53 protein-coding genes, 2 tRNA genes and 2 pseudogenes (2 of these 57 cut by a window edge) are annotated in these 55,423 nt (G+C 72.4%); 32 read left to right on the top strand and 25 right to left on the bottom strand.

Features of this window, described 5'->3' with window-relative positions; translation table 11 throughout:
• Window positions 1-499 carry the 3' portion of an NAD(+) diphosphatase gene (nudC, locus tag WHN02_RS00745; protein ID WP_434741610.1) on the top strand. Its footprint begins 470 nt before the window's first position, so the window shows 499 of its 969 coding nt (coding positions 471-969); its start codon lies off the left edge, out of view; it ends in the stop codon at window positions 497-499.
• 60 nt (window positions 500-559) lie between these two features.
• Here the strand turns inward: nudC and WHN02_RS00740 are convergent.
• Window positions 560-787 (bottom strand): annotated as a pseudogene (locus WHN02_RS00740) (DUF397 domain-containing protein); the annotation flags it as partial.
• 76 nt (window positions 788-863) lie between these two features.
• The gene (locus tag WHN02_RS00735) at window positions 864-1,838 is read right to left on the bottom strand and encodes a helix-turn-helix domain-containing protein (protein WP_434741609.1); all 975 of its coding nucleotides are present in this window, start codon (window positions 1,836-1,838) and stop codon (window positions 864-866) included.
• A gap of 195 nt (window positions 1,839-2,033) precedes the next feature.
• Between WHN02_RS00735 and WHN02_RS00730 the strand changes: the two are divergent.
• Window positions 2,034-3,251: pseudogene (locus WHN02_RS00730) on the top strand (MFS transporter); the annotation flags it as partial.
• A gap of 318 nt (window positions 3,252-3,569) precedes the next feature.
• Here the strand turns inward: WHN02_RS00730 and WHN02_RS00725 are convergent.
• Complete coding sequence (locus tag WHN02_RS00725; RefSeq protein ID WP_350896671.1) at window positions 3,570-3,812, bottom strand: mycoredoxin; 243 nt, start codon at window positions 3,810-3,812, stop codon at window positions 3,570-3,572.
• Window positions 3,813-3,902: 90 nt separating this feature from the next.
• On the opposite strand from WHN02_RS00725, the gene WHN02_RS00720 reads away from it, so the two are divergent.
• From WHN02_RS00720 to WHN02_RS00710, 3 genes are all read left to right on the top strand, one after another.
• Complete coding sequence (locus tag WHN02_RS00720; protein WP_434741608.1) at window positions 3,903-6,059, top strand: ATP-dependent DNA helicase UvrD2; 2,157 nt, start codon at window positions 3,903-3,905, stop codon at window positions 6,057-6,059.
• 138 nt (window positions 6,060-6,197) lie between these two features.
• Window positions 6,198-6,452 (top strand): hypothetical protein, encoded by a 255-nt coding sequence (locus WHN02_RS00715; protein WP_434741607.1) that lies wholly within the window; start codon window positions 6,198-6,200, stop codon window positions 6,450-6,452.
• A 135-nt stretch (window positions 6,453-6,587) separates the two neighbouring features.
• Window positions 6,588-6,953, top strand: a complete 366-nt coding sequence (locus WHN02_RS00710; RefSeq protein WP_350896674.1) for a WhiB family transcriptional regulator — start codon at window positions 6,588-6,590, stop codon at window positions 6,951-6,953.
• Between the two features lie 316 nt (window positions 6,954-7,269).
• Here the strand turns inward: WHN02_RS00710 and WHN02_RS00705 are convergent, their stop codons facing one another.
• The 3 genes from WHN02_RS00705 to WHN02_RS00695 all read right to left on the bottom strand — a co-directional run bounded on the left by WHN02_RS00705 (window position 7,270) and on the right by WHN02_RS00695 (window position 10,217).
• Window positions 7,270-8,598 (bottom strand): ABC1 kinase family protein, encoded by a 1,329-nt coding sequence (locus WHN02_RS00705; protein WP_434741606.1) that lies wholly within the window; start codon window positions 8,596-8,598, stop codon window positions 7,270-7,272.
• 61 nt (window positions 8,599-8,659) lie between these two features.
• Window positions 8,660-9,760 carry a ThiF family adenylyltransferase gene (locus tag WHN02_RS00700; protein WP_434741605.1) on the bottom strand — a complete coding sequence of 367 codons (1,101 nt, stop codon included), beginning with the start codon at window positions 9,758-9,760 and terminating at the stop codon, window positions 8,660-8,662.
• Window positions 9,761-10,049: 289 nt separating this feature from the next.
• Window positions 10,050-10,217: a DUF5679 domain-containing protein gene (locus WHN02_RS00695; RefSeq protein ID WP_012014940.1), complete on the bottom strand. Its 168-nt coding sequence runs from the start codon at window positions 10,215-10,217 to the stop codon at window positions 10,050-10,052.
• Window positions 10,218-10,722: 505 nt separating this feature from the next.
• Between WHN02_RS00695 and WHN02_RS00690 the strand changes: the two genes are divergently transcribed.
• The gene (locus tag WHN02_RS00690) at window positions 10,723-11,250 is read left to right on the top strand and encodes a M48 metallopeptidase family protein (protein WP_434741604.1); all 528 of its coding nucleotides are present in this window, start codon (window positions 10,723-10,725) and stop codon (window positions 11,248-11,250) included.
• Between the two features lie 40 nt (window positions 11,251-11,290).
• The gene (locus tag WHN02_RS00685; protein ID WP_434741603.1) at window positions 11,291-11,899 is read left to right on the top strand and encodes a hypothetical protein; all 609 of its coding nucleotides are present in this window, start codon (window positions 11,291-11,293) and stop codon (window positions 11,897-11,899) included.
• Between the two features lie 66 nt (window positions 11,900-11,965).
• On the opposite strand, the gene WHN02_RS00680 is transcribed toward WHN02_RS00685, so the two are convergent.
• Window positions 11,966-13,207 (bottom strand): zinc-dependent metalloprotease, encoded by a 1,242-nt coding sequence (locus tag WHN02_RS00680; protein ID WP_434744114.1) that lies wholly within the window; start codon window positions 13,205-13,207, stop codon window positions 11,966-11,968.
• A gap of 241 nt (window positions 13,208-13,448) precedes the next feature.
• Here WHN02_RS00680 and WHN02_RS00675 point away from each other — a divergent pair, with 241 nt between their 5' ends.
• From WHN02_RS00675 to WHN02_RS00655, 5 genes are all read left to right on the top strand, one after another.
• Window positions 13,449-14,462: a YlbL family protein gene (locus tag WHN02_RS00675; protein ID WP_434741602.1), complete on the top strand. Its 1,014-nt coding sequence runs from the start codon at window positions 13,449-13,451 to the stop codon at window positions 14,460-14,462.
• Window positions 14,463-14,608: 146 nt separating this feature from the next.
• On the top strand, window positions 14,609-17,632 hold the full coding sequence (locus WHN02_RS00670) for a UPF0182 family membrane protein (protein WP_434741601.1): 3,024 nt from the start codon (window positions 14,609-14,611) through the stop codon (window positions 17,630-17,632).
• Window positions 17,633-17,922: 290 nt separating this feature from the next.
• Window positions 17,923-17,999, top strand: a tRNA-Met gene (locus WHN02_RS00665).
• Between the two features lie 423 nt (window positions 18,000-18,422).
• Window positions 18,423-18,499: transfer RNA gene (locus WHN02_RS00660), tRNA-Met, on the top strand.
• 497 nt (window positions 18,500-18,996) lie between these two features.
• Entirely contained in the window at window positions 18,997-19,245 is a 249-nt protein-coding gene (locus tag WHN02_RS00655; protein WP_350899643.1) for a hypothetical protein, read from the top strand.
• A gap of 83 nt (window positions 19,246-19,328) precedes the next feature.
• Here WHN02_RS00655 and WHN02_RS00650 read toward each other — a convergent pair whose 3' ends face one another.
• On the bottom strand, window positions 19,329-20,684 hold the full coding sequence (locus WHN02_RS00650) for an ABC transporter substrate-binding protein (protein WP_434741600.1): 1,356 nt from the start codon (window positions 20,682-20,684) through the stop codon (window positions 19,329-19,331).
• 196 nt (window positions 20,685-20,880) lie between these two features.
• Between WHN02_RS00650 and WHN02_RS00645 the strand changes: the two genes are divergently transcribed.
• A complete protein-coding gene (locus WHN02_RS00645) occupies window positions 20,881-21,714 on the top strand; it encodes a phosphoribosylaminoimidazolesuccinocarboxamide synthase (protein WP_434741599.1) in 834 nt (277 codons plus the stop codon).
• A 10-nt stretch (window positions 21,715-21,724) separates the two neighbouring features.
• On the opposite strand, the gene glpK is transcribed toward WHN02_RS00645, so the two are convergent.
• Window positions 21,725-23,209, bottom strand: coding sequence for a glycerol kinase GlpK (glpK, locus tag WHN02_RS00640; RefSeq protein ID WP_434741598.1), 1,485 nt, complete (start codon window positions 23,207-23,209; stop codon window positions 21,725-21,727).
• A 156-nt stretch (window positions 23,210-23,365) separates the two neighbouring features.
• Window positions 23,366-23,830 (bottom strand): ATP-binding protein, encoded by a 465-nt coding sequence (locus WHN02_RS00635; RefSeq protein WP_434741597.1) that lies wholly within the window; start codon window positions 23,828-23,830, stop codon window positions 23,366-23,368.
• Window positions 23,831-23,951: 121 nt separating this feature from the next.
• Between WHN02_RS00635 and macS the strand changes: the two genes are divergently transcribed.
• A complete protein-coding gene (gene macS / locus WHN02_RS00630; RefSeq protein WP_434741596.1) occupies window positions 23,952-25,076 on the top strand; it encodes a MacS family sensor histidine kinase in 1,125 nt (374 codons plus the stop codon).
• 11 nt (window positions 25,077-25,087) lie between these two features.
• Window positions 25,088-25,735: a response regulator gene (locus tag WHN02_RS00625; protein ID WP_434744113.1), complete on the top strand. Its 648-nt coding sequence runs from the start codon at window positions 25,088-25,090 to the stop codon at window positions 25,733-25,735.
• 57 nt (window positions 25,736-25,792) lie between these two features.
• Here the strand turns inward: WHN02_RS00625 and WHN02_RS00620 are convergent, their stop codons facing one another.
• Window positions 25,793-26,365 carry a DUF5709 domain-containing protein gene (locus WHN02_RS00620; protein WP_434741595.1) on the bottom strand — a complete coding sequence of 191 codons (573 nt, stop codon included), beginning with the start codon at window positions 26,363-26,365 and terminating at the stop codon, window positions 25,793-25,795.
• A gap of 74 nt (window positions 26,366-26,439) precedes the next feature.
• On the bottom strand, window positions 26,440-27,168 hold the full coding sequence (locus WHN02_RS00615; protein ID WP_434741594.1) for an ATP-binding protein: 729 nt from the start codon (window positions 27,166-27,168) through the stop codon (window positions 26,440-26,442).
• 300 nt (window positions 27,169-27,468) lie between these two features.
• Here WHN02_RS00615 and WHN02_RS00610 point away from each other — a divergent pair, with 300 nt between their 5' ends.
• Window positions 27,469-28,668: a glycosyltransferase gene (locus tag WHN02_RS00610; protein ID WP_434741593.1), complete on the top strand. Its 1,200-nt coding sequence runs from the start codon at window positions 27,469-27,471 to the stop codon at window positions 28,666-28,668.
• Between the two features lie 63 nt (window positions 28,669-28,731).
• Here the strand turns inward: WHN02_RS00610 and WHN02_RS00605 are convergent, their stop codons facing one another.
• Genes WHN02_RS00605 through aroA form a run of 4 tightly spaced genes read right to left on the bottom strand, consistent with a single transcriptional unit; the run spans window position 28,732 to window position 33,023 of the window.
• Window positions 28,732-29,727 carry a hypothetical protein gene (locus WHN02_RS00605; RefSeq protein WP_434744112.1) on the bottom strand — a complete coding sequence of 332 codons (996 nt, stop codon included), beginning with the start codon at window positions 29,725-29,727 and terminating at the stop codon, window positions 28,732-28,734.
• Between the two features lie 60 nt (window positions 29,728-29,787).
• A complete protein-coding gene (hisN, locus tag WHN02_RS00600; RefSeq protein WP_434741592.1) occupies window positions 29,788-30,591 on the bottom strand; it encodes a histidinol-phosphatase in 804 nt (267 codons plus the stop codon).
• A 24-nt stretch (window positions 30,592-30,615) separates the two neighbouring features.
• Complete coding sequence (gene rsgA / locus WHN02_RS00595) at window positions 30,616-31,752, bottom strand: ribosome small subunit-dependent GTPase A (RefSeq protein ID WP_434741591.1); 1,137 nt, start codon at window positions 31,750-31,752, stop codon at window positions 30,616-30,618.
• On the bottom strand, window positions 31,722-33,023 hold the full coding sequence (aroA, locus tag WHN02_RS00590; RefSeq protein ID WP_434741590.1) for a 3-phosphoshikimate 1-carboxyvinyltransferase: 1,302 nt from the start codon (window positions 33,021-33,023) through the stop codon (window positions 31,722-31,724). Before aroA ends, rsgA begins: the two co-directional genes overlap by 31 nt.
• Before the next feature lie 104 nt (window positions 33,024-33,127).
• Between aroA and WHN02_RS00585 the strand changes: the two genes are divergently transcribed.
• The 5 genes from WHN02_RS00585 to rsrA all read left to right on the top strand — a co-directional run bounded on the left by WHN02_RS00585 (window position 33,128) and on the right by rsrA (window position 36,437).
• Window positions 33,128-33,835, top strand: coding sequence for an SOS response-associated peptidase (locus tag WHN02_RS00585; RefSeq protein WP_434741589.1), 708 nt, complete (start codon window positions 33,128-33,130; stop codon window positions 33,833-33,835).
• A 196-nt stretch (window positions 33,836-34,031) separates the two neighbouring features.
• Complete coding sequence (locus WHN02_RS00580; RefSeq protein WP_434741588.1) at window positions 34,032-34,427, top strand: WhiB family transcriptional regulator; 396 nt, start codon at window positions 34,032-34,034, stop codon at window positions 34,425-34,427.
• 59 nt (window positions 34,428-34,486) lie between these two features.
• The gene (locus tag WHN02_RS00575) at window positions 34,487-35,104 is read left to right on the top strand and encodes an alpha/beta hydrolase family protein (RefSeq protein ID WP_434741587.1); all 618 of its coding nucleotides are present in this window, start codon (window positions 34,487-34,489) and stop codon (window positions 35,102-35,104) included.
• Between the two features lie 213 nt (window positions 35,105-35,317).
• A complete protein-coding gene (locus WHN02_RS00570; protein ID WP_434741586.1) occupies window positions 35,318-36,148 on the top strand; it encodes a sigma-70 family RNA polymerase sigma factor in 831 nt (276 codons plus the stop codon).
• A gap of 1 nt (window position 36,149) precedes the next feature.
• Window positions 36,150-36,437: a mycothiol system anti-sigma-R factor gene (gene rsrA, locus WHN02_RS00565; RefSeq protein WP_350896390.1), complete on the top strand. Its 288-nt coding sequence runs from the start codon at window positions 36,150-36,152 to the stop codon at window positions 36,435-36,437.
• 103 nt (window positions 36,438-36,540) lie between these two features.
• Here the strand turns inward: rsrA and WHN02_RS00560 are convergent, their stop codons facing one another.
• The gene (locus WHN02_RS00560; RefSeq protein WP_373684233.1) at window positions 36,541-36,615 is read right to left on the bottom strand and encodes a 50S ribosomal protein bL37; all 75 of its coding nucleotides are present in this window, start codon (window positions 36,613-36,615) and stop codon (window positions 36,541-36,543) included.
• Between the two features lie 254 nt (window positions 36,616-36,869).
• Here WHN02_RS00560 and WHN02_RS00555 point away from each other — a divergent pair, with 254 nt between their 5' ends.
• Window positions 36,870-37,085 (top strand): biotin/lipoyl-binding carrier protein, encoded by a 216-nt coding sequence (locus WHN02_RS00555; RefSeq protein ID WP_434741585.1) that lies wholly within the window; start codon window positions 36,870-36,872, stop codon window positions 37,083-37,085.
• Window positions 37,086-37,124: 39 nt separating this feature from the next.
• Here the strand turns inward: WHN02_RS00555 and WHN02_RS00550 are convergent, their stop codons facing one another.
• The gene (locus tag WHN02_RS00550) at window positions 37,125-38,948 is read right to left on the bottom strand and encodes a tetratricopeptide repeat protein (protein WP_434741584.1); all 1,824 of its coding nucleotides are present in this window, start codon (window positions 38,946-38,948) and stop codon (window positions 37,125-37,127) included.
• 246 nt (window positions 38,949-39,194) lie between these two features.
• Between WHN02_RS00550 and WHN02_RS00545 the strand changes: the two genes are divergently transcribed.
• Both WHN02_RS00545 and WHN02_RS00540 read left to right on the top strand, forming a co-directional pair.
• Window positions 39,195-40,226: an SIS domain-containing protein gene (locus WHN02_RS00545; protein WP_434744111.1), complete on the top strand. Its 1,032-nt coding sequence runs from the start codon at window positions 39,195-39,197 to the stop codon at window positions 40,224-40,226.
• Window positions 40,227-40,249: 23 nt separating this feature from the next.
• A complete protein-coding gene (locus WHN02_RS00540) occupies window positions 40,250-41,761 on the top strand; it encodes a sensor histidine kinase (RefSeq protein ID WP_434741583.1) in 1,512 nt (503 codons plus the stop codon).
• A 35-nt stretch (window positions 41,762-41,796) separates the two neighbouring features.
• Here WHN02_RS00540 and WHN02_RS00535 read toward each other — a convergent pair whose 3' ends face one another.
• Complete coding sequence (locus WHN02_RS00535; RefSeq protein ID WP_434744110.1) at window positions 41,797-43,260, bottom strand: glycosyltransferase family 39 protein; 1,464 nt, start codon at window positions 43,258-43,260, stop codon at window positions 41,797-41,799.
• A gap of 612 nt (window positions 43,261-43,872) precedes the next feature.
• Between WHN02_RS00535 and WHN02_RS00530 the strand changes: the two genes are divergently transcribed.
• Genes WHN02_RS00530 through WHN02_RS00515 form a run of 4 tightly spaced genes read left to right on the top strand, consistent with a single transcriptional unit; the run spans window position 43,873 to window position 47,235 of the window.
• Window positions 43,873-45,585 carry a nitrite/sulfite reductase gene (locus WHN02_RS00530; protein WP_434741582.1) on the top strand — a complete coding sequence of 571 codons (1,713 nt, stop codon included), beginning with the start codon at window positions 43,873-43,875 and terminating at the stop codon, window positions 45,583-45,585.
• Entirely contained in the window at window positions 45,582-45,743 is a 162-nt protein-coding gene (locus tag WHN02_RS00525) for a hypothetical protein (protein WP_434741581.1), read from the top strand. The genes WHN02_RS00530 and WHN02_RS00525 overlap by 4 nt, the downstream gene beginning before the upstream one ends.
• Window positions 45,740-46,504, top strand: a complete 765-nt coding sequence (locus tag WHN02_RS00520; protein ID WP_434741580.1) for a phosphoadenylyl-sulfate reductase — start codon at window positions 45,740-45,742, stop codon at window positions 46,502-46,504. The genes WHN02_RS00525 and WHN02_RS00520 overlap by 4 nt, the downstream gene beginning before the upstream one ends.
• A complete protein-coding gene (locus WHN02_RS00515; protein WP_434741579.1) occupies window positions 46,486-47,235 on the top strand; it encodes a sirohydrochlorin chelatase in 750 nt (249 codons plus the stop codon). Before WHN02_RS00520 ends, WHN02_RS00515 begins: the two co-directional genes overlap by 19 nt.
• Window positions 47,236-47,412: 177 nt before the next feature.
• Here WHN02_RS00515 and WHN02_RS00510 read toward each other — a convergent pair whose 3' ends face one another.
• Both WHN02_RS00510 and WHN02_RS00505 read right to left on the bottom strand, forming a co-directional pair.
• Window positions 47,413-47,670 (bottom strand): WhiB family transcriptional regulator, encoded by a 258-nt coding sequence (locus tag WHN02_RS00510; protein ID WP_007072794.1) that lies wholly within the window; start codon window positions 47,668-47,670, stop codon window positions 47,413-47,415.
• 444 nt (window positions 47,671-48,114) lie between these two features.
• Window positions 48,115-49,101 (bottom strand): diacylglycerol/lipid kinase family protein, encoded by a 987-nt coding sequence (locus tag WHN02_RS00505; protein WP_434741578.1) that lies wholly within the window; start codon window positions 49,099-49,101, stop codon window positions 48,115-48,117.
• A gap of 43 nt (window positions 49,102-49,144) precedes the next feature.
• Between WHN02_RS00505 and WHN02_RS00500 the strand changes: the two genes are divergently transcribed.
• A complete protein-coding gene (locus WHN02_RS00500; RefSeq protein WP_434741577.1) occupies window positions 49,145-49,540 on the top strand; it encodes a hypothetical protein in 396 nt (131 codons plus the stop codon).
• Window positions 49,541-49,559: 19 nt separating this feature from the next.
• On the opposite strand, the gene WHN02_RS00495 is transcribed toward WHN02_RS00500, so the two are convergent.
• Complete coding sequence (locus tag WHN02_RS00495) at window positions 49,560-49,964, bottom strand: ATP-binding protein (protein WP_350896380.1); 405 nt, start codon at window positions 49,962-49,964, stop codon at window positions 49,560-49,562.
• A gap of 401 nt (window positions 49,965-50,365) precedes the next feature.
• The gene (sodN, locus tag WHN02_RS00490; RefSeq protein WP_350896379.1) at window positions 50,366-50,770 is read right to left on the bottom strand and encodes a superoxide dismutase, Ni; all 405 of its coding nucleotides are present in this window, start codon (window positions 50,768-50,770) and stop codon (window positions 50,366-50,368) included.
• 85 nt (window positions 50,771-50,855) lie between these two features.
• On the opposite strand from sodN, the gene WHN02_RS00485 reads away from it, so the two are divergent.
• The 3 genes from WHN02_RS00485 (at window position 50,856) to WHN02_RS00475 (ending at window position 53,557) form a co-directional block, all read left to right on the top strand.
• Window positions 50,856-51,203 carry a S24 family peptidase gene (locus tag WHN02_RS00485; RefSeq protein WP_434741576.1) on the top strand — a complete coding sequence of 116 codons (348 nt, stop codon included), beginning with the start codon at window positions 50,856-50,858 and terminating at the stop codon, window positions 51,201-51,203.
• Window positions 51,204-51,345: 142 nt separating this feature from the next.
• On the top strand, window positions 51,346-52,524 hold the full coding sequence (locus tag WHN02_RS00480) for an NAD(P)-dependent malic enzyme (RefSeq protein WP_434741575.1): 1,179 nt from the start codon (window positions 51,346-51,348) through the stop codon (window positions 52,522-52,524).
• Window positions 52,525-52,603: 79 nt separating this feature from the next.
• The gene (locus WHN02_RS00475; RefSeq protein WP_434741574.1) at window positions 52,604-53,557 is read left to right on the top strand and encodes a zinc-binding dehydrogenase; all 954 of its coding nucleotides are present in this window, start codon (window positions 52,604-52,606) and stop codon (window positions 53,555-53,557) included.
• 19 nt (window positions 53,558-53,576) lie between these two features.
• Here the strand turns inward: WHN02_RS00475 and WHN02_RS00470 are convergent, their stop codons facing one another.
• A complete protein-coding gene (locus tag WHN02_RS00470) occupies window positions 53,577-54,545 on the bottom strand; it encodes an alpha/beta hydrolase family protein (protein ID WP_434741573.1) in 969 nt (322 codons plus the stop codon).
• Between the two features lie 112 nt (window positions 54,546-54,657).
• A protein-coding gene (locus WHN02_RS00465) for an alpha/beta hydrolase family protein (protein WP_434741572.1) crosses the window boundary here: on the bottom strand, window positions 54,658-55,423 show its 3' portion. The gene runs 164 nt beyond the window's last position; 766 of the gene's 930 nt are visible here — the last part of the coding sequence; the start codon falls outside the window, past its right edge — the gene reads right to left on this strand; its stop codon occupies window positions 54,658-54,660.

The following is a 55,423-nucleotide window of genomic DNA, read 5'->3' as shown; positions in this document are numbered from 1 at the left end:
CCGGGTGGATCCGGCGGGCGGGCGGGCCTGGCCCCGGACCGATCCGGCGATGATCGTGCTGGTCCACGACGGGGTCGCCGGGCCGCAGGGGCGGTGCCTGCTCGGCAACAACGCCGCCTGGCCGACGCTGCCCGGCCGGTTGCGTTTCTCCTGCCTGGCCGGGTTCGTGGAGCCGGGGGAGTCGGCGGAGGCCGCAGTGGTCCGCGAGGTCCGCGAGGAGGTCGGCGTCGCAGTCGACGACATCGGGTACGCGGGCAGCCAGGCCTGGCCGTTCCCCGGCTCCCTGATGCTGGGGTTCCTGGCCCGGGCCGACCCCACCGAGCCGGTACGCGTCGACCCGACCGAGATCGCCGCCGCCCGGTGGTTCACCCGTACCGAGATCGCCGCCGTCCTGGCCGACGATCCGGTCGACGCGGGGGACGGCCGACGGGTGACGCTGCCGATGGCCAGCTCCATCGCCCACTTCCTGATCGAGCACTGGCTGACCCGACCCGTCTGATCCGCCCGTCGACGGTGGTCGTCCCCGGCTCGCGTGCGGGACCGGCCGGGTTCGGCGGGTGTCGAACCGGCCGCTGCGGGCACCGGAGAGGAACCCGGCCCAGTCGGCCCGGCCGAAGAGCAGCACCGGACCACCCCGGTCCTTGCTGTCGCGCAGGGCGACGGCGACCGGCCCGGGTGTGTTCAGGGGGGCCATCTCGACACAGTTGGAGGTCTGGCTACGGGAGCTGGTACGCCACGGGGCGTCCGCCAGCTGCCGGGCGAGGGCGGTGTCGTTGATGTGGTTCATGGGTCTGCTCCTGGTGTGAACTGCTCCGATGGGACGAGTGGACCCTCGTACGCCCACGGCACGGTCCTCGGATCGTTCACCGCTCCGTGAGGCGTCCGGAGTGTCGACGGCGTTGTGCCGGCGCCGTTGCCGGCCCGCTGCCCACAGTGGAATCCGCCGTCGTCTCCGCCAGCCGTTCGCTCGCCTCGGCCAGCCAGGATCGGGTGTCCGTCGTGGAGAGCGCCGCTGCACGAAGCCACTCGAACACGACTTTATAGTTATTTATGATGTTTGTATCGGTCGACACGAAGTCGGTGTAACCGCCCTCGATGGCGAGGGTCTCCGGATCGAGCTGGTCGGCGAAGCGGTAGAGCGAGAACGCCGTCGGCGCGACGTAGCCGTTGTCGAGGCGGGTGTCCCGGGGCAGCACGTGCAACGAGATGTTCGGCAGAGTGGACAACTCGTGGAGCTTGTCGAGCTGTTCCCGGAGCACCTCGGCAGGCCCGGCCCGGTGGCCGAACGCCGCCTCCTCCAGCACGGCGGTGTACCGGGGAGCGTCCAGCGACCTGGAGAGCAGCGCCTGACGCGCCTCCCGGGCCTGAACCTCCAGCTCCAGGTGGTCGGCCGTACGCCGCCCCTCACCGACCAGCCGGGCGGAGGTGATCCGGACCCGGGCGTACCCGGGAGTCTGGAGCAGACCCGGCACCAGGACCGGGTTGTACTCGCAGATCTCCACACACCCCGCCTCCAGCTGCGCCCACTCCCGCTGCTGCTCGGTCATCACCGGGTACGTCTTGCGCAGCCACTCGCGCATGTCACCGGCGGCCCGGGCGGTGGCGGACAACTCCCGGCGCACCTCCTCCTCCGCCCCGTAGAGGTCCAACAGGGCGGCGATGTCCTCGGGGTCGGGCCGGCTCCGACCGTTCTCCAACCGGGACAGCTTCGAGGCGGAAGCCCACTTGACCCGCTCGACGACCTGCTCCCCGGTGAAGCCGGCCAACTCGCGGAGGCGCCGTAGATGCTGGCCCAACCTGCGGCGCCGCATGATCGGGCTGACTGAGGCAGGAGGCACGTCGTCCTCTTCTCCGTCGACCGTCGCGCACGCGACGGTAACCGTATGAAATTCGCCCCCCACGGTCAGTATGGACGGCGTGGGGGCCGAAGGAGGCTCCGGCGGGGGCGTGTCTCGCAGAAATGCCAGCGAGGATGTCCGCAACGGAGGTGACTCCGTCGAGACCTCGCGCCACCCCGCCCGGAGGGACCACCCATGCGCTCCGTCCTGCGCCACCCCGACTTCCGCCTGCTCTTCGTGGCCCTGACGGCCGGCCGGGCCGCCGAGTCGACGCTGCTGCTCGCACTCGCCATCTGGGTCAAGGACCTGACCGGGTCCGACGGCCTGGCCGGGGCGACCCTGTTCGTCATCATCGCGCCGAAGGTGCTGGCCCCACTCGTCGGCTGGGTCGTCGACAGGTACCGCCGTCGACCCTTCCTCGTGGTCGCCAACCTGGCCGCCGCGACGGTGCTCCTGCCCCTGTTCGCCGTACGGGACGCCGACGACGTGTGGCTCGTCTACGTGGTGGCGGGGCTGTACAGCTTCTCGCAGGTCATCGTCAACGCCGCGGTCAACGGGTTGATCCGGGCGATGGTCCCGGCCGGTCAGCTCGCCGACGCCAACGCCGCCCTCCAGACCGTACGGCAGGGGTTGCGCCTGGTCGGGCCGCTGGCCGGGGCCGCGCTCTACGCCGCTGCCGGGGGGTGGTTGCTGACCTCGCTCAGCATGGTCGGGTTCGGGATCGCCGCGCTCCTGACGGGCCTGCTGCGGGTGCCCGAACCACCCCCGTCGACCCGGGGACTGCCCTGGTCGGCCCAGCTCTGCTCCGGCCTGCGGCACCTGTCCGACCAGCCGGCGCTACGCCGGGCGTTCCTCGGCTTCGGGCTGGCCTGCCTGGTGATGGGCTTCACCGAGTCCCTGATCTTCGCCTACGTCGACCAGGGACTTCAGCGCAACGCGGCCTTCGTCAGCGTGCTGGTGACGGTGCAGGGGGTGGGTGGGCTCGTCGGGGGGCTGCTCTCCGCCCGGGTGGTACGCCGCATCGGCGAGGTCGGCACCCTCGCCGTCGGGGTCGGCCTCTTCGGGGCCGCGACCGGTGCGCTCGCGTACCCGGATCCGCGCCTGGGCTTCGTCGCCCTGCTGGTCACCGGCGCGGCCCTGCCGCTGACCGTGGTGGGGATGAACACCCTGGTCCTGGCCGCCACCCCGCCGGGCCTGCTCGGTCGGGTCACCGCTGCCTCCGAGTCGGTGGTCGGCGGCCCGCAGGCGGCGTCGATCGGGGTCGGTGCGGTGCTCGTCGGGGTGCTCGACTACCGGCTGCTGTTCCTGCTGGTGAGCGTGGTCACCCTGGCCGCCGGGGTCTTCCTCTGGCGTGGCCGGTTCCTCTCGCCCCCGGTACCCGCCGGAACCTCGTCGGCATCCGCAGGGGCTCCGCCGGTTCCCGCAGAGGTTCCGCCGGTTCCCGCCGGAACCTCGTCGGCATCCGCCGGGACCCTGGTCGTTCCGTCCCCGTCGCCGGTCGTCGGGCCGCCCCCGGTGGTGGTGCCGATCGCCCCCGTCGTGTCGCCCGGTGCGACGGCGACTCTGCTGCCGGCCCACCGGATCCCGGCTCGACGGCGGGGACAGGCCCTGGTCCGGGTGGCCGGCAGCGAGGGGGAGGCCGCCGCCTCCCGGCGGGTCACCGATCCCGGTCGAGGGCTGTAAGACGGCCCCGACGCGCGAACCGCGTGCCGGGGCTGGGGGCCTGCCGCCTCAGCCGGAGATGGCGGCCAGGTGCTGCTTGACCTGGTTGATCGAGGGGTTGGTCAGGGCCGACCCGTCGGCGAACCGGAGCGTGGGGACGGTCTGGTTCCCACCGTTGACACTCATCACGAAGTCGGCGGCCTTCGGGTCCTGTTCGATGTCGACCACCTGGTATCCGATGCCCTCCCGGTCCAGCTGCGACTTGAGCCGGTGGCAGTAGCCGCACCACGGGGTGGAGTACATGGTCAACATTGTCGCGTCCCTCCGACAGTCGGTCCGGTGGCTCGCTGTCGAGCCGTCCCGTCGCTGCAACGTCATCGGGGGCTGCGATGATTCCATGTCGTGACGGTTCAATCGGCGGTCGAGCAGGTGCTGGCCGGTCTGGACCCGGAGCAGCGCTCGGCGGTCACCGCGCCGGCCGGGCCGGTCTGCGTCCTGGCCGGCGCCGGCACGGGCAAGACCCGGGCGGTGACCTCCCGTGTCGCCCACCGGTCGTTGACCGGTGAGGTCACGGCCCGGCACGTGCTGGCGGTCACCTTCACCGCCCGGGCCGCCGCCGAGATGCGACAGCGGCTCACCCTGCTCGGCGTGCCGGGGGTGCAGGCCCGCACGTTCCACGCCGCCGCGATGCGGCAGGTCCGGTACTTCGCCCCCCGACTGTTGCAGGGACGGGCGATGCCCGAGCTGCTGGACAGCAAGGTTCGGCTGGTCACCCTCGCCGCCGCCCGGGTGGGCCTGCGTACCGACCGGGCCGCCGCCCGGGACCTGGCCGGTGAGATCGAGTGGGCCAAGTCCTCACTCGTCGAGCCGGGGGAGTACGAGGTCGCCGCCGCCAAGGCGCTGCGGGACACCCCGCACGAACCGGCGAAGGTGGCGGCGGTCTTCACGGCGTACGAGCAGATCAAACGCGGCAACGGCGTGATCGACTTCGAGGACCTGCTGCGCGCCATGGTGTGGGGGATCGAGGAGCACGCCGACGTCGCCGAGCAGGTCCGGGGGCAGTACCGGCACTTCGTCGTCGACGAGTACCAGGACGTCAACCCGCTGCAGCAGCGCCTGCTCGACGCCTGGCTCGGCGGACGGGACGACCTGACCGTCGTCGGGGACGCCAGTCAGACCATCTACTCCTTCACCGGAGCCACCTCGTCCTACCTCGTCGACTTCCCCCGCCGGTACCGCGATGCGGTGGTCGTCCGGCTGGTCCGCGACTACCGCTCCACCCCCCAGGTGGTCGGGTTGGCCAACGCGGTGATCTCCCGGGCCCGGGGGACCGAGGCCCGGCTCCGGCTGGAACTCGTCGGTCAGCGGCCCACCGGTCCCGAACCGGACGTCCGGATCTTCACCGACGAGCCTGCGGAGGCCACGGCGGTGGCGGTGCGCTGCCGGGCGATGATCGAGGCCGGTACCCCGGCCCGGGAGATCGCCGTGCTGTTCCGGACCAACGCCCAGTCGGAGGCGTACGAGAAGGCGCTCACCGAGGCCGAGGTGCCGTACCAGGTCCAGGGGGCCGAGCGGTTCTTCGAACGGACCGAGGTCCGACAGGCGATGGTCGCCCTGCGGGCGGCCACCCGGTCGGTTCCCGGTGACCTTCCGCTCCCGACTGCAGTGGTGGAGGCGCTCGCAGCGGTCGGCTGGGCGCCGGACGCCCCACCGACCGGCGGGGCGGCCCGGGAGCGTTGGGAGGCGCTCGCCGCCCTGGTCGGCCTCGCCGAGGAGTACGCCGCCACCCCCGAGCTGGTGCCGTTGGGCGAGGCGGCGACAGTCCAGCGCCCGGTCACCCTCGCCGACTTCACCGACGAACTGCACCGGCGGGCCGCCCAACAGCACGTCCCCACCGTCGACGGGGTGACACTGGCCTCGCTGCACGCCGCCAAGGGGCTGGAGTGGGACGCGGTCTTCCTGGTCGGGTTGGCCGAGGGCACCCTGCCCACCACCTACGCCCGTACCGCCGAGCAGGTGGAGGAGGAACGGCGGCTGCTCTACGTCGGGATCACCCGGGCCCGGCAGTGGCTGTGGCTGTCGTACGCGGCGGCCCGTTCGCCGGGTGGACGGGCCCGGCGGCCGACCCGGTTCCTGCCCCGGCTGGAACGCTCCGGCGGCACCGAGCGGGCCGGTGCCCCGGCAGCCGCAGGTGGACGGCGGGCCGAGCGTCGTCGACCGCAGGTGGTCTCCTGCCGGATCTGCGGGGCCACCCTCCTGGCCGGTCCGGACCGGAAGTTGGGGCGCTGCCCCACCTGTCCCTCCGACATCGACACCGAGCTGTACGAGCGGCTGCACACCTGGCGGCAGCGGACCGCCGGTACGCAGAAGGTCCCGGCGTACGTGGTCTTCACCGACGCCACCCTGACCGCGCTCGCCGAACGGCGGCCCGCCCGCCAGGAGGAACTGGTGGCGATCGCCGGTATCGGCCCCCGCAAGCTGGGCCTGTACGGGGAGGCCGTACTGGCTCTGGTGCAGGGGGCGAGCGTCGACGAGATCTGCCCCGAGAAAAGTTTCTAAAACTCGCCGTAATTCGTTTGCCCTCGCCCGTGGGCGAGGAATAGCCTCAGGGCACACCACGGCGAGCGGGGTCATCTTCCCTGCTCACGGTGGTCAGGTCCGTTGCCGACACGAGGAAACGTCAGGGAGGTGGCACCAATGGTTACCTATGTCTTCAAGCGTCCGGCGGCGCTGCTCGCTGCCGTCGCCCCGCTGTCGGCCGTCCCGGCCGCGCTGACTGTCGCGCGGCCGTCGGCTCCCCAGGTGCACCAGGTCGAGGCTCACGTCGAGCTGCTGACCGCCAGTGCGCCGAAGGGAATCGAGGGGACCGATGGCTTCATGGGCAAGGGCACCGACGGCGCCACGAAGCGCCCGGAGAACCGCGGCGTTCCACCTCGAGGTAGACCGGTCTGACCGATCAGACCACCGGCTCACCTCGAGGCCGCGGAACCCGCTACCGGGATCCGCGGCCTCAGTTTTTTGCTCCACCCGAAGCAGTACGTCGGAATGCGATCCACGAGATCGATGTGAGAGAGAGGTGACCGGGCGATGAGTCTGGCGTTGGCCCCCGTCGACGTGAACGTCGACCTGGAGGCGAACCTGCCCTGCCGGAAGTTCGACCCCGACCTGTGGTTCTCCGACTCGCCCGCCGAGTTGGAGTTGGCCAAGTCGCTGTGCGGGGACTGCCCGCTGCGCGTCGAGTGCCTCGCCGGTGCGGTCGAGCGGGCCGAGCCCTGGGGCGTCTGGGGTGGCGAGATCTTCGAGCGTGGCGCGGTCGTCCCGCGTAAGCGGCCCCGGGGCCGTCCGCGCAAGGAGGACCTGGCCCGCGACGCAGCCCTCCAGGTCGAGGCCGAGGCGCGGCTGGCGGCCAGCGGGCTGCCCGCCAAGCGCAACACCGTCCGGCTGGCTGCCTGACATGTTCGGAACCCGTACCCGGGTCGGTGTCGTAGCCGAACCGGTGACCAGGAAGTTGAACCCCGTGTTGGCTGTCGAACCGAACGGAAACGGTGAGATGCATCTACTCCACGAAGCGTTGTCCCGGGCTCGAATGCGTGAGCCTCAGGCCGGTCGCACCACGACGAGCACTGAGGCAACCCGTTCCGCCCGTACCGTCGCGATGAGCGGCCGGCGTCAGTCGGCCCGCGAACTGGGCACCCTGTAGGTCACGAGACCGACGACGGCCCCCTGCACCGGCAGGGGGCCGTCGTCGCGTCGTGTGGGGTGGCCGGGCTCAGGCGACGGGGGCGAACCCCGGCAGCCACCGTTCCAGGATGCCCCGGTACGGCGCCTTCGCCTCCAGCTGGCAGAGCACCCCGATCGAACCGAGCGTCACCCGGTGGATGAGCAGGTACGACGGTGGCAGGTTCAGGTGTCGGCTCAACTGGTAGGCCGGTGACTTCGGGCTGGCCAACCGGGTCGCCTCGGCCCGCAGCCAGGCCCTGGTGAACCGGAACTCCTCCTCGGCGACCGGGTCGAGCATCGGCCTGAGGAAGTCCAGCACCGCCTGGGCGTCGATCTCCTCGGTCCGGCTGACGAACCCCTCCTCGCGGAGCCCGGCCATGACCGCGTCCGCCTCGCCACGCAGGGCCAACCCGGCGAGCCGACCGATCGGTTCGGGGGTGCCCTCCGGCATCCGGGCGACCGCCCCGAAGTCGATCACGCCGAGTCGCCCGTCGGGCAGCAGCCGGAAGTTGCCCGGGTGCGGGTCGGCGTGCAGCAGCCCGGCCCGGGGCGGGGCGGACAGGTGCAGGGTGGCCATCAGGCGCCCCGCCTCGTCGCGTTGCGCCGTGCTGCCGTCCCTGATGATCTCGGCCAGCGGAAGGCCCTCGACCCACTCGGTGACCAGCACCCGGGGCGCGGTGGAGAACACCTCGGGGATGAAGATCTCCGGGTCGTCGGCGTACGCGGTGCGGAAGGCCCGTTGCGACTCGGCCTCCAGCTCGTAGTCGAGCTCCTCGACGATCCGTTCCCGCAGTTCGACGAGGAGTGGTTTGACGTCCAGGCCCGGCTGGATGGCCCGGAACATCCCGCCGAGGCGGGAGAGCTGCTTGAGGTCGGCGAGGAGGGCGTCACCCGCCCCCGGATACTGGATCTTGACGGCCACGTCCCTGGTCCCGCCCGAGGCGTCCCGCCACACCGCCCGGTGCACCTGCCCGATGCTGGCCGCCGCGGCGGGGGAGTCGTCGAACTCCGCGAAACGGGTCCGCCACTGCGGGCCGAGCTGCTCGGCGAGCACCTTGTGCACCGTCGCCACCGGCAGCGGGGGTGCCGCCTCCTGGAGCTTGGTGAGCGCCTGCCGGTACGGGGCGGCGACCTCCTCGGGCAGCGCCGCCTCGAAGACCGACAGGGCCTGACCGAACTTCATCGCACCGCCCTTGAGCTGGCCCAGGACGCTGAAGAGCTGCTCGGCGGTGCGCTGCTGGATCTCTGCGGAGATCACGTCGGAGGCCATGCCGGTGACCCGCTTCCCCATCCCTAGGACGGTCCGGCCGGCGAAGCCGAGCGGCAGGGCGGCGAGTTTGGCGGTTCGGGACACGGCCCGGCGCGGGATGTCGGTCACTCGGCCATTGTTACCGACTTCGCGGGTCCGCTGCTGCTCCGCAGCCTGCTTCACCCGGAACTCAGGCGGTGGTGAGGGGACGACGGGCGTCCGGGACGGTTCCCGGTCGACTCCGCCGACCGGCGGAGCACCGGCACGAGGGGTGCGGCGGCCAGACCCGGCGGCGGAGTCGGCCGACCCCACTGACCTCCACCGCACAGCCGAGGGTCTCCGGGGTCCCGCCGTCGAGCTGGGCCAACGCCTCGGCGACGGCGTACGCGACGGCGGTGAGCAGGGTGGTGAGGGTGCAGAACTCCGTCCGCCCGTCCGGCGTGAGCTGAGCGGCCAGCGCCGGCCAGTCCGGATCGCGGTCGGTCCGGTGCAGGTCGAGGCAGTTCAGGCAGGGGCCGACAGGGGGACGGACCAACGGCCCCACCACGGGTACGCCGCCGCGCAGGCCCAGTACCAGGTGCGCCTGCCGACGCTGGGCGTACGCGGTGGCCAGCAGCGCCGCGGGTCGGTCCGTACCGAGCTGGACGACGAGGTCGGCGCGGCCTCGCCGGATCGGTCGGGTCTCAGTGCCGGGGGTGAGCCGACCGATCGCGTCCCGGATCGCCGGGGTCATCGGTCGCCCCTGGTCGGCGCCGGTCAGACCGGTGCCGACCAGGTCGGTCGGCCCGACCAGTCCGGCCAGGTCGACGTCGACGTGACCGACCCCGGCCTGGGCCAGGGCCAGGGCGACCGGCCCGCCGAGTCGACCGGCGCCGGTGACCACCACCCGGGCGTCGCGTCGGCGACGGACCAGCTGGGCCGGGGTGGCGGGGAGCGGGTCCGGGGTGAGGGCGAGCGCCCCCGCCTCGGCGGTCAGTCGGGGGCGGGCGGGGCCGGCGAGGTCCCGGGGGAGCAGGGTGTGCGCGGGTACGACCAGTCCGGCCCCGTGCAGGGCGTCGAGCAACCCCCGAGCATCCTCCGGCTCGACCTCGCTCGCCGGGGCGCGGCTCAGGACGCCGCGCACACTGTGACTGCCGTCGAGCAGATCGAGCAGGCGGGCCGCCCGGGGGTTGGCGATCTCCACCAGGACCGCCCGGCCGGGCTCGACGCCGAGTTGCAGGGTGTGCCGGTCGCGCCAGAGCCGGACGAGGCCGGGAAGCAGCACGGGCCGGGAGAGTGCGGGGCGCGTCATGCGGACAGATCGTGGTGGACCCGACGCCGGGGCGGTGGTCGTCGTCCACAGGCCGGGGCGGGCCGCGTCCCGCTGTCCACAGGTTCGGGCGAGTTTTCCACAGCCGGTCCGGGCGGCTGTCGCCCAGCCGACACCTGAGCGCGCATCGGCCGGCACCGCAGCGGCGGGCGGCGGGCGGCGGCAGCGGGCGGCAGGGGGCAGCGGCGGCGGGTCCTCTCCCGGGCCGCGACCCACCGACGAACGGAGAGGGGGCGGCCCGACCGGGCCGCCCCCTCTCGTCTTCGTACGATCAGACCTTTGCCTTGCCCAGGATGCGGTTCACTGTTGTCCCACAAACCGGACACTTACCCTTTGCCATGTTCATACCGGTCTTCGAGACCTCGACGCGTCCCTCGAAGTCCCGCTTCTCCTTGCACTTGACGCAGTAACCGTTGTAGGTCTGGGCCTGGTCGGCCACGGTGCCCTCCTCGTCTCGTCCGCCGGTCGTGGTCCGGCGGTCTGCCCGGCGGCGGGCCACGTGGGCTCCGGCGCTGGGTCGTTCTCCGCGGTCGTTGCGACCGCTGGCTCGCGGACCCTACCCAGGTCTGGGCGGTTCCATGTCAGGTGTGCGTCGACACTGTGAGCAAGTCGACGTCGAGAGTGTGCATGCCGAATTAGGTCGGATAAGTCAGTTTGGCGGGGACACGCCGGGCGAATCCGGTCTACGGCCACTTTCTCCCCCCTTCGCGGCCACTTCCTCCGATGATCACTGTGCGTGGAGGAGGGGGTCGGGCTCCGCTGTCGGCCCGCCACGAAGGGTGAGGAAGATTATTCATTCGGTTGGCCGCGATTATTTTTTCGGGACTCCTGACGACCAACCACCATTTTCCGGGCGCGTGTCGCGTGGTTGACCCTTGCGGATCCCTGGTCAGTACGCATTAGCTTTCCCTCGTGACAGGATTCCGAGGCTGCGCGGCCCACTGATGTCGGGGGCGCGGAAGCCGGTCGTCGAGGTACGGCGCAGCCAGCGCCGGCGACGCACGGTGTCCGCCTACCGCGAGGGGGAGCGGGTCGTCGTGCTCATCCCGGACCAGTTCTCCCGGGCCGAGGAGAGCGAGTGGGTCGACCGGATGCTCGCCCGGCTCGCCGCCCGGGAGGGCCGACTGGCCCGATCCGACACGGAACTGTCGGAGCGGGCGGCCCGACTGATCGACCTCTACCTCGCCGAGCACGGCACACAGGCGGTCCCGGCCAGCGTCAGGTGGGTGACCAACCAGAACGGCCGGTGGGGATCGTGCACCCCCGCCGACCGGACCATCCGCATCTCGCACCGGCTCCGGGACATGCCCGACTGGGTGCTCGACTACGTCCTGCTGCACGAGTTGGCACACCTCATCGTGCCCAGCCACAACGCGGAGTTCTGGACGCTGGTGGGGCGCTACCCCCGGACCGAGCGGGCCCGTGGCTACCTGGAGGGCGTGGCCGCCGTCGGCGGAGCATCGAGCGACTGACGGGCCGCCGCCCGCGCGCCGGTCCCGCTAGGGTCGGGGCGTGGCGCGACGTGTGGTGGTGGTATTGCTCGCCCCGGTGACCTGGTCCCCTCCGGGGATCGATCCGGTGGCCTGGCGGACGGCGCTCGCCGAGGACGTGGTCGACCTGCTCGCCACCCTCTCCGAGGTCGAGACAGCCGTCGCGGTGACCCCCGACGACAGGTGGCTGGCCGAGGCGGTGCTCTGGCCGGGCACCCCCGTGTACGAGGTGCCGACGGCCACCCCGAACGCCGTTCTCGCCGCCCTGGACGGCTACGACCAGGCGGCGGTGGTGGCCCCCGACGCACCGGACGTCCCCGGTCTGACCCTCGGCAAGCTGCTCCGTCCGCTCACCAGCAGGCCCGTCGCCGTCGCCCCCGCGGAGGGGGGCGAGGGCGGGCTGCTCGGGGTCGCCGTCCGGCTGCCGGCCCCGGACTGGATCCCGGCCCTCGACCTGGACACCGCGCTCCCGGCGACGGTCCGCGCGGCGGCGCCGCAGCCCGGTGACCTCGCTGTCACACCCGGCTGGCACCGGATCCGAGGCCCGGCCGACCTGGCCCGGCTCGACCCGGCGGTGGAGGGCTGGGAAGCCACCCGGGCCCTCCTGTCCGGAGGGCACCGGGCCGGCTGACCGAGCGGGCTGACCGGGCCGGTTGACCGATTCGGCCGACCGGGCCGGACGGCCCCCGACGAGCCGTCAGGGACGCTCGTCGGAGCCGGGCTCGTCGGGCCGCCGGTCGGGTCCGCCCGGCGGCTGCTCACCGGGTGCCTGCTCGTGCGGGCCACCCGGGGCCGTGAAGTCGAACGTGTCCAGCTCACCGAGGTCGAGCTGAGCCCGAGCGAAGGCCACCGGGTCGGCGAAGTCGTCGTCGGAGGGGAGCAGGTCCGGGTGACCCCACAGGGCGTCCCGGCCGGCGATGCCCCGGTGCTCGGTCAGCGCCGCCCAGAGAGCCGCCGCCTCCCGCAGTCGGCGGGGCCGCAACTCCAGACCGACGAGCGCGGCGAAGGTCTGCTCGGCCGGACCGCCGGCCGCCCGTCGGCGACGGAACGCCTCGGCGAGGCTCACCACGCTGGGCAGCCGGTCGCCGGACGCGGTGTCCACCACGTGGCAGACCCACCCCTCGACCAGGGCGAGAGCGGTCTCCAACCGGGCCAGCGAGGCCTTCTGGGTCGGGGTGTCCTCCGGCGTGAAGATCCCCTCCAGGGCGATGGCCTGCATCGACTCCGGGTCGGTCGGGTCGACCCGACCCATCGCCTCCTCGACCGCCTCCCGGTTGACCCGGATGCCGACGGCGTACGTCTCCACTGCGCTGAGCACGTGTCCGCGCAGCCACGGCACGTGTTGGAAGAGTCGTTGGTGGGCCGCCTCGCGCAGGGCCACGTAGAGGCGTACCTGGTCCTCGGGGAGCTCCAGCCCCTCGCCGTACGCCCGGATGTTGGCCGGGATGAGCGCCGCGGTGCCGGCCGGACCGAGCGGCAACCCGATGTCGCCGGCGGAGAGGACCTCGGCGGCGAGCGAACCGAGCGCCTGCCCGAGTTGCCCGCCGAAGAGTGCGCCACCGAGGGCGGTGACCATCGACTGCATCGGGCCGAGTTGTGCCCGTGCCTCCGGGGGCACCAGGTCGCCCATCGCACCGACCATCCGGCTCGCCACCGGGTCGCAGAGCTTGCGCCACACGTCGAGGGTCTTGTAGATCCACTCGTTGCGGTTCCAGGCGACCGAGGTCTGGATGCCCGACGGCAGGTCCGACACGGGTTCGAGCCAGAGGTCGGCCAGGCGCAGGGCCTCCTCGACGGCGTGGCGCTCGGACGGGGTCACCGCCGGGTCGCCCGCCGCGGAGAGCTGACTGGCCGCCACCTGCCGGGCCAGGTCCCAGTTGACCGGCCCGCTGCCGGGCGTGGCGAACAGGTGCTGCAACTGCGCCATGAACTGCTGCATCTGCGCGGGGTCGTTGGGGTCTGGTGGTTGCCCACCCGGGAGCGCGAAACCGAACGGAATATCAGGCACGACGTCTACGGTACGCGTGCTGCGCCCCTGGTCGGTCCCGCCCGCGTTGCGCTGAGGGCGAAGTCGCACACCCCGCCGGGGCGGGGTCCCCGGACACCGTGGGTGGTCCGCGCCGGACCGGCCGTGGTCGGTGTCCGCCGGACCGCCCGACCTGGTCGGTACGCTCTGGCGCATGAGACGTCGCGGCATGACCGTCCTGCTCGGTGCTCTGCTCACCGCCCTGCTCAGCGTCGGCGTGCTGGTGACCCCCATCCCGTACGTGGTGCTCGGCCCCGGACCGACGGTCGACACCCTCGGCACCGACGACGGCACCGAGGTCATCCAGGTGGACGGCCAGCCGACCTCGACCTCCGAGGGGGAACTGCGGCTGACCACGGTGGGCGTCCAGCCCACCGTGAAGCTGCGGACCGCGATCGCCGGCTGGTTCTCCGCCGACAAGGCGGTGGTGCCCCGGGAACTGGTCTATCCGCCCGGCCGGACCCAGCAGGAGGTCAAGGAGCGCAACGAGGAGGACTTCCGGATCTCCCAGACCAGCGCCGAGACGGTGGCGCTCACCAAGCTCGGGTACCCGATCCGGGTGGTGGTCCGGGCGGTGGCCTCGGACGGCCCCGCCGCCGGGGTGCTCCAGGTCGGCGACGTGGTGACCTCGGTCGACGGCACGGCGGTGACCACCGCCAGGAGCCTCACCGACCTGATCCGGGCACAGCCGGCGGGGAGCGAGCTGACCATCGGCTACACCCGCTCCGGCACCGCCGGCACCGCCACCGTGACCAGCCGGGAGCAGGACGGCCGACCGCGCATCGGCGTCGACATCAACCAGGAGCAGCCGCACCCGTTCACCCTCAAGATCGACCTTGCGGACATCGGCGGACCCAGCGCGGGCCTGATGTTCGCCCTCGGCATCATCGACAAGCTGCAACCCGAGGACCTCACCGGCGGAAAGATCATCGCGGGCACCGGGACCATCGACGACCAGGGCGGGGTCGGGGCGATCGGCGGCATTCCGCAGAAGCTCGTCGGCGCGAAGCAGGCCGGGGCGGACGCCTTCCTGGTCCCGGCGGACAACTGCGCGGAGGCGGTGCGCAACCCGCAGCCCGATCTGCCGTTGCTGCGGGTGGCGTCGCTGGACGAGGCGCTCACCGCGTTGGAGACGCTGCGCGCCGGGGGACGCCCCACCCTTTGCTGATGTCCGTCCGACCCACCGTGACCAGGTGCGACACGATCGATGCCGGTGCGGCGGCCAGACCTTGACCGTACGCGTTCAGGAATACCCCGTACTCTGGGTGCCTGGTCGGAGCCGATCACATCGAGCGTGCGGAGCCAAGAGTGGTAATGCGTAGCAGCCCCCTGCCGAGGATGAGCCGACGCGGACGCGTCACGATCGGGGTGCTGGTCGGGGTGTTCCTGCTGTTCACCCTGCTCAGCTGGGGTGTGCAGGCGTGGACCGACTGGCTGTGGTTCAACGAGGTCGACTTCACCCAGGTCTTCACCGGGATGCTGTTCACCCGGCTGCTGCTCTTCGCCGTGATCGGCCTGGCGATGGGCGCGATCGTCGGCGGGAACCTCTGGCTCGCCTACCGGCTGCGGCCGAGCCTGCGCCCCCACTCGGCCGAACAGGCCACCCTGGAGCGGTACCGGATGCTGCTCGGCCGCCGGGTGGGGCTCTGGATCACCCTCGTCGCGGTGGTCGTCGGTGTCTTCGCCGGGCTCTCCGCGCAGACCCGCTGGAGTCAGTGGCTGCTCTTCCGCAACGGCGGCGACTTCGGCGTCGACGACCCCGAGTTCGGCGTCGACATCGGGTTCTACGTCTTCCAGCTGCCGTTCTGGCGTTACCTGCTCGGCGTCGGGTTCACCACTGTGGTCCTGGCCCTGCTCGGCGCGCTGGCTGTGCACTACGTCTACGGCGGGATCCGCCTGCAGGGCGTCGGCGACCGGATCACCAACGCCGCCCGCGCCCACCTCACCTCCCTGGTCGCGGCCTTCGTCCTGCTCAAGGCGGTCGCCTACGTCCTGGACCGGCGGGTGATGCTGCTGGAGTACAACGACGGGGTCAACCTCTACGGCGCCGGGTACGCCGACGTCAACGCGTTGCTGCCGGCGAAGGAGATCCTGGCCTACATCTCCGTCGTGGTCGCCATCGCGATCATCGTGTTCAGCAACGCGGTGATGCGCAACCTGGTCTGGCCGGGCATCTCGCTGGCCCTGCTCGGGGTCTCCGCTGTCGCGATCGGCGGCATCTACCCGTGGGCGGTGCAGACCTTCGAGGTCCGGCCCAGCGAGAAGGACAAGGAAGCGCCGTACATCCAGCGCAGCATCGAGGCGACCCGGGCCTCGTTCGGGCTGGCCGACACCCAGCCGGTGCGGTACGCGGCCAACAACCTCACCCCGCCGGAGAGCCTGTCCACCGACACCAACGTGGTGCAGAACATCCGACTGCTCGACCCGCAGCTGGTCTCCGAGACCTACACCCAGCGGCAGCAGGTCCGGCAGTTCTACGACTTCGGCGAGAAGCTCGACGTCGACAGGTACACCGTCGACGGGCGCACCCAGGACTACGTGGTCGGCCTCCGGGAGATCAACTACCGGCAGCTCAGCGGCCAGCAGAACACCTGGATCAACAGGCACACCGTCTACACCCACGGGTACGGCCTCGTCGCCGCGCCCGGCAACCGGGTGGTCTGCGGCGGTCAGCCGTACTTCGTCTCCGGCTTCCTGGACGACGCCAACGACCAGCAGGAGGAGCAGAACGCCCAGGGCGAGCGCTGCACCTCCAGCGCCGACACCATCCCCACCGAGCAGCCCCGGGTCTACTACGGCGAGCGGATGGAGCCCGGTGACTACGCGATCGTCGGGCAGACCGACCCGGAGCGCAACGCCGAGTTCGACAGGCCGGTCGGGGACAGCGGCGACGGCGCGGGGCCGGGCGAGTTCTACACCTACACCGGTTCCGGCGGCGTCGACATCGGCTCCTTCCCCCGCCGCCTGCTCTACGCGGTCAAGGAGCAGGAGTCGAACTTCCTCCTCTCCGACCGGGTCAACGAGAACTCCAAGCTGCTCTACGTCCGTAACCCCCGGGACCGGGTGGAGAAGGTCGCGCCGTTCCTGACCGTGGACGGGGACCCGTACCCGGCGGTGGTGGACGGCCGGATCAAGTGGATCATCGACGGGTACACCACCTCGGTCAGCTACCCCTACGCCGAGCGGGTCAACCTCCAGCAGGAGACCGCTGACGAGCTGACCGGCCGGGGCACGTTCCAGCTGGCCCGGGAGAACGTCAACTACATCCGCAACTCGGTCAAGGCGACTGTCGACGCGTACGACGGCACCGTCACGCTGTACCAGTTCGACGAGAACGACCCGGTGCTCAAGGCCTGGAACAAGGCGTTCGGCGGCGAACTGGTCCGGCCGAAGGCGGAGATCCCGGCCGAGCTGTCCGAACACTTCCGATACCCGGCCGACCTGTTCAAGGTGCAGCGCAACCTGCTCACCCGGTTCCACGTGACCGACCCGGGCGACTTCTACTCCGCCCAGGACTTCTGGCAGGTGCCGAGCGTCCCGGACAATCCGGACAGCGGGCAGCGACAGCCTCCGTACTACCTCTACACCCAGTTCCCGGGCCAGGAGGAGCCGAGGTTCCAGCTCACCTCGGCGGTCACCCCGAACGGACGGCAGAACCTCGCCGCCTTGATCAGCGGGTCGTACGTGGGCGGTGAGCCGAGGCTGGAGGTGCTGGACCTGCCGGACCAGACCCGGATCTCCGGGCCGGTGCAGGTGCACCAGCAGATGACGAACAACGCCGACATCAGGCAGCAGCTGAACCTGCTCTCCTCCAACCAGGCCCAGGTGCAGTACGGCAACCTGCTCTCCCTGCCCTTCGCCAACGGCATGCTGTACATCGAGCCGGTCTACGTGAAGACCAACCAGGAGAACGCGCCGCCGCTGCTGCAGCGGGTGCTGATGTCCTACGGCGACGGCGGCTCGTACGTGGTGCTGGCCAACAGCGTCTCGGAGGGAATCGAGGCGCTCGTCGAACAGGGCAAGCGGGCCGGCAACCAGGCACCTCCGCCTCCGCCTGCGGAGGGCGGGGAGAACCCGCCGGAGACCCCGGCCACCCCACCGGCTCCGATGACCGGTGACCTGGCCGCGGCCGCGAACGAGGTGCAGGCAGCGATCACCGAGCTCCGGGCTGCGCAGACCTCCGGTGACTTCGGCCGGTACGGGGAGGCGTTGAAGCGACTCGACGAGGCGATGGCCGCGTTCCAGCGCGCCCAGCAGGCGGCGGGCGGCGCGTCGGGGACCCCGGCGCCGACCGGCAGCCCCGCCCCGGAGTCTCCGTCTCCCTCCCCGGGAGGCTGACCGACTGATCGAACGAGCCGGGCACCCCGACGACCTCGGGGTGCCCGGCTCGTTCGTGCCCGGGGTTGCCCGGCTCGTTTGTGCCCGGACCGTTCGTGCCCGGGGTTGCCCGGACCGTTCCTGCCCGGCTCGTTCGCGCCCGGACCGTTCGTGCCCGGGTATGCCCGGCTTGTTTGGTGGTCGGTTCGTTCGTGCCCGGCTCGTTCGTGTGGGAGTCCTTGCAGGTCAGGCGCGGATGGGGGGACCGTTTTGCGGTCCGCGAGGGCGGTGCGCTAACGTTGTCTTACCGACGCGGGGTGGAGCAGCTCGGTAGCTCGCTGGGCTCATAACCCAGAGGTCGCAGGTTCAAATCCTGTCCCCGCTACCACACGAGAACGGCCCCGAGGATGTCCTCGGGGCCGTTCTCGTTGTCTCAGGTCTGCACTCCGATCTCACCTTGGGTCTGCACCCTCCCCAGATCTCACCGTGGGTCTGCCCCGATCTCGTCTGGGGTCTGCACCCCCATCTCACCTTGGTCTGCACCTCCAGATCTCATGTCGGGCCTGCACCCTCATCTTGCCTCGGGGTTACAGCCCAAGATCGAGTTCTCGTTGATCGTTTGTCGCTAGGCGGCCGTTCTCCCGGCGTGTCGCGGCGGTTTCCAGCCAACGATCATGAGTGGCGACTTCCGGGGGAGTTCTGGGGCGGGGCGACTTTCGGGGGCGAAATCGGCAACCGGCGCGTTGATGCCGGTGGATGTGTGACCCCTGCGGATCGTGGCGGTAGCGATGCGATAGGCTCTAGATGTCGACGCGGGGTGGAGCAGCTCGGTAGCTCGCTGGGCTCATAACCCAGAGGTCGCAGGTTCAAATCCTGTCCCCGCTACCACCGGCGAAACGGCCCCGAGGATATCCTCGGGGCCGTTTCCGTGTTCCGTCGCCCCCCTGCCCCAGTGGCCACCCCCGCTGGCCACTCCCCACCGGCCGCACTGTCGGTCCTCACCGGTTCGCGCGGACGAACGCGGACGAAGCAGATGCGGCACCGGTTCGCGGGACGAAGCGGTGACACCAGCGGCTCGCAGGGACGAAGCGGTGACACGAGTGGCAAGCCCGGACGGCGGTGACGCCAGCGGCACGCGCGGGCAGTGGTGACACCAGCGGCTCGCAGGGACGAAGCGGTGACACGAGTGGCAGGCCCGGACGGCGGTGACGCCAGCGGCTCGCGCGGGCAGTGGTGACGCCAGCGGCTCGCAGGGACGAAGCGGTGACACGGGTGGCAGGCCCGGACGGCGGTGACGCCAGCGGCTCGCGCGGGCAGTGGTGACGGCAGCGGCTCGCAGGGGCGAAGCGGGTGACGGTGTGGCGGCGGTAGGCGAGGATGTGGGCATGTCTTCCTGGAACAGATGGTGGGGCCGGCTCGGCACGGTCCTCGGTGCTGTCACGCTGTCCGTGTTCGTCCCCGTGGTGGCCTGGGCCTCCACCGGCACCGGTGAACTGGTGCTGGAGGCGGCCCGACGTCGCTCCCGGGGCGGGTTCGGTCTGATCGGTCTGCTCTGCTGCCTGGTCGTCGTCGCGGTGGTCGTGCTGCTGCTGGTCCGCATGATGCGCGGCCGACGGGGCGGCCCGCCCCGCTGACCGGCGCCCCTGGCCGGTCGGCTCCGGCCCTCAGGTCGGTGGTGGTTACCGGGCTCGGGCTGAGGGCGTGGGGCCGGCGAGGGTCACTCGGCGAGGGCTGCGCCGGCTTCGGCGACGAATCGGGAGGCGGCTTCCCGGACCGACTCGTCGCCGGTCTGCACGCTCGTCGCCGTGGCGGTCAGCAGACGCCGTACCTTGGCATGGCCCTTCGGCGGCGGAGCCGGCGCGGGACCGAACCGGTCGGCCAGGGTCGCCTCGAAGGCGGCGCTGCGGCGGACCGCTTCGTCGGCGATGTTCTCCTGGACGTACCGGCGGACCCCGAGGTTGGCGCTGAGCCCTCGTTCGATGCCGAGGGCCTGGCCGACCTCCAGGTTGTTGGTCAGGAAGTTGATCACGTCGACGGCGGCGTCCGGGTGTCGGGTGCCCCGGAAGGCCGCCCAGTACATCGAGGCCCGGGCCCAGTGTGCCGCGGGTGGGCCGGGGCAGCTGACCAGGTCGAGTTCGTCGTCGGTGTGGCTCTGGAGGTCGGCGAGCTGGTTGGACCAGATGAACGAGGCGGCCGTGTCGCCGGTGACGATGAGCTGTCGGCTGGGGTCGCTGTCGACAGTCCGCAGTAGCAGCCGCAGGCGCGGGGTGGCCTTGTTGGAGCGGGCCTGCTGCCACAGGTCGAGCCAGTCGACCATGTCGGTGGTGGTGAAGCCGAGCCGTCGGCCCCGGTACAGCTCGGCGTTGCGCGACCGCAGCCACAGCCAGAACGGCCGGTAGTCCCCGGACGGGTCCATGGTGCCGGCGACCCGGCCGTCGGAGGTGCGGGTGACCTGCTCGGCCCAGGCCAGGAACTCCGGGTAGGACATCCCCATCGTGGGCTCGGGCAGGCCGAGCCGACGCAGGAGGGTCCGGTTGAACGCCATCGCCGGGGTGTTCTGGGCGGCGGCCACCGCCATGGTGCGACCACCGACCTCGGCGTAACTCGCCAGGCTCTCGGGGAGCTGACGGAGGTCCAGCCGGTGGTCCTCCCGGTGTCCACTGAGGTCGTACAGGATCTCCCGCTGGGCGTACTCGGCGAGGAAGTTGTCGTCGATCTGGAACAGGTCGGGAGGGTTGCCGCCGGCGGCCTGGGTGGCGAGCCGGTCGTAGTAGCCGGGGTTGCCCTGCCAGGTGACCTTGAAGGTGACCCGGGGGTTACGGGCGGTGTAGAGGCGGAGCGCCCGCTCGGTGTTCTCCGCCCGCAGCTCGTTGCCCCACCAGAAGATCGACAGCTCGATCGGTTCGTCTCGGACCTGGGCGGCCTCGTCCTCGGTGCAGCCGGCGAGAGCGCCCGAGGTGAGCACTGGCAGACCCAGGAACGCGGTGAGCAGCCGCCGACGGCCGGGGTCGGCGTCCGCACGCGACAGTGGCGAGCGCCGGGCGGTGGGCAGGATGCGTCGGGGGGCGGGCAAGGGAAGACTCCTCGGTGCCGAGCAGTGGCCGCGGTCGGACCATTTACACAGGTCGCGGGCGGTAGTGTCAACGGCCGCCCCTCCTCCGCAGCGGTAGGTGCACCGGGCCGTACGGTCAGTCGATCGACGACGGTGGTCGGTGTCGGCCTTCGGTGGTGACGCCGGTCACGGCGGTTCCCCATGGTGTACTAGGGCCGTGGAACTTCTGCACTCTGGCAAGGTCAGGGACCTCTACGCCGACGGTGACGACCTCATCCTGGTCGCCACCGACCGGATCTCGATCTTCGACGTGGTGCTGCCGACGCCCATTCCCGACAAGGGGCGGCTGCTCACCGCGCTCTCCCTGTGGTGGTTCGACCAGCTCGCCGACCTGGTGCCCAACCACGTCATCTCCAGCACCGACGTCCCGGCGGAGTTCGCCGGACGGGCGATCCGGTGCCGCCGGTTGGACATGGTCCCCGTCGAGTGCGTAGCCCGTGGGTACCTCACCGGCAGCGGGCTGGCCGAGTACCAGCGCACCGGTGCCGTCTGCGGGGTGGAGCTGCCCCGAGGACTGGTCGAGGCCTCGATCCTGCCGGAGCCGATCTTCACGCCGACCACCAAGGCCCCCGTCGGCGAGCACGACGAGCCGATCACCTTCGCCGACGTGGTGGACACCGTCGGCGCGGAGACCGCCGAGCGGCTGCGCGACATCACCGTCGCCGTCTACTGCCGGGGCGCCGAGATCGCCGCCGACCGGGGGATCCTGGTCGCCGACACCAAGATCGAGTTGGGGTGGGCGGCGGACGGGACCCTGATCCTCGGCGACGAGGTCCTCACCTCCGACTCGTCCCGGTTCTGGCCGGCCCCGTCGTACCAGCCGGGTCGGGCCCAGTTCTCCTTCGACAAGCAGCACGTCCGGGACTGGTCCGTCGCCGCCGGATGGGACAAGCAGGCGCCTGCGCCCGAGGTCCCCGCCGAGGTGGTCGAGGCGACCCGCGCCCGGTACGTCGAGGTGTACGAGAAGCTCACCGGCGAGCGCTGGGACTGACCGGCCGAGGTCAGTCCTCCCAGTCGAGGGTGCGCTGCACCGCCTTGCGCCAGTTGTGCAGCTCACCCTCCCGGTGGGCGGGATCCATCGTGGAGGTCCACTGGGCGTCGGAGCGCCACTGTGCCCGCAGCGTGGCAAGGTCGGGCCAGAACCCGACGGCCAGCCCCGCGGCGTACGCGGCACCGAGGCAGGTGGTCTCGGTGATCCGGGACCGGACCACCGGAACGTCCAGAACGTCGGCGAGGAACTGCATCAGCAGGCCGTTGGCGGTCATCCCGCCGTCCACCCGCAACCGGCGCAGCGCCACGTCGGAGTCGGCGTTCATCGCGTCGACCACCTCCCGGGTCTGCCAGGCCGAGGCCTCCAGCGCAGCCCGGGCCAGGTGCCCCTTGGTGATGTAGCCGGTCAACCCGGCGATGACCCCCCGGGCGTCGGAGCGCCAGTGCGGGGCGAACAGCCCGGAGAAGGCCGGCACGACGTAGCAGCCGCCGTTGTCGTCCACGCTCCGGGCCAGCTCCTCCACCTCGGCGGCGGTGGAGATCAGACCCAGGTTGTCCCGGAGCCACTGCACCAGTGCGCCGGTGACCGCGATGGCCCCCTCCAGGGCGTACGAGGCGGGCTGGTCGCCGATCCGGTACGCCACGGTGGTCAGCAGCCCGTGGCTGGAGGTGACCGGACCGGTGCCGGTGTTGAGCAGGAGGAAACTGCCGGTGCCGTACGTGCACTTGGCCTCGCCTGCGGAGAAGCAGGTCTGCCCGAACAGGGCCGCCTGCTGGTCACCGAGCGCACTGGCCACCGGGACCCCGGCGAGGACCCCCTCCGCGGTGCCGTACACCTCGGAGGAGGAGCAGATCTGCGGCAACATCCCCGCCGGGACACCCAGGGCGTCGAGGAGGTCGGCGTCCCAGTCGAGGGTCTGCAGATCCATCAGCATCGTCCGGCTGGCGTTGGTGACGTCGGTGACGTGCCGCCCGGTCAGTTTCCAGATCAACCAGCTGTCCATGGTGCCGAAGAGCACCTCGCCGCGTTCGGCCCGCTCGCGCAACCCCTCGGTGTGATCGAGCAGCCAGCGCAGCTTCGGCCCGGCGAAGTACGTCGCCAGGGTCAGCCCGGTCCGCTCCCGTACCCGCTGTTCGCCGTGGGTCCGGTCGAGTTCGCGCAGCTGCGGGCCGGTACGGGTGTCCTGCCAGACGATCGCGTTGGCGACCGGTCGCCCGGTGGACCGGTCCCACACCACTGTGGTCTCCCGCTGGTTGGTGATGCCCACGGCGGCGAGCCCGGCGGGGTCGGTGCCGGCGGCGGCGAGGGCCTCCCGGACCACCGACTGGACGTTCTCCCAGATCTCCTCGGCGTCGTGCTCCACCCAGCCGGGCCGGGGGAAGAGCTGCCGGTGCTCCCGCTGCGCCACGGAGACGACCTCCCCGGCCCGGTCGAAGACGATGCACCGGGAGGAGGTGGTGCCCTGGTCGATGGCGGCCACGTACTGCGGGGTCATCGCAGCACCGTACCGAATCCGGCACCGGTGCGCCGTCCGACGGACGGCGGGCCGCCGAGGTCCTCCAGTGCGGCGGGGACGGGCGGCCGCAGGTCCCACCGTGCGGCGGGCCGGGCGGTGCAGGTGAGCACGCGTGCGGCGGGCAGGGCCGACCGGTCAGCCGGGACCGGGGCGGGCGTGGTGGTCGGTACCGACGGTGGCGCTGATCCGGACGACGGTGCCGGAGTCGCCGGTCTCCACCTCCATGGTGTCGCTGAGCTTCCGGGCCAGCCAGAGCCCCCAACCGCCAGCGGTCTCCGGGGCGGGCCGGCTCCGGTCGCCGAGGCGCTGCTCGCTGATCCCGTGCCCGTGGTCGGCGACCTCGCAGATCAGCTGTGTCCCGTCCGGCCACAGCCGCAGCCAGCCGTGCCCGCCGCCGTGCCGGACCGCGTTGGTGATCAGCTCGTTGACGGCCAGGACGAAGTCGTCCAGGCTCTGCCCTCGTAGCCCCGCTGCGTACGCGCAGGAGGTGACCGAGTGGCGTAACTCGGTCACCCGGCCCTCGTCGAAGGCCTCGGCGATGAGGACGAAAGGTTCGATGGGCACAACCGTACGTGGTGCAGGGGCGTTTGCGTCCGGCATGGCGGGTACCGCCGATGGATCTTGGGTGGCGTCGCGGTTTCCGCCATCGTACGCCCAGCCGCCGACGCCGTGGGCCGGCTGACCTCCGGCTCGGCTCTCCGGTTGTGGCATCGTGTCGCCCATGTCCCCGGCCGGTGGTTTCGAGGTCCCGCTCTGGCGGGCTGTCGCGGTGTTCCGGTTCGCCTCCCTGGGGTACGTCTGCGTGCTGGTGCTGCGCGACTACGACCGGTACGCCCACCCGTTCGCCGCAGCGGCCGTCCTGCTGGTGATGCTGGCCTGGACCGTGGTGGCCGCCGCCGGGTACGCCCGACCGTCCTGGCGTCGGTTCCCGCTGCTGCTGGCCGACCTCGGGGTGGTGCTCGGGATCCTGCTGGTCACCCCCTGGGTGGTGGGTCGGGAGGCGTTGGCGGCCGGGGTGCCCACCCTGGCCGTGGCCTGGCTCGGTGGCCCGGTGCTGGCCTGGGCGGTCTCCGGGGGGCGGCGTCGCGGCACGGTGGCCGCGCTGCTGGTCGGCGCGGCGGACCTGGCCACCCGTGAGCAGATCGGCGACTCCTCGTTCACCGGGCCGATCCTGGCGCTGCTCGCCGGGGTGGTGGTCGGGCACGTCGCCCGACTGGCCGCGACCGCCGAGGAACGGCTGCAACGGGCTGTGGAGTTGGAGGCGGCGACCCGGGAGCGGGAGCGGCTGGCGCGCGACATCCACGACTCGGTGCTCCAGGTGCTGGCCCTGGTGCAGCGGCGCGGGGCGGACCTGGACGGGGAGGCCGGTGAACTGGCCCGCCTGGCCGGTGAACAGGAGGCGGCGCTGCGTGCCCTGATCACCGCCCCGGAGGCGGGTGCGGGTCCACCGACCGGTGCCGACCTGGACGTCCGCACCCTGCTGGGCCGGTACGCCTCGGCGGGGGTGTCGGTGTCGGCACCGGCCACCCCGGTACCGTTGCCCGCCCCGGTGGCCCGGGAACTGGCGGCGGCGACCGGGGCGGCGCTGGACAACGTCGAGCGGCACGCCGGGGGACGGGCGTGGGTGTTGATCGAGGACGAGGGGGAGACGGTGACGGTGTCCGTACGCGACGAGGGGCCGGGGATGTCGCAGGAGCGGCTCGACGAGGCGGCCCGGCAGGGTCGGCTGGGGTTCGCCCAGTCCATCCGGGGGCGGGTCGGCGACCTGGGCGGGGCGGTCCGGGTCCATTCCGCGCCCGGCACCGGGACCGAGGTGGAACTGGTAGTGCCCCGGAGCGCCGGGTGAGCGTCCGGGTGATGGTGGTCGACGACCACCCGATGTGGCGCGAGGGGGTGGCCCGGGACCTGACCGAGGCCGGGCACCTGGTGGTGGCCACGAGTGGTGAGGGACGGCAGGCACTCCGGGTGGCCCCGGCCGCCCGCCCCGACCTGGTGGTGCTGGACCTGCAACTGCCCGACATCTCCGGCGTCGAGGTGGTCCACGGTCTACGGTCCTCGTTGCCCGACGTCCGGGTGCTGATGCTCTCGGCCAGTGGGGAGCAGCAGAGCGTCCTCGACGCGGTGAAGGCCGGGGCCACCGGCTACCTGCTGAAGTCCGCCGCCCCGGCGGAGTTCCTGGACGCGGTCCGCCGGACCGCCGCCGGGGAGCCGGTCTTCACTCCCGGCCTGGCCGGTCTGGTCCTCGGCGAGTACCGCCGCCTCGCCGCCGGTGGCCCCGGCGACGGCGGGACGGACCGGGGGGAGGGCGCACCCCGGCTGACCGAGCGGGAGACCGAGGTGCTGCGTCTGGTCGCCAAGGGGCTGTCCTACAAGCAGATCGCCGAGCGGCTCGGTCTGTCCCACCGGACGGTGCAGAACCACGTCCAGAACACCCTGGGCAAGCTTCAGCTGCACAACCGGGTCGAGTTGACCCGCTACGCCATCGAGCAGGGCCTCGACGACTGAGGCCCCCGGGTGCCGGGTGCCGGTCGGACCTGCGGCGCCTGGATGCCGGTCGGCCCCTCAGTACGAGGCCGGTGGCCGGGTCTCGTGGATCGCCAGCTCCTCGGCGCTCGCGCCACCCCCGGCGGAACCGGCGTCGTAGGCGACGGAGTCGCTGTCCTGGTCCGAACGGACCCCTTCGTCTGGTTCGACCAGGCGACCCACCTGGGCGTCGGCGGTCGAACCCAACTGGCCGTGGTCGTACAGGGAGACCGGGGAGTTCGGGTCGGAGGTCGGACCGGGATTCATCACGTCCGCGTCGAGCTGGGCCTGCGCGGCGGCCTCCTCGCTGTCGGCCTCCGCGGCGATGTCCGGGTCCACCGGCCCGGCGAGCGGGTCGTCTGCCGGACGCTCGTACTGCTCGCGGGCGAGCTTGCTGTCCAGGGACTCACCGTCGAGCTGCTCGTCCGGCGTGGTGCCGAACCTGTCGACCGCCACCGGCATGCGGTCACCGGGAAGCTGGGCCGGCTCCGGGCCGTCGGCCTCCCGACCGGTGGCCACGTCGTCGTAGGCGGTGGAGTCGTCGTCGGCGGTGTCGGGCAGCCCCTGCGCCTCAGGATCGGACAGGGGGGTCGGGTACTCGTCGTCGCGCATGATGGAGCACTACCCGTTGCCTCTGCCGGGTAACCGATCCGGAGCCTGCGAAACGCCCGCCAGGGCCGGGTCGTTCAGCGGAGGAAGGCGGCCTCGTCCTCGGCGTACAGGACGCACCAGACGACCTTGCCCGCCGGAACGTCGGTGCTGCCCCAGCGCCGGGCGACGGTGTCGATCAGGAGCATCCCCCGGCCGCCGGTCGAGGTCGGCGGGGCGAGCCCGGTGAACGACGGCTGCCGGTGGGACTGGTCGCGGACCGCCACGTGCAGCGCGTCCGCCCGGCTGGCCAGCCGCAGGCTCATCCCGGTCCGGGCGTGCGCCACCGCGTTGTTGACCATCTCGGTGATCGCGATGCACCCCGGCTCGACCAGCTCCGGCAGCCCCCAGCGGACGCAGTTCTCGGTGACCAGGGTCCGGGCCTCCCGTGCCGCGCCCACCACCGGCGCCAGGGACAGACCCACCGACCGGGGTCGGAAGGTCGCGCCGAGGGCGGTCAGCGCCGAGGTCAGGGTCGGATGCACGGCGGGGCCGTCGGGTGGGGCCGTCGTCCCGGGTGGGCAGGTCACCCTGTTCGGGTCGAGGATGGCCAGCTCCGTCCCGGGCCAGTCGGCGACCTCCCGGTCGAGGTTGGCGAACATCCCCCGGGCGGCGGGGACGATGCTGGCGAGACCGGACAGGTCGATCACCGTCGGACCCGCGCGCTCCCAGAGACAGGTGAGCAGAATGTCACGTACGGTGGCGATGTCGGCGGCGTCCAGGGTCCCGGTCAGGGGGACGACAGTGGTCGATCCATCCGTTCCCACCAGGCATTGCGCGTCCGTCGGCATAATCCTGTCATTGTGCACGTCGAGTACGCAGTGTGCATCTGCCGGCGGAGACGACCGGTGGTGGAGCCACCGATGGTGACCGGAGCGTCGCTGCGTGGTCGAGAGGGTCGGTGACCGCCCCGGATCCCGGCCACCGATCGGGCCGTTCGGGCTGCTGTGACCCGGCCCGGCTCGCCTGACCGATCCCGATCTGTCAGGTTTGGGCCTCTCGGGGCTCGGTTAATGGGACGCTCTGACCGGAGGACCACCCGCTCGCAGAACGCATGGAGGTGACCCATGCGCGTCGGCCTTGTCTGTGCACACGCCGGCCCGTTCCCGCACCTCGACGGCCCCGCCGTCGGCACCCACCAGCACATCGCCCGGGTCGCCGCCGAACTGGCCGCGCGGGGGCACGACGTCCGGGTCTACGAACGTCGTGAGGAATCTGGTTCGGCCGAGTCGACCCAGGTCGACGGGTACCTGCTGGAGCGGGTCCCGGTCGGCCCCACCGCGCCGACGGCCACCGCCGCGCTGGTCGGGCACGTACCCGAGTTCGGGCGCTGGCTCAGCGAGCGGTGGTCGGGTGCCTGGCGGCCGGACGTCGTACACGGTCACTACTGGATCGGCGGCCTCGCCGCCGCCACCGCCGTACGGGACACCGACATCCCGGTGGTCCAGACCTTCCACTCGCTCGGGGTCGAGCAGCTGCGGCACCTGGGCCGGGGGTACGACGGGCCGGGGGAGCGGATCCCACTGGAACGGGCGTTGACCCGGGCGGTGGACATCGCCGTCGCCCAGTGCAACGACGAGGTCGACGAGCTGACCCGGATGGGCCTGCAACGCGCCTCGGTGGCCATGGTCCCGGCCGGCGTCGACGTCGAGCGGTTCCACCCCGACGGCGAGGCGGCACCCCGGGAGCAGCGGTCCCGGATCCTGTCCGTCGGCGGCCTGTCGGCCGGGCACGGACAGGAGGACCTGATCCGGGCGATGCGGCTGGTCGGCGACGTGGAACTGGTCATCGCCGGAGGGCCGCCCGCCGACCGGCTGGCCAACCACGCCGAGGCCCGTCGGCTGCGGGAGCTGGCCGAACGACACGGCGTCGCCGACCAGGTACGCCTGGTCGGTGGGGTGCCGCACGACCAGATGGCCACCTGGTACCGCTCGGCCGACGTGGTCGCCTGCACCCCGCACTACTCCTCCGCCGGGCGGGTGTCGCTGGAGGCGATGGCCTGTGGCGTACCGGTGGTCGGATACGCCATGGGCGGACTCGCCGACGCGGTGGTCGACGAGGTCACCGGCAAGCTGGTGCCCCCCGGCGACGTCCGGGCGCTCGGCGTCCAGCTGCGGCGGCTGCTCGCCGACAACGCCGGTCGGTTCGCGTACGGCCACGCGGCGGTGGACCGGGTCCGGTGCAGCTACACGTGGGAACGGACCGCCGGGGCGTTGGAACGGCTCTACGAGCGGGTGGTCGGGTTGCGACGCCCGGTCAAGGCCTGAGCCGACCGCTGCGTCAGCGCTGCTGAGTCAGCCGCTGCGTCAGCTGCTGAACCGACCGCTGAGTCAGCCGCTGCGTCGGGCCGGGGTCGGCAGTCCCACCGTCGGGTGACCCTCGTGGCTCGTACGCGCCGCCGGGGCACGACGCCCGGCGGGGGCCTCCCCGCCCCCGGTGCCGACGCCGGTCCCGACTCCAGTGCCGACGCCGGTCCCGACCCCGGTGCCGACGTCGGCGCCCTCGACGGCGAGACGGGCGACGGCGTGCCCGTGCTGCGGTTTGGCGTACCGGGTGAGGCCGATGACGGCGGCGAGGGTGGCCAGGAAACCGGTGGCGGCCAGCCACTCCCGGCCCGGCCAGATCTGGTCGTTGAGCAGCAGCAGACCGACGATGGCGGCGGGAACCGCCCCGGCGGCGTCCATCGCGGCCACCGCAGCCGTGGTCGACCCCCGCTGCATGGCCAGGCCGAGCAGCAGCTGCCCGACGAGGGAGTGGGCGATGAGCAGGTAGAGCAGCGGGTTGCGGAAGAACGCCTCCGTCGAGGCCACCGAGGCCAACGGACGGGCCGCCACCGCTGCCGCGGAGAACGCCAACCCGGCCAGCGACCCGAGCGCCACCGAACCGGGCGAACCGTGCAGGCGGACCGCGAAGACCCCCAACACCGCGATCACGCCCAACGCGACCAGGAGGGCGATCATGCCGGCGGTGCCGAGCGGGCTCGACTGGGCCGGCTCGGCGGAGAGCACCAGCGCGGTGATCCCGACCAGCAGGAGTGCCAACAGGGCCACCTCGGCGAGGGGCAGCCGCCACTTCAGCACCACCACCCCGAGCACGGCGGTGACCCCCAGCCCGGCCGCCACACTCGCCTGCACCAGGAACAGCGGCAGGTCCCGTCGGGCCAGGAAGGCCAGGACGAACGCGGCGATCTGGAAGCCCAGCCCCACCAGGTAGGTGCGGTGCCCGGCCAGTCGCAGCAGGAGACCCGGATCGAAGGTGTGGTTGACGGTGGTCCGGGTCGCGGCGATCGACTGGAGGAGGTTGGCGAAGCCGTAAGCGACGATCATCGCTGCCAGGAAGCACCAACCGGATGTGGACACCTGGCGAGGATAGAGGGTTGCCGGCGATCAGTCGTCGGCCGGCCGGCCCAGCCGGGCCAGCACTTCGGCGTGCAGGAGCCCGTTGCTCCCCACCGCGCTGCCGTCGCCGGGGGCGTTCGCGCCGGTCAGGTCGGTGAGCAGCCCTCCGGCCTCGGTGACGATGGGGACCAGGGCGGCGATGTCCCACAGGGACAGTTCCGGCTCCACCATGGCGTCGAGTGCACCCTCGGCGAGCAGCATGTAACCGTAGAAGTCCCCGTAGGCCCGGCTCCGCCAGGTGTCACGCATCAGCCCGAGCATCCCGTCGAGGCGTCCCCGGGCGATCCACCCGTCCAGGGAGGCGTAGCAGAAGCTGGCGTCGGCGAGGTCGCGGACGCCGGAGACCCGGATGGGCACGCCACCGGCGGCGTCGGGGCCGGCGTACGCACCCGCCCCGGTCGCCGCCCACCAGCGCCGTCCCAGGGCCGGGGCGGAGACCAGCCCCAGCACCGGGGTGTCCCCCTCCAAGAGGGCGACGAGGGTGGCCCAGATCGGCACGCCCCGGATGAAGTTCTTGGTGCCGTCGATCGGATCCACCACCCACCGACGCCCGTCCGGCGTGGCGGCCGGCTGCTCGCCGTACTCCTCGCCGAGCAGCCCGTCGTCCGGCCGGTGCTCGGCCAGCAGGGCACGGATCTCCCGCTCCACGGCGGTGTCCGCGTCGCTGACCGGGGTGAGGTCCGGCTTGGCCTCGACCCGCAGGTCGAGGGCGCGGAACCGGGCGCTCGACACGGCGTCCGCCCGGTCGGCGAGCAGGTGGGCTAGGGCGAGATCGTCGGCGTACCGGCTCATGCCACAGACGGTAACCGGCAGTCGTCAGCCGCCCGAGGGTGGGTCACCGGCCTCCGGCGGCTCACCCGACCGTGGGTCGGCCTCCCCGGCGCGGGAGGCCAGCAGCCGTCGGTACGACCCCAGCCGCCGGTCGTCGGCCCGACCGGAGGCCACCCAGGCGTCCAGTGCGCAGTCGGTCTCGTCGGCGGTGTGTGGACAGTTCGGCGGGCACTCCACGGTCCCCTCGACCAGGTCGGGGAAACCGTGCAGCAGGCTGTCGGCGCTGACGTGGGCCAGCCCGAAGCTGCGGATCCCCGGGGTGTCCACGATCCATCCCGGGTCGTCGTCGGCCCCGGACGCGACAGGCAACCGCAGCACCACAGCGCTGGTCGAGGTGTGCCGACCCCGGCCGATCGCGCTGACCACGCCGACCGCCCGGTCCGCGTCCGGCACCAACCGGTTGACGAGCGTCGACTTGCCCACCCCGGAGTGTCCGACCAGGACCGACACCCGACCGGCGAGCAGCGCGCGGAGCGCGGCCAGGTCCGAGTCGGGGCGGATCAGCACGTACGGCAGTTCCAGTTCGGTGTAGTAGTCGAGGATCTTCTCCGGACCGGCCAGGTCGGCCTTGGTCAGGCAGAGCAGCGGCTCGATGTCGGCGTCGTACGCGGCCACCAGGCACCTGTCGACGAATCCGGTCCGGGGCGGCGGGTCGGCCAACGCGCTGACGATCACGAGTTGGTCGGCGTTGGCCACCACCACCCGTTCCAGTCTCCCCTCGGCGGTGGTCTCGTCGTCGTCGGCGGTGCGTCGCAGCACCGAACGGCGTTCGGCGATCCGGACGATCCGGGCCAGCGCCCCGTCCGCCCCGGAGACGTCCCCGACCAGCCCCACCCGGTCGCCGACCACCACCGACTTGCGCCCCAGTTCCCGGGCGCGCATCGCGGTGACCAGTGGGGCGTCCGGGTCGGCGTCCTGCCGCACGCAGGTGTAACGGCCCCGGTCCACGCCGATCACGAAACCGTCCACCGCGTCGTCGTGCCGGGGGCGGTTACGGGTACGGGGTCGCGACGACCTCCCCGGCCGGACCCGGACGTCGTCCTCGTCGTACTCGCGCTTCTTGGTCGCCAGGACCCCTGCCCCCTGTCGCGTCAGTTCTCGCCGGTCACCATCGCTGACCATAGTGCCGGGAACTCGGGCATGGTCTTGGAGGTACAGCCGATGTCGTCCACCTCGACCCCTGCGACGACCAGCCCGGCGACCGCTGCGGCGTGCGCCATCCGGTGGTCGTGGTAGGTGCGGAAGGGCGCCCCGCGCATCGGGCGGGGCCGGATCTCCAACCCGTCGGCGAGCTCGGTGACGTCCGCGCCGAGGGCGGTGAACTCGGTGGCCAGGGCGGTCAGCCGGTCGGTCTCGTGCCCCCGGATGTGGGCCACCCCGGTGAGCCGTGACGGCGAGTCGGCGACCGCCGCCAGGGCGGTGAACACCGGGGTCAGCTCGCTGACGTCGGACAGGTCGGCGTCGATCCCGTGCACCCTGCCGGTGCCGCGCACGGTCAGCCCGTCGGTGGTCAGGGCGACCTCGCCACCCATCCGGTGCAGCAGCTCGCGGAGCTGTTCGACGGGTTGGGTGCTGCGCGGGGGCCAACCCTGCAACGTCACTTCGCCCCCGGTGACCAGCGCGGCGGCGAAGAACGGGACAGCGCCGGAGAGGTCCGGTTCGATCTCCCATCCCCGTCCGGTCAACGGCCCGGGCTCGACGACCCAGACGTCGGGGGTGGTGTCGTCGACGGCGGCCCCGGCGGCCCGCAGCAGCCGGACGGTCATCCGCAGGTGCGGGGCGGACGGGACGGGCGGGCCGACGTGGCGGACCACGACACCCCTGTCGAACCGGGGCGCGGCCAGCAGCAGGCCGGAGACGAGCTGGCTGGAGGCGGAGGCGTCGATCTCCACCTCCCCGCCGGTGACCTGCCCGGTGCCGGAGACGGTCAGCGGGAGGCTGCCCCCGGTCGGGGTGTCGATGCGGACCCCGAGGGTACGGAGGGCACCGATCAGCGGGCCGAGCGGACGGGTCCGGGCCTGGGGGTCGCCGTCGAAGGTGATCCGCCCCTCGGCCAGGCCGGCGATCGGCGGGACGAACCGCATGACGGTGCCGGCGAGGCCGACGTCGACGTGGGTGGGGCCGGTCAGCCGGTGCGGCCGGACCAGCCACCGGGCGTCGTCGCTGATCGACACGTGCGCGCCCATGCCCCGGAGAGCGCCGGCCATCAACTCGGTGTCCCGGGCCCGCAGCGGCCGGGCCAGGGTCGACGGGCCGCTGGCCAGCGCGCTGAGCACCAGGGCCCGGGCGGTCAGCGACTTGGAGCCGGGCAGCCGCAGGGCGGTCCCGACCGGGTCGGTGGCGGTCGGGGCGGTCCACGGCTGCGGCGTCCGGGGCGCGGTCAGGTCTCCCACGGGACCCATTCTGCCGGGTCGTGCCGGTGATGCCGACGTGGGCGTCGACGGTCCTCCCGGCTGGCGGGACAGCGGGGGCGGGTCCGGCGGGTTAGCGTGACCCCATGTGCGGCAGGTACGCGACCACCCGTGGCGCGGGTGACCTCAGCGCCATGTTCGAGGCGTACGACGACACCGGCGGCCGGGTCCGGGCGGACCACAACGTGGCTCCGACGGACACGGTGCCGGTGGTCCGGGTCGACGCCGAGGGCAGGCGGGCGCTGGCGACCGCCCGCTGGGGTCTGCTCCCGCCGTGGGCGAAGTCACCGGCCGCCGGATCCCGCATGATCAACGCTCGGGCGGAGACGGTCGCCACCAGTCGGGCGTACGCCCGTCCCTTCGCCCGTCGACGCTGTCTGGTGCCGGCCGACGGCTGGTACGAGTGGACCCGGACCGAGACCGGCAAGCAGGCGTACTTCCTCACCCCGGCGGACGGCTCGGTGCTGGCCCTGGCCGGGATCTGGTCGACCTGGGAGGGGTCGGACGGCCCGCTGGACACCGTCAGCGTGCTCACCACCGCCGCCGTGGGACGGCTGACCGAGGTGCACGAGCGGATGCCGCTGCTGTTGCCGCCGGACCGGTGGACGCCCTGGCTGGAGCCGGTCGACGACCCCACGGCCCTCCTGGACCCGCCACCGCCGCGGTGGCTGGCCGGGCTGGAGCTCCGCCCGGTCGGTCCGGCGGTGGGCAACGTCCGCAACAACGGGCCGGAGCTGACCGAGCGGGTCGCCCTCTCCCCGGGTGCGCAACCGGTGGAACCGACTCTCTTCTGACCCGGGTCCGCGCATTGTCGGGCGCTGATTTGCCAGTGTTGCGGACGAATCGTCGGGCAGACCTTCGCACTTTTCCCGTCAAAGACTTGAACCGGTGTCCACAAATGCGATAGAACACAGCGCCGGTATGGGAGTCGATTCGCACAGTGCGATCGACGCTCGTCGATCATGCCGGTCCCACGGGGGAGGTGGGTGGATGACACGGGCACGTATGCCCCGTCCGCATGAAGTGGCCGCTGCGCGTCGTGATCCGCGACTGTTGCGGGCGCTGTCCGAGCGACGTTCCGACGAGGCGTGGCGGACCAGAGGGACCTGTCAGAGCGTCGATCCGGAGACGTTCTTTCCAGCGCCGAACGAGCCGGCCGACGCCGCCGTCTCGCTCTGCCGAAGCTGCGACGTGCAGGGGTCCTGCCTGGCCTGGGCGCTGGACGTCGGGGACTGCCACGGTGTCTGGGGTGGCACCACACCACGGGAGAGGCGGGCCATGCTGGTCGCCTGGCGTACCGAGGTGGATCCGGACCCGGATGCCGCCGACGAGGCCGGGCCGCCGGTCCGCGACCGGTTGCTCACTCTGGTGCCGTCCAACCGTTGATTCCGGCCGTAATCCGGTCTCCGTGAACCGGAGACCGGATCACGGCGCAGAATAGGCGGGTGCGGGAAACGGACAATGTCGAAACAGCTGTGGGAGTGGCCCGGATCGACGTGGATCGGCCGGACGGGCCGGAGACCGCGATGCTGGTGCTCGGGCACGGTGCGGGCGGCGGGGTGGACGCGCCGGATCTGATCGCCCTCCGCGACGCCGGGGTGGCCGCCGGGCTCCTGGTGGCCCGGGTGACCCAGCCGTACCGGGTGGCCGGTCGGCGTGCCCCCGCCCCGGCCGGTCACCTCGACCAGGCGTGGGTGGCGGTCCTCGCCCGGCTGCGCAGCCGAGCGTCGGCCGGGCGGCCGGTCCTGGTGGGTGGTCGGTCCAGTGGTGCCCGGGTGGCCTGTCGGACGGCGGGGACGGTCGGTGCGGTGGGCATCGTCGCGCTGGCCTTCCCGATCCACCCGCCCGGCCGACCCGAGCGTTCCCGGGTGGGCGAGTTGGCGACCGGGCTGCCGACTCTGGTGGTCAACGGCGACCGGGACCCCTTCGGCGTCCCGGAGTCCACGGCGGCCCCAGTGCGGGTCGTCGTCCGTCCCGGCGAACGCCACGACCTGCGTCGGGACCCCTCCGGTACGGCTGCCGTGGTGCTGGACTGGTTGCGCTCCCACGGGTGGGCCCGGTAGCCGTTTCCGCCGCCGGTGGCGTCTCGTTGCATCGAGTGGTGTCGGACTGCCCGGTACGGGTGGCCCGGAACCGCCCTCCCAGGCCCTTCCTGGTCCCTGCGCCCGGCCCCACCGGACAGGGACCAGGAACGGGAGCGGGTGGGGCCCGGAATGCACCGGCCGTCCGGTTGCGTTGACACCCTCGGACGACACAGAGCCGAGGGGGGTGAGCGGGTGCCGACCGAGACACGGTGCCGAGAACGGGACGAGCGGCATACCCGACAGGTGAGGCGACTGTCGGATGGACCCGGGTGGCCGGCGACGGCCGTGAAGGGGGAGTCGGTCAGGCCGCCGGTGAGCGGCGGCACAACGGCCGGAAGTGGATCTGCCGCCCCCGTACAACGCGTATCCTCGTCGCAGGAGCATCCGACGCGAGGGGATGTGCGGTTGACCACCGAGAAGACGGACGAGCGTAGGGCCCGTTTCGAGCGGGACGCGATGCCCTTCGTCGACCAGCTCTACGCGGCCGGACTGCGGATGACCCGCAACCCGGCGGACGCCGAGGACCTGGTCCAGGAGACGTACCTGAAGGCGTATGCCGCGTTCCACCAGTTCGAGCAGGGCACCAACCTGAAGGCCTGGTTGTACCGGATCCTGACCAACACCTACATCAACTCGTACCGCAAGCGGCAGCGCCAGCCGATCCAGGCGCCCACCGAGGAGATCACCGACTGGCAGCTCGCCGAGGCCGAGTCGCACACCTCCAGCGGGCTGCGTTCCGCCGAGACGGAGGCGCTGGACCGGCTCCCCGACAGCGACGTCAAGGAGGCCCTCCAGCAGCTGCCGGAGGAGTTCCGGTTGGCCGTCTACCTCACCGACGTCGAGGGCTTCTCCTACAAGGAGGTCGCCGACATCATGGGTACGCCGATCGGTACCGTGATGTCGCGGCTGCACCGGGGCCGACGCAACCTGCGCAAGCTGCTCGAACGGTACGCGGCCGAGCGGGGCTTCTCCGCCGCCCGCTCCTCGGGTGGGTCGACCACTGCCGCCGGCCAGGAGGTGTGACGTGAGCTGTGGGAAGCCACACGAGACGGACTGCCGTGAGGTGCTCGCCGAGGTCTACCTCTACCTCGACCTGGAGTGCGCCGACGAACGTCGGGAACGGATCCGGCGTCACCTCGACGAGTGCGGCCAGTGCCTGCGCGAGTACGGCATCGAGCAGGAGGTGAAGGCGCTCGTGGCCCGCTGCTGCGGTCAGGAGGTCGCTCCGGAGAAGCTGCGGGCCCGGCTCCGGGGCCGCCTCACCGAACTGGTGGTCTTCGAGACCGCCGACTCCCGGGAACTGGCCGACTGACACCCGGGCGAGACCGGAGACGGATCGACGCCCCACCCCGCACGCTTCTCGCGTCGGCACCTGCAAGAAGGTGCCGGGGGTGGGGCGTCGTCGTGTCCCCAGCTCAGGAGTTGGGGCGCTTGCCGTGGTTGGCGGCGCTCTTCTTGCGAGCCCTCTTCCGACGGGCCTTCTTCGCCATGTGGCCTCCTCGTGTTGGTGACGGTCCGGACGCGCGACCCGCGCACCGGTGGTCGTGACCGGATCCCCCGGCGCCGCCGGGGTCCGATCCGCTGATGTTACGGCCTGTCGCGGTGGCCCGGATCGTGCGGCCCCGCCCTCGCTGCGTCGGGCTCGGCTCCGGTGCGTCCCCGCGTGGCGACCGCACGGGGGCGCCCAGGGGCTCCGACCGTGGTTGGATACCCAGACACACCGTGGAATGAGGAGGGCCCGAACATGGCCGAGGAGATCCGCGCGGAGATGGTGGCCAACGTCTGGAAGGTCGTGGCCACCGCCGGGGACACCGTCACCGAAGGAGACACCCTGGTGATCCTGGAGTCGATGAAGATGGAGATCCCGGTGGTCGCCGAGGTCGACGGTGTGATCCAGCAGCTGGCCGTCAACGAGGGTGACGTGGTGCAGGACGGCGACCTGATCGCGGTGATCGGCTGACCGGCCCGGACCCCTTTCGGGAGTTCCGCCACCGGAGGGTCAGGAGAGCGGACGACCGGTCAGCCGGTACCAGAACCGACGGAGTCGGCCGGGGCGCCGGGGTCGGCCACCGATCAACAGGTACGCCGTCTCGACCATCTGACGGTCCAGCTCCGGCGTGGCCAGGGCCAGGTACGCCAGCGAGGTGGCGATCGGTACCGGGCGTTCCCGCCCCACCTCGGCCACGTCGGCGAGCCGTTCGGCGGTCATCCGGGCCACGTCCGGGCGTACCTGCGGGTCCACCCAGGCGGCGGTGACCAGGGCGAACAGTGCCGCCTCGGTGGTCCAGTCCTCCACCCCCCAGAGCAGGTCCACCAGGACGGCCCGGCGTACCGAGGTGTCCCAGGGCTCGTCGGTGCGGTGGTGCAGCAGCCCCAGACAGGCCCACACCTGCACGCAGCGCACCCACAGGGAGGGGTCCTGGCTGTTCAGGACCCGCCCCAGCGCCGTGGCGGGCGGGTCGGGCGGGTGCACCAGCAGGCCGAGGAGATCGGGCAGGTCGAGGGTGGCCAGGCCGACAGCCGCGTCGTACGCCGCCGGTGGATGCGGCCAGGCGGGGGTGGCCACCTGCCGGATCCGTCGTACCGCCTCCTCGGACGGTGGGGGGATCGCGGGCGCGACGGTGTCCGCCTGGTACGCCCACAGCTGTCGGGTGCCCGAACGTCGGGGCTGACGCGGGTCCGGGCCGGGTACGTCGGTGGCCGACTCGACAGTCAGCTCCGGGACGGCGGCGGCGAGGGTCCGTAGGGCGCTGGGCGGCTCCGGTGCCACCAGCCGTAGCCGTTCCCCCCGGGCGGCCGGCCTGTCGTGCACCGCCTGGCGGATCACCTGCACCAGCGTGCCGCCGGCCGGGGTGAGCTGCCCCAGCCAGGGGCGGCTGCGGCAGGACTCGGCGAGGTCGGTGTGCTCGTGGGTGTCGTCGGGGTGGTCCCTGACGAAGTCGGTCAGGGCCACCAGGTGGGCCACGTCGCCGTCGCGGGCGAAACGCAGTCGGTGCGCGGTGTGCACCGCACAGTCGAAGGCGGGGTCACGTTCCAGGGCGTGGTCGATCCAGCGCAGCGCCTCGTCGAGCCGCCCGTTGTCGGCGAGGGTGCCGGCGATGTCGGCGTAGACGGCGAGGTCGTCGGGGTCGTGTTCGACGGCCCGGGTGAGGGCGGCCAACGCCTCCCGGGTGCGGCCGGCGCTGCGGTGGGCGTACCCGAGCCACACCTCGCCGAGCTTGGACGGCTGGGCGCGTACGCCCCGGGTGGCCCAGCGGACCGCCAGCTCGGTCTCGCCGATCCGGCGGGCCAGCGCGGAGGCCGCGCCGAGCAGGAGCCCGTGGTCGGGGCGGACCGTCACCGCGTTGCGGGCGAGCGCGAGGTACGGACCGAGGGCCGCCCGGCCGGACGGCGGCACCGGATCCGGTACGGCGGCGCAGATCTGCATCAGGATCCGGGCGATCCGGTCCGGGTCGAGGCGTTCGGCCAGCTCGGGGGCGGTCACCCAGGGCACTCCCGCCCAGTCGACGCCGGGCGAGTGACCGGTGGCGGCGGCCAGGAGGTCCAGTCCCTCCGCCGGGCGTCCGGCGGCGGCGAGCAGGTGTGCGCGGGCCACCACCGAGCCGACGAAGGCGTGGTGGTTGAGGGGGAAGAGTTCGACGCCCCCGTCGCCGACGGCGGCGAGCCGGGCCAGGGTCTCGTGTACCTCCGGCAGGGTCGGCGCCTGGGCCAGCGCGCCCGCGACGTGCCCGGCCGCGTGTTCCAGCTCGCCGGAGTCCAGCGCCAACCGGGCCAGGGCGAGTTCCTCCGCCGCCGTCAGCGCGGCATCGTCCTGCTCGGACACGTAGCCCTCTCGGTCGTGATGGGTCTCAGCGTTCGGCAAGCCTAGGGGATGTCCGGCCGGACCTGTGACATCCTGCGCGTTACTGCTCACTACATTGCTGGCTCGGACTCATTCGTGCAAGACTGAGCAGCAAATGCGCGGGGATCGCGCATGACCGTCGAGGTGACGGGGAACCCCGTCGAGACGGCACAGGAGGCGGCGCAACCGCGTCGGGGAGGAGTCACCGTGACGCGCGCAGGCAACGGCATGGCCACCGACATCGCCGAGCAGCCGGCCGGATACGCCCGGCTGCTCACCCCCGAGTACGCCGACCCGATCGCCCGGGTCGCCGCCGTGATCGCCCGACGTCGCCCCCGCCACGTGGTCTTCACCGCCCGGGGCACCTCCGACCACGCCGCCCTCTACGCGGCGTACCTGACCGAGATCCGTCTCGGCCTGCCCGCCGGTCTGGCCTCGCCGAGTGCCCTGACGGTCTTCGGTGCCCGCCCGGACTACTCCGACGCCCTGGTCGTCGGGGTGAGCCAGAGCGGCGGGTCACCCGACCTGACCGAGGTGCTGCGGGTGGCCCGGGACTCCGGGGCGCTCACCCTCGCGGTCACCAACGCGCCGGACTCCCCGCTGGCCGCCGCCGCCGAACTCTCCGTCGACATCGCCGCCGGGCACGAGCGGGCCGTCGCCGCCACCAAGACCTACACCGCCGAGCTGCTCGCCCTGCTGATGCTCGTCGAGGGCGTACGCGCCGGTGACGGGGTGCTGCCCGACGAGGAGCGCGCCGCCCTCGACGGGCTCCCGGAGCTGGCCGCCCGCACCCTCGACGACTCCACCCCCACCCAGCTCGCCCCCCGCTACCGGTTCGCCGCCCGACTCGTCACCACCGGCCGGGGGTACGCGTACCCGACCGCCCGGGAGGCCGCCCTCAAGCTGATGGAGACCTCCTACCTGCCGGCGTTGGCCTTCTCCGGTGCCGACCTGCTGCACGGACCGCTGGCCATGACCGACCCGGACGTGCCGGTGCTGGCCGTGATCGGCTCCGGTCCCGGCGGCGGGTCCATGCGGGAGGTGCTGCCCCGCCTCGGCGAGCGTGGCGCCGACGTGGTGGCCGTCGGGTCGGCCGACGTCGAGGCCTCCGCCCGGATGGCGGTCCCCGAGGTCGACGAACGCTACGCCCCCCTGCTCGACATCCTTCCGCTCCAGCGTCTGGCCCTGGCCCTGGCCCTGGCCCGGGGCGAGGACCCGGACGCCCCCCGAGGGTTGAAGAAGGTCACCGCGACGATGTGACGGGGGCGTGGCAGGCTGGTGTGGTGTCCACGCTGCGCGATCTCGCCGAGGAGCACACCCGGCTCCGCCCCACCGACATCGACCACCTTCACCGGCTCGCCGGTGAGTGGCAGCTCCTGTCCGACCTGTCCTTCGCCGATCTCCTGCTCTGGGTCCCGACCGACGAGGACGGCACCTTCTGCTGCGTGGCCCAGGTCCGACCGACCACCGCCCCGACGGCGTACCAGGACGACCAGGTGGGCCGGACCATCGGCGGGCCGGAGGTGGCCCACCTGGAGATCGCCCACCGGCAGGGCCGGATCTGGCGGGAGGGCGACCCGGTCTGGTACGGCGACGTACCGGCCCGGCACGAGGCCATCCCGGTCCGGCTGCGTACCACCGACGGGGAGGCCGGTGAGGTGATCGGGGTGGTCGGCCGGGACACCAACCTGTCCACCGCCCGCACCCCCAGCCAACTCGAACTGAACTACCTGACCACCGCCGACGACCTGGCGCAGATGATCTCCGACGGGACCTTCCCGCCACCCCGGCACCCCGGGGAGACCACCTCCGCCCCCCGGGTGGGCGACGGGCTGGTCCGGCTGGACGCCGGGGGCAAGGTCACCTATGCCAGCCCGAACGCCCAGTCGGCGTACCGGCGGTTGGGACACGCCTCCCTGCTGGTCGGGGAGGACCTGGCGGTCCTGCACCGCAGACTCGCCGGGGACCCCCTGGACGGCACCGACGCCGGCAACGCGGTCCTCGCCGCGCTGCGCGGCGAGGGACCGCCCCGCCGGGAGATCGAGGCCAAGGGCGCGACGATGCTCACCCGGGCGCTGCCGCTGATGCCCGCCGGAGTGCCGATCGGCGCCCTGGTCCTGGTCCGCGACATCACCGAGGTACGCCGCCGCGACCGGGCGCTGATCACCAAGGACGCCACCATCCGGGAGATCCACCACCGGGTGAAGAACAACCTGCAGACGGTGGCCGCACTGCTGCGGTTGCAGGCGCGTCGGGTGGCCATGCCGGAGGCCCGGGTGGCGCTGGAGGAGTCGGTCCGTCGGGTCGCCTCGATCGCCCTGGTCCACGAGACCCTCTCCATGTCCAACGACGAGGCGGTCGAGTTCGACGGGATCGTCGACCGGGTGGCCAGCGCCGCGACCGAGGTGGCAGCGACCGAGGTCGCGGTCCGGATGCGCCGCTCCGGCAGCTTCGGGGTCCTCCCGGCGGAGATCGCCACCTCCCTGGTGATGGTCCTCAACGAGCTGCTGCTCAACGCTGTCGAGCACGGCTTCCCGAACCCGCCGTCGGAGCCGGACGCGCCCCCCGCCGAGGTGGTCGTCTCGGTGCAGCGGTCCCGCAAGAAACTGCACGTCACCGTCGCCGACAACGGGCGCGGCCTGCCCACCGACTTCGACCCGGAGCGGGCCGGTCGGCTCGGTCTCCAGATCGTGCGGGCGCTGGTCACCGGTGAGCTGCGGGGCACCATCGAGTTGCGGGCGGGGGCCGAGGCGGGCACCGAGGCGGTCCTGGTCGTCCCGCTGGCCCGGGGGTGACGGCTCGACCCGTCCCGACCGGGGTCGGGCGACTGTCAGCGGGTCAGCAGCGCCACCGTCAGACCGGCGCGCGGCCAGACCCCGGTCACCGTGTAGTCCGCGCGTAGCGCGTCCCCCTTCGCCCCCGGCACGGCGGCCAGGGGGTCGTCGCGGCGGCCCGCCACCACCAGCCAGACCCGGGTGACCCCGGCGAGGCACTCGGCGGGCCGGGCGCACTCGGTGGCCCACAGGTCCCCCCGGTCGGCCTGGTCGCGGATCAGCAACGCGTCGCGCGGCTGGTCGGCCGCCGGCGACGGCCCGGCGGGTGCGTCACCGGGCTCGGCCCGCCCGGTCGGGGGTCGACTCCGGCCCAGGTGGTACGCCATCCCGAGGTCGAGGAAGAGCCAGCCGTCGCGGGGCGCGTAGACGACGGCGTCGCCGGGACGCCGACCGGCGACGACCACCTCGGCGGCACCCCGGTAGTCGATCGCGGCGCTGCGCGGCCACTCGTGGGTCCGACGCAGTGCGACCTGGTCGGGCAGGCCCATCAGCCCGACCAGGGCCACCACCGCCAGTCCGGCCGGCAGCCCCGCCCCGCGCACCGGCACCCAGACCCGACGGAGCCGACCCGACTGTGGCGTACCCCGGTCCGGTCGGGTCCCCGGGGTGTCGGAGTCGGTGGTCACCGGGGGTGGGGCGGCGTCGGCCCGCGCGGCCCGGGTCAGGGTCAGGGCGGCCCCGGCCAGCAGACACCCGAACGGCACCGTGAAGAAGAGGTAGCGGGGGACCCAGAGCGGCACCACCGATCCGACGGCGAGGAGCAGCAGGACCGGCAGCGCCAGGCAGACCCCGGGCACCAGGGCGGGTCGCCCGTACCGGAGCGCTCCGAGGGCGGCGAGGCCGAGCACCAGACCGCCGACCGTGGCGCTCTGGGCGAGCCCACCGGGCAGCCCCGTCACGTCGGTCAGGCGGGCCGGGTCGACCCAGTCGAGCTGCCGGGACCGTTGCTCCCGGGCCACCAGGACCAGGGGGGTCAGCAGCAGGGCCGCCGGGACCAGCGCCGCCGACCAGGCACCGAACCGGCGGACCCGACCACCGGACGGCCCCTCGGTGAGGACGACCACCGCGTGCGCCCCCACCAGGATCAGCGCCACCAGGTGGGCGAGCCCCAGAGCGGCGACGGTGGCGGCGTACCCGACCCACCGGACCCACCCGCCCCGGCGTACCGCGTCGACCAGGAGCACCGTGGCGAGGACGGCCAGCAGGGTGGCCAGCGCGTACGGCCGGGCCTCCTGCCCGTACCGGGAGGTGCCGGGCAGGACCGCGAAGAGGAGTCCGGCGAGCAGTCCGGCCCGGGCGCCCACCAGCCGCTCCCCGAGCACCGTGGTCAGCCCGGCCGCCGCCGACAGGGCCAGGGCCGCGGGGAGCCGCAGCGCGGTGACGGAGTCGCCGAACACTGCCACCCACCAGTGCAGGAGCAGGTACCAGGCGCCGGTGACGGCGTCGATGGTGCCGACCATCCGGACCAGTCCGTCGAGGCCCCGGGTGGCGGCGCTCCAACTGGCGAGTTCGTCCCGCCACAACTGGGCCTGATCGATCCCGGTCAGGGTGACCAGGAGGGTCACCAGGGTGGGCCAGAGCCACCCGAACCGGATCCCGGTCGTGGGCGACCGATCGGGCCGTCGGCTCGACTGCGGCACGTCGCCCACGGGTCGAGCCTGGCACACCGGCGGGCCGGGCAGGCGGAGATCGGCCCGGTCCAGCCACCATCGGTCACCGGAGTACGCGACCGGGGCGCAGACGCCCCGACGACAGCGGTGGGTACGGGTCACACGCCCGTCCGTGATGTGGGATGTGGCACGCAGCCGTTGGCCGCCTCCGGGCGGTTGTGGCAGCATGGTCGGCATGACCGCCGCTGTCGTCCGCTTCTTCGTGGCCCGTCGCCACGTCGACTACGGGCACGTCTGCAGCGCGCTCTGTCCGGCCATCTGAGGACGCCCGACCCCATTCTGTCTCGGGCAAGCCCCCCCGCGTCGGCCGTCGAAGACACCGCCGTCCCCCGCCCCTAGCCGGGCCGGCCGTCGCTACCGCACTCGCACCCTGAGGCACAGCAGACATCGGAGGACGCCGCGATGGCGGTCAGCAGCACCCCTACCTCGTCCCAGGAGCCGGCCACCCCCCGGGCCCGAGCCCCCCGTCGACCCCGAGGCGAGGGCCAGTGGGCGCTCGGCCACCGCGAGCCGCTCAACCCCAACGAGCGGACCAAGAAGGACGACGACCCGCTCAACGTCCGGGCCCGGATCGAGAACATCTACGCCCACGGCGGTTTCGCCTCCATCGACCCGGTCGACCTGCGGGGGCGGTTCCGCTGGTGGGGCCTCTACACCCAGCGCAAGGCGGGCATCGACGGTGGCCGTACGGCGGTCCTGGAGCCGCACGAGCTGGAGGACGAGTTCTTCATGCTCCGGGTCCGCGTCGACGGCGGGCAGCTCAGCGTGGCCCAGCTGCGGGTGCTGGCCGAGATCTCCACCGAGTTCGCCCGGGACACCGCCGACATCACCGACCGGCAGAACATCCAGTACCACTGGATCCGGGTCGAGGACATGCCGGAGATCTGGCGGCGGTTGGAGGCCGTCGGCCTGCAGACCACCGAGGCGTGCGGCGACTGCCCCCGGATCGTGCTGGGCAGCCCGGTCGCCGGGGTGGCGCAGGAGGAGCTGGTCGACCCGACCCCGGCGATCGACGAGATCGTCCGCCGGTACGTCGGTGACAAGCGCTACTCGAACCTCCCCCGCAAGTTCAAGTCCTCGATCTCGTGGCTGGTCGACACCCCGTACGAGGCCAACGACATCTCCTTCCTCGGCGTCGAGCACCCCGAGCACGGCCCCGGTTTCGACGTCTGGGTCGGTGGTGGGCTCTCCACCAACCCGATGCTGGCCAAGCGGCTCGGGGTCTGGGTCCCGTTGGACGAGGTTCCGGACGTCTGGGCCGGGGTGGTCGGGATCTTCCGGGACTACGGCTACCGTCGGCTGCGCCACCGGGCCCGGCTGAAGTTCCTGGTCGCCGACTGGGGCGTGGAGAAGTTCCGCGAGGTGCTGGAGAAGGAGTACCTCGGCCGGACCCTGCTCGACGGCCCGGCCCCGCAGCTGCCGTCGAAGCCGATCGACCACATCGGGGTGCATCCGCAGCGGGACGGGCGCAACTACGTCGGGGCGGCCCCGGTGGTCGGGCGGGTCTCCGGCACCCAGCTCGCCGAGCTGGCCGACGTGGTGGCCGAGCACGGCAGCGACCGGATCAGCCTCACCCCGTACCAGAAACTGCTGGTGCTGGACGTCGCGCCGGAGCGGACCGAGTCGCTGGTCGGGGCGCTGCGTCGGATCGGTCTGGACGCCCGGCCGTCGGCCTGGCGGCGCGGCACCATGGCCTGCACCGGCATCGAGTACTGCAAGCTCGCGATCGTCGAGACGAAGGCCCGGGGCGAGGAGCTGGTGGCCCGGCTGGAGGAGCGGCTGCGCGAGTTCGACGCGGACATCTCCATCCACATCAACGGCTGCCCGAACGCGTGCGCCCGGACCCAGGTCGCCGACATCGGCCTCAAGGGGCAGTTGGTGGTCGGCCCGGACGGGCAGCAGGTGGAGGGCTTCCAGGTGCACCTGGGGGGCGGCCTGGGTATGGCCGAGGGGCAGACCGCCGGTTTCGGCCGCAAGCTGCGCGGCCTGAAGACCACCGCCGACGAGCTTCCCGAGTACGTGGAGCGGCTGGCCCGTCGGTACCTCGCCAGCCGGACGGCCGGGGAGAGGTTCGCCAACTGGGTGATCAGGGTCGACGAGGAGGAGCTGAGATGAGCGACGCCCGTTCCGCACCTCTGTACTGCCCGTACTGCGGGGAGGAGAACCTGCGGCCGAGCGAGGAGGGGCACGGCGCGTGGGAGTGCCACGCCTGCGTCCGGGTCTTCTCGGTGAAGTTCGTCGGCCTGCTCTCCCGGGGGGTGGACTCCCGATGAGTGAGCTTGCGAGCGTGGCCGGGCTCGGCCTGGTCGGCGTCGGCGGTCCGGTCCGGTCCGAGCCGGGACGGCGCAGCCCCGAGGAGTTGCGCGAGCTGGCCACGACGGCCGGCCGGGAGTTGGAGGGTGCGCCCGCCCTGGAGATCGCCAGGTGGGCGGCGGAGACCTTCGGTGACCGGTTCTGCGTGACCAGTTCGATGGCCGACGCGGTCCTGGCTTATCTGGTCTCCCGGGTCGCGCCGGGGGTGGACGTGGTGTTCCTCGACACCGGCCTGCACTTCCCGGAGACGCTGCGGGTGCGCGACGAGGTGGCCCGCCGACTGCCGGTGAACGTCAGGTCGATCCGGCCCCGGCTCACCGTCGGCCAGCAGGACGGGGAGTACGGTCCCCGACTGTTCAACAGGTCCCCGGACGAGTGCTGCCAGTTGCGCAAGGTGGAACCCCTGGAGCGGGCCCTGACCGGGTACGACGCCTGGGCCGCCGGGCTGCGCCGGGACGAGTCCCCGTCGCGGGCGAACACCCCTGTCGTCACCTTCGACCCCCGGCGGGGTCGGGTGAAGGTGAACCCGATCGCGGCCTGGAACCAGGCCGACGTGGACTCCTACATCGCCCGGCACGACATCCCGGTCAACGAGCTGTTCCGTCGTGGGTACGGCTCGATCGGCTGCTGGCCGTGCACCCGTCGGACGAAGGCGGGGGAGGATCCGCGCGCCGGTCGCTGGGCGATGTTCGAGAAGACCGAGTGCGGACTGCACGTCTGACCGCGACCGGGCGGGACCCGGTCGTCCTGGTGGCGCACGGCAGCCGTGATCTCCGGGCGGCCGAGGCGACCCGGGCGCTGGCCCGGGCGGTCGCGGCGGTACGTCCCGACGTCCCGGTCCGGCCGAGTTGGCTGGACCACACCGACCCGGGGCCGACCGAGGTGCTCCGGGATCTCGCCGCTGCCGGGCACCGTCGGGCGGTCCTGGTCCCGCTGCTGCTCACCGCGGCCTACCACCGTCGGGTGGACATCCCGGCGGCGGTCGCGGCGGCCGGTGACGCCCCCGACCCGTTGACGGTGCGGGTGACCGAGGTGCTCGGCCCGGCCTGCGGTGCCGTGGACGCGGGGCTGCTGGACGCCCTGGGCCGTCGGCTCGCCCCGGCTGCCGACTTCGACGCGTTGGTGTTGGCGGCGGCGGGGACCCGGGACGCCCCGGCCCGCGCGTCGGTGGGTCGGGTGGCGGCGGCGATGGCCGACCGGTACGCCGTACCGTGCCGGATCGCGTACGCCTCGGCGGGGTCGCCGGACGTGGGGCGGGCGGTGGCCCGGCTGCGGGCGGCGGGGGCGCGTCGGGTGGCGGTGTCGGCGTACTTCCTCGCCCCGGGCTACTTCCACGACGCGGTCACGGCCGCGGCCGATGCCGCCGGGGTGGTGACCGTGGCGGCCCCGCTCACCGACGTACCGGAACTGGTCGACCTGGTGCTGCGGCGGATCGACTCGACCCCGGAGTGACCCATTTCATGATCACTTCCCGGTCGGACCGGGTAACGACTCCCGTGCCGGTGCGCCGGCGACGTTCGCGGTGTCGTCGACGCCGGGGCAGCGGGTCGGAGGGGGAGTGGGGCGGTGGCGGACGCAGAACACCCCGGTCGGGGAACCCGACCGGGGTGCGGTAGTTCTGGGTGGGGATCAGGCGGAGTGAGCGCGCAACACCCGGAGGCCACCGCGACGCTTGACCGCGCGGCGCTCCTCCTCGCTCATTCCGCCCCAGACGCCAGCGTCCTGACCGGACTCCAGCGCCCACTGCAGGCACTGGTCGGTCACGGAGCAGCGCCTGCAGACGGCCTTGGCCTGCTCGACCTGCAGGAGGGCCGGCCCAGACGTCCCGATCGGGAAGAACAGCTCCGGGTCCTCGTCGCGGCAGACAGCATGGTGACGCCAGTCCATGGCGGCAACACTCCTCGTTCTGGGTGGGTGGCAGATGACGCTTTTGCTTTTTCTTATGCATCCGCAGTGCCGAAAGTGACGGTTCGCGTCTTTCAATTCGGCATTGCGTGAGCAAGCCTGTCGGTCGCCGTGAGCTGCGAGACGGACTCGAAGATCCGAGTCTGTCCGGCCGCGCTCCCGGTTACTCAAGTTCGCTTGTGAATACTTTCACGAACTCACACGATGTCAAGGGTGACGCTCGGAAAAACTCCGAGCGGTGAGCAAGCTCACGACCTATTTGTCCGGGTTTGCGGGGGGCCTCGTCACCCGGCGTGTAACAGCCTCTGGTCAATATAGTACGAACTTCGTGACTTGGTTGACATTTCCGGTACCTGCCTTCTCGGGTGGCGGCCACCGCGTCGCTGCGGTGAGTGACCGCGTCGATCTAGGGCAGTACCCCGAGACTCAACAGATTACTCTCAGTGCGGAGGGAACGGATGTGAATCTAACTTTCTCCCGCTCGCCAAGGTAGTCCCCATCGAGCTGAAACGCCTGCGGACGCGCCGAGAGCAGGGTGAACTCCTCCTGATTGTGCAGCCGCAGCACCTGTCGACCGTGTGGATCGGGGTTCTGAGCGAGGAACTGCGTCACCGTTCGTGTCGTACCGGCCACCCGGAGGCGACGAAGGGCCAACAGGTCCAGCCCCCTGTCGAAGGACGCCTCCGGGTTCGCGTTGACCTCCCGGTCCCCGACGTAGGTCCACGGGGCGGTGTTCTGCACGATGACGGTGGCGAGGTCCGTCTCGGCCTCCTCGCCCGGCCGCTCCACGCTGATGGCCGGGGCGCGACGCTCCGCACCCATCACGTACTGCTGGATCATCGACCGCAGGTAGAGGCCCGGAGTGGAGACCCGTCCCTTGCGGCGGGCCTGCTCGACCCGGTGGATCACGGCGGCGTCGAACCCGAACCCGGCGCAGAAGGTGAAGTAGCGGTCGTCGGCGCGGCCCAGGCCGATCGTCCGGCTCCGCCCGATCCGGAGCCCCTCCAGGATCATGCTCGTGCTCTCCGGCCAGTCCCGGGGCAGGCCGAGGGCGCGGGCGAAGACGTTCGTCGAGCCGCCCGGAACGGTGGCCAGCGCGGGGAGCCGGTCGGCGGGTGACCCGCCGGGTGTGTCGGCCCTCCCGGCACCGGGCGGGGTCCCGTCCGGCGCGGCGGCGGCCTTCGCGGCCATCAGGCCGTTCACCACCTCGTTGACGGTGCCGTCCCCGCCCAGGGTGACGACGACGGCGACCTTCTCGTCGGCCGCCTCCCGGGCGATCTCCGCCGCGTGTCCACGCCGACGGGTGTACCGCACCGACAGGTCGACCTCGCTGCGCAACGCTCGGACCAGCACGTCCCGGCTGCGTTCGGTGGTGGTGGTGGCCTTCGGATTGACCACCAGGACGGCCCGCATGGGCGGCACTTTACCGGGATGACCTTTGGGTAATGTGGCCCGAGTGACCATCGACTCGCACCAGGTGCCCGCCACCCTGCGCTGGGCGTCGCGGCTGCTCTACGGGGAGGCCGCCGCCCTCGGTCTGGTCGCCGCCTGGTTGGTCTGGGCCGACCTCACCGCACCCACCACCGACCTGGCCACGGCGCTGCTGGTGACGGCCTTCGCGATCGGCGGGGCGATCGCCCTCTGGGCGCTGGGTCGGGCGTTGGCCGACCGGCGGGCGGCGGCCCGCGCCCCGGCGATCGTGCTGGAGCTGATGCTGCTGCCGGTCGGGTGGTACATGATCCTGGGCGGGATGGGCTGGCTGGGCGTGCCGCTGATCGCCCTCGGCCTGGGGGTCTGCGGGCTGCTGGTGAGCACTCCCACCAACCGCGCACTCGGCTTCGAGCGCGACTAGGTCAGGTCGGCCCCGGGGTTCAGTACCCGGCTCCGCGCCGGGTGAGCAGGGAGATCGTGGCCTGGTCGCCGACCGCCTCGGCGGCGGCCCCGGTGGTGAGCGCGGTGAGCACCTTCCACGCGAACGAGGACTCCGACGGCAGCGTGGCCCCGTGCACCGTCGGCACGGTGACCTGCACGGTCAGTGCGTCGTCGGTGACTGTGAACCGGCACTCCAGCTCGGCGTCGCGGGTGGCGATCGCCAGCAGCATGGCGCACGCCTCGTCCACTGCGATACGTAGGTCCTCGATCTCGTCGAGGGCGAACTGCAACCGGGCGGCCAGTCCGGCCGTCGCGGTCCGCAGCACCCCGAGATAGCCGACGTCCGCCGGCACTGTGAGGTGCACGATGTCGTCGGTCGTCGCCTGCCCGGTCAGTTGAGTCACCCTCATCCCCCCGGTCGGGGACTCTACCCGGTCGGCGACCACATCGCGTGGCGGCGGTCACCACCCGTTCGTAACGATGCGGAGCCGCCGTCGCCGCCGGGCGTCACATGATCCGGTCGCCGGGAACACCCGGATTCGCCTCCTCACTGAGAGTCACGCCCGCCTCGCGCCTCGTGATGACGGACCGTGACCGGTTCGCGCCACAATTTCATGACGGAGAGTAGTGGTGAGTTGTCAATTCGTCATGACGAAAGGCGATCGGCAGTCGTCTGTGGAAGTTGCAACCGTCGATCCGGTCGAGGGGAATGGAAGTGGCATTTGTCGATGCCGTCGAAAAGCGACGGCCGGCGCCGTCGGGTTCGACGGCGCCGGCCGGATCGTGCAAGCCGGGACTGACCGGATCAGGCCTGCTTGGTCTCCCAGAAGATCTTCGAGATCTCGTCGATCTTCGTCAGGAGCTCGTCGGCCTTGGACGGGTCGGTCCCGCCCTTCGCGCCGGCCGCACCGGCCAGCTTGGTGGCCTCGTTGAACAGCTGGTGCAGGTGCGGGTACTTCTCGAAGTGGGCCGGCTTGAAGTAGTCGGTCCACAGCACCCACAGGTGGTGCTTGACCAGGTCCGCCCGCTGCTCCTTGATCAGGATGGCGCGGGTACGGAACTCGGGGTCGGTGTTGGACTGGTACTTCTCACAGATCGCCTTGACCGACTCGGCCTCGATCCGGGCCTGCGCCGGGTCGTACACGCCGCACGGCAGGTCGCAGTGGGCGCTGGCGGTCACGCGGGGCGCAAGGACGCGCGGAAGTCGCATCGGGTTCCTCCATGGGGCGTTTGCGATGATCCAAGCCGACATTACTCCTGGAGATGCTCCCCAGCGGGCTGGAGGTGAAACCCGCATGCAGGTCGACGGGGACTCCACCCCCCACCTGACCGGCCCGTTGGTGCCCGTACTGGTCACCGGGCCGTCGATGTCTCCGACGCTGCGGCACGGGGACGCCGTCCTGGTACGTCGGGGCGGCCGACCGGTCCGCCCCGGTGACGTCGTGGTGGCGGTCTTCCGCGCCCGGCCGGGACTGCTCGTCGTCAAGCGCGCGGTGCGGGCCCAGGACGGCGGGTGGTGGATACGCGGTGACAACGAGTTCGCCACCGACGACTCGCGCACCTACGGGGTCGCCGACGTCCAGGGGCGGGTGCTGTTGCGGTACTGGCCGCGTCCGGGGCGGATCCCCGCACCGCCGGTATGACCCTACTCACAACCCGTGCGCGCCGCCCACACTATGCTCGGCAGGTGTCCGGGTGACCCCCGCACCGCGCGCCGCCGCTCGTCGCCTCACCTCGTGCCCGCGCCGGCCGCCTCAAATCTGCTCGACAGATCCTGGAGTCACCATGCCTACGTCCACCGTGGACCCCGCTGATCCCGTCTTCCGCCGGCACGTCGGCGGCAAGCTCGCCGTCGCCTCGACGGTTCCCCTGGCCAGCCGGGACGACCTGTCCCTCGCGTACACCCCCGGGGTCGCCCGGGTCTGCGAGGCGATCGCCGCCGACCCCGCCCTCGTCAACGACTACACCTGGGTGTCGAACGCCGTCGCCGTGGTGACCGACGGCTCCGCCGTGCTCGGTCTGGGCAACATCGGCCCCCGCGCCGCCCTGCCGGTGATGGAGGGCAAGGCGGTGCTGTTCAAACAGTTCGGTGGAGTGGACGCGGTTCCGATCTGTCTGGACACCCAGGACACCGAAGAGATCATCGCCACCGTCGTCGCGCTGGCCCCCTCGTTCGGCGGGATCAACCTGGAGGACATCAGCGCCCCGCGCTGCTTCGAGATCGAACGCCGCCTCGACGAGGCGCTGTCCATTCCGGTCTTCCACGACGACCAGCACGGCACCGCGATCGTCGTCCTGGCCGCCCTGCGCAACGCCGCCACCCTCCTCGACCGCAAACTCGGCGACCTGCGGGTGGCGGTCAGCGGGGCCGGTGCCGCCGGTGTGGCGGTCACCCGGATGCTGGTGGCCGGGGGAGTCGACCCGAAGCGGGTGGTGGTCTGCGACTCGCGGGGCATCATCGGCCGGCACCGCGACGGCCTCACCGGCGCCAAGGCAGACCTGGCCGAGACCACCAATGCCGACGGTCGTACCGGGGAGATCACCGAGGCCCTGCGGGAGGCCGACGTCCTGGTCGGAGTCTCCGGCGGAAGCATCCCGGAGGCGGCGGTGGCCGGGATGGCCCCGGGCGGGATCGTCTTCGCCCTGGCCAACCCGACCCCCGAGGTCGACCCGGCGGTGGCCGCCCGGCACGTCTCGGTCGTGGCCACCGGCCGCAGTGACCACCCCAACCAGATCAACAACGTGCTCGCCTTCCCGGGCGTCTTCCGGGGCGCGTTGACCGCCCGGGCCACCCGGATCACCGACAACATGAAGGTCGCCGCCGCCGACGCCATCGCCGCGGTGGTCGACGGCGAGCTGAGCGCTGACGCGATCGTCCCGTCCCCGCTGGACCCCCGGGTGGCACCTGCGGTGGCCGAGGCGGTGGCCGAGGCGGCCCGTCGCGACGGCGTCGCCCGCGCCTGAGGTGACGGCGGCCCCTTCCCGTCGTCGACGACGGGAAGGGGCCTTCTGATCGGCGGTCATCCTTGTTACGGTCCGGATCATGCGTGCCGCCTTCGCCGCCCGGATCGACGCCGACGACCCACTCGCCGCCCTGACCGTCGGGGAGCGGCCCGAGCCGGTCCACCCGGACGACGACTGGGTCACCGTCCAGGTCACCGCCAGCTCGCTGAACCACCACGACATCTGGTCGTTGCGGGGGGTCGGGCTGCCCGCCGACCGGCTTCCGATGATCCTCGGGTGCGACGCCGTCGGCACCGACCCGGACGGTGACGCCGTGGTGCTCTACCCGGTGATCGTGGACCCGGGTGACCCTCGGGGCGTGTCGATCCTGTCCGAGAACTTCCCCGGCACCTTCGCCGAGCGGGTCGCCGTACCCCGGTCGAACCTGCTGGCACTGCCGGCCGGGGTGTCGGCGACCGACGCGGCGTGCCTGCCCACGGCCTGGCTGACCGCCTGGCGGATGCTCACCACCAAGGGTCGGGTGGACGAGGCCGACGCGGTCCTGGTCCAGGGGGCGGGCGGTGGGGTGGCCACCGCCGCCGTCGCGCTCTGCGTCGCCATGGGCAAGCGGGTGTACGCGACCAGCCGCGACGCCGCCAAACGGGACCGGATCGCCGAGTCGGGCGCGACAGCGGTGCAGCCCGGTGCCCGGCTACCGGAGCGGGTCGACGTGGTGATCGAGACGGTGGGGGCGGCCACCTTCGACCACTCCCTGAAGGCGGCGGCCCCGATGGCCCGCATCGTGGTCTCCGGGGCCACCAGCGGTCACCTCCCGACGATCGACCTGCGCCGGGTCTTCGCCATGCAGCTGGAGATCCTGGGCACCTCCATGGGGACCCCCGACGACCTGCGTGACCTGCTGGCGTTCTGTGCCGACCGGGGGGTGCGCCCGGTGGTGGACAGCGTGCTGCCGTTCGACCGGATCGAGGAGGCGTTCGCCCGGATGCACACCGGGAAGGTCTTCGGCAAGATCGTCCTCGACCACACCGCCTGACCGTCCGCCCCGCCTTCCCCTACAGCTGGTCGTCGAAGGTGGCCAGGCCGTCCCGTGTGGCCCCGTCGGTCATCCGCTCGCGGGCGGCCGGGTCGCCGTACAGCGACCAGCGGAGGAACTCCACGGTGGTGCCGGAGACCACACCCAGGGTCGCGTCGTTGGAGAGCAGCCGCCGTCCGTGGTCCCCCTCGGGCAGGCTCAGCATCGCCTTCGGCCACGGCACCTTGTCGTAGACGGCCTTGCCCGCCGTGTACTTGACGACGTCGTCGAGCTCGCCGTGGACGAACAGCTGCGGGGCGGCGGACCCGGCGAAGGCGGTCCCGAACCCGATCGCGGTCCCGGCGAAGACCACCCCGGCGTCGAGCCGGTCGTCCCGGCGGGTGGTGAAGAGCCCGATGGTGGTCACCCCACCGGCGGAGTGCCCGGCCGCGGCCACCCGGCCGGTGTCCAGCCGGCCGCGCAGCGGGTCGCCGTCGGTGTCGTCGAGCGCCAGCACCTCGTCGAGGACGTACGACACGTCGGCGGGCTGGTTGAGCACGTCGAGGACGTTGCCGTCGCCGTCGGAGGAGGTGCGGGGGAAGGTGGGGGCGGCGACCACGAAACCGGCCTCGGCCCAGCGGCTGACCAGCCCGGAGTAGTCGTCTGACCGACCACCCAGCCCGTGGCTGAACACGACCACCGGGAACCTCCCCCTCGCGACCGGTGCACCCCGCTCCGGCTCGCCGCCGCGCTCACCCCGGGCCGGGTACCAGACGGTGGTCGGCAGGGGCCGGTCCTCGCCCCGGCTCAGGTCGAGTCGGCGTACCCCGACCGCGTGGCTGCGGGTGGGGGCGGTGGTGGGGGAGACCTGCGGGGTCGGGGCGGCGGCCGAGGTGGGCGGAGGGGCCGCCTCGGTGGGTGCGGCGGGTGGGTCCTCCGTCGAGCAGCCCGCCGCCGTGGCGGTGAGGACGGCGGTGGTGACCAGGGCGAGGGCACGACGACGGAACATGAGTCCGATTGTGCACGACGTCGACCGGGCCTCCTGCCCGGCTTCGACACCGGGTCACCGTCGGATCCGCTGTGGGTCGCCGCCGCGCCCCGGCCCGAGGAGTGGCCCGGTGTCAGGACGGGGTCAGGCCCGGGGACGCAGGGGGCGCGACGGGAAGGTCCAGGCGGTCGTCGAAGGCGGTGACGCCGGGGAGCCGGGCGTCACCGGGGATCCGTCGACCCGCCGCGGTGTCCCCGTACAGCGTCCACCGGAGGAAGTCGGTGGTGGTCGCCAGCACCTGGGAGAACCCGGGACGCCCCGGGGTGAGGTACTCGCCGTGCCCCTGACCGAGCAGGCTGAGGAACGCCGACGGGCCGCGTACTCGCTGGTAGGCGGCGCGACCGACGGAGGCCGTGACGATCGGGTCGGCGGAGCCGTGGACGAAGAGCGTCGGCCGGTCCGGGCCGGTGAAGCCGCCGACCCGGGCACCTCCGGCGATGACGATGCCGGAGCGCAGCCGGGGGTGGTGTCCGGCGCTGAACATGCCGGCTGTGGTGAAACCGCCGGCCGAGTGCCCGGCGGCGGCGACCCGGCGGACGTCCAGGTGCCCGGCGAGGGGGTCGTCCCGGCGGGCGTCCAACCGGACCAGGTGGCGGATCACCCGCCACCCGTCGGCCGGCTGGTGACGGACGTCCTCCCGGGAGAACCGCGCGGCGTGCCGGTTGGTGTGCGGGTAGGTGGGGGCGGCGACGACGAAACCGGCGGCGGCCCACCTGGTGGTCAGCGCGGCGTGCAGCTCCGGCAGGCTGCGCAGCCCGTGGCTGTAGAGGACCACCGGGAACCGCCCGTCGGCCACCCCGGTCCCCTCGGCGGGGAACCAGACGGTCACCGGCAGGGGG

It is taken from the genome of Micromonospora sp. SH-82 (genome assembly GCF_051132485.1).
Classification (GTDB): domain Bacteria; phylum Actinomycetota; class Actinomycetes; order Mycobacteriales; family Micromonosporaceae; genus Micromonospora.
The sequence above is the reverse complement of the archived record's forward strand: the minus strand, read 5'-3'. Positions and strand labels throughout refer to the sequence as shown.

What these genes read in the sequence shown, in the direction of transcription:
- glpK (WP_434741598.1), bottom strand. Translation starts at nt 23,209, where the DNA reads ATGACCCCGCAGTACGTGGCCGCCATCGACCAGGGCACCACCTCCTCC.
- WHN02_RS00635 (WP_434741597.1), bottom strand. Translation starts at nt 23,830, where the DNA reads ATGCCGGACGCAAACGCCCCTGCACCACGTACGGTTGTGCCCATCGAA.
- WHN02_RS00625 (WP_434744113.1), top strand. Translation starts at nt 25,088, where the DNA reads ATGGTGGTCGACGACCACCCGATGTGGCGCGAGGGGGTGGCCCGGGAC.
- WHN02_RS00700 (WP_434741605.1), bottom strand. Translation starts at nt 9,760, where the DNA reads ATGACGCGCCCCGCACTCTCCCGGCCCGTGCTGCTTCCCGGCCTCGTC.
- WHN02_RS00620 (WP_434741595.1), bottom strand. Translation starts at nt 26,365, where the DNA reads ATGCGCGACGACGAGTACCCGACCCCCCTGTCCGATCCTGAGGCGCAG.
- WHN02_RS00670 (WP_434741601.1), top strand. Translation starts at nt 14,609, where the DNA reads ATGCGTAGCAGCCCCCTGCCGAGGATGAGCCGACGCGGACGCGTCACG.
- WHN02_RS00525 (WP_434741581.1), top strand. Translation starts at nt 45,582, where the DNA reads ATGAGCGACGCCCGTTCCGCACCTCTGTACTGCCCGTACTGCGGGGAG.
- WHN02_RS00475 (WP_434741574.1), top strand. Translation starts at nt 52,604, where the DNA reads ATGCGTGCCGCCTTCGCCGCCCGGATCGACGCCGACGACCCACTCGCC.
- WHN02_RS00470 (WP_434741573.1), bottom strand. Translation starts at nt 54,545, where the DNA reads ATGTTCCGTCGTCGTGCCCTCGCCCTGGTCACCACCGCCGTCCTCACC.
- WHN02_RS00480 (WP_434741575.1), top strand. Translation starts at nt 51,346, where the DNA reads ATGCCTACGTCCACCGTGGACCCCGCTGATCCCGTCTTCCGCCGGCAC.
- WHN02_RS00725 (WP_350896671.1), bottom strand. Translation starts at nt 3,812, where the DNA reads ATGTTGACCATGTACTCCACCCCGTGGTGCGGCTACTGCCACCGGCTC.
- rsgA (WP_434741591.1), bottom strand. Translation starts at nt 31,752, where the DNA reads ATGGTCAGCGATGGTGACCGGCGAGAACTGACGCGACAGGGGGCAGGG.
- WHN02_RS00535 (WP_434744110.1), bottom strand. Translation starts at nt 43,260, where the DNA reads ATGGTCGGCACCATCGACGCCGTCACCGGCGCCTGGTACCTGCTCCTG.
- WHN02_RS00510 (WP_007072794.1), bottom strand. Translation starts at nt 47,670, where the DNA reads ATGGACTGGCGTCACCATGCTGTCTGCCGCGACGAGGACCCGGAGCTG.
- WHN02_RS00655 (WP_350899643.1), top strand. Translation starts at nt 18,997, where the DNA reads ATGTCTTCCTGGAACAGATGGTGGGGCCGGCTCGGCACGGTCCTCGGT.
- WHN02_RS00520 (WP_434741580.1), top strand. Translation starts at nt 45,740, where the DNA reads ATGAGTGAGCTTGCGAGCGTGGCCGGGCTCGGCCTGGTCGGCGTCGGC.
- WHN02_RS00680 (WP_434744114.1), bottom strand. Translation starts at nt 13,207, where the DNA reads ATGCAGCAGTTCATGGCGCAGTTGCAGCACCTGTTCGCCACGCCCGGC.
- WHN02_RS00690 (WP_434741604.1), top strand. Translation starts at nt 10,723, where the DNA reads ATGTCGGGGGCGCGGAAGCCGGTCGTCGAGGTACGGCGCAGCCAGCGC.
- macS (WP_434741596.1), top strand. Translation starts at nt 23,952, where the DNA reads ATGTCCCCGGCCGGTGGTTTCGAGGTCCCGCTCTGGCGGGCTGTCGCG.
- WHN02_RS00545 (WP_434744111.1), top strand. Translation starts at nt 39,195, where the DNA reads ATGGCCACCGACATCGCCGAGCAGCCGGCCGGATACGCCCGGCTGCTC.
- WHN02_RS00485 (WP_434741576.1), top strand. Translation starts at nt 50,856, where the DNA reads ATGCAGGTCGACGGGGACTCCACCCCCCACCTGACCGGCCCGTTGGTG.
- WHN02_RS00675 (WP_434741602.1), top strand. Translation starts at nt 13,449, where the DNA reads ATGAGACGTCGCGGCATGACCGTCCTGCTCGGTGCTCTGCTCACCGCC.
- hisN (WP_434741592.1), bottom strand. Translation starts at nt 30,591, where the DNA reads ATGAGCCGGTACGCCGACGATCTCGCCCTAGCCCACCTGCTCGCCGAC.
- WHN02_RS00530 (WP_434741582.1), top strand. Translation starts at nt 43,873, where the DNA reads ATGGCGGTCAGCAGCACCCCTACCTCGTCCCAGGAGCCGGCCACCCCC.
- sodN (WP_350896379.1), bottom strand. Translation starts at nt 50,770, where the DNA reads ATGCGACTTCCGCGCGTCCTTGCGCCCCGCGTGACCGCCAGCGCCCAC.
- WHN02_RS00715 (WP_434741607.1), top strand. Translation starts at nt 6,198, where the DNA reads ATGGTTACCTATGTCTTCAAGCGTCCGGCGGCGCTGCTCGCTGCCGTC.
- WHN02_RS00605 (WP_434744112.1), bottom strand. Translation starts at nt 29,727, where the DNA reads ATGATCGTCGCTTACGGCTTCGCCAACCTCCTCCAGTCGATCGCCGCG.
- WHN02_RS00585 (WP_434741589.1), top strand. Translation starts at nt 33,128, where the DNA reads ATGTGCGGCAGGTACGCGACCACCCGTGGCGCGGGTGACCTCAGCGCC.
- WHN02_RS00505 (WP_434741578.1), bottom strand. Translation starts at nt 49,101, where the DNA reads ATGCGGGCCGTCCTGGTGGTCAATCCGAAGGCCACCACCACCACCGAA.
- WHN02_RS00710 (WP_350896674.1), top strand. Translation starts at nt 6,588, where the DNA reads ATGAGTCTGGCGTTGGCCCCCGTCGACGTGAACGTCGACCTGGAGGCG.
- WHN02_RS00555 (WP_434741585.1), top strand. Translation starts at nt 36,870, where the DNA reads ATGGCCGAGGAGATCCGCGCGGAGATGGTGGCCAACGTCTGGAAGGTC.
- WHN02_RS00610 (WP_434741593.1), top strand. Translation starts at nt 27,469, where the DNA reads ATGCGCGTCGGCCTTGTCTGTGCACACGCCGGCCCGTTCCCGCACCTC.
- WHN02_RS00580 (WP_434741588.1), top strand. Translation starts at nt 34,032, where the DNA reads ATGACACGGGCACGTATGCCCCGTCCGCATGAAGTGGCCGCTGCGCGT.